Origin of the sequence: Salmonella sp. NW1250, assembly GCF_051812965.1 — a bacterium.
Lineage (GTDB): Bacteria > Pseudomonadota > Gammaproteobacteria > Enterobacterales > Enterobacteriaceae > Salmonella > Salmonella enterica.
The window spans coordinates 427,691-479,466 of sequence record NZ_JAMNDD010000002.1; the positions used below are offsets into that span (position 1 = coordinate 427,691).

The following is a 51,776-nucleotide window of genomic DNA, read 5'->3' on the forward strand; positions in this document are numbered from 1 at the left end:
TGATATTATTAAAAAAACAAAGAAGAGTATTGATAAAAGCCAACATAAGTACATTGATTTTGAAAAGGTTAGAATAGATATAATGTGCATGCATACGCAGGTTATTATGATTTCCTATATGTAAAATAAAGTAGCTGGATTTTTTTTGTGGAGCGTTTAGGGCCACTTATGGATAATAAGGTCATATCAAACTAAAGGTCAGATGTATATCTGACCTTCAAATATTTATGAACCAAGAATGATTGTGTTAAATATTTTCATATTTCTATTGACTATTGAGATAGAAGATCTATAAAAAATAAAGATACAAAAAAAGCCAGATGATAAATCTGACTTTTTAAGGACTAAAAAAGTCAGCGAAAACTTTTTTAAGTCTTGTAATCAGTTAGAGGATTAACGTGATTACAAATATAATAAAGTATTAAATAATCTTTTCATATTTGTCAAATCTAAATCTGAGCTTTTTACAAGTCTTTTAAATAGCAGTTCCAGAATCTTTAATGTCCTCGAAAGCAATCAAATTTTAAACCTTTGTATCAGGTCTGCATATGTGGAGCAATTGAGCGCGAGTCGCTAATAAGAGATGTCCGTATGTTTTGTTGGTTGTAGGTATAGAAGGGGAAGCGACGTAATACCAACCCGAAGCGAAGTTCTAAACAGATAAGTGAAGTTGTATATGGAATAGCTATGAGAAAGCCCTACCTTTGTTGACAGCATAAATAGGGGATAACAATACATTAATCTGCATGAACGAATCTGGGGGTGTCGTAGGGTGTCCTACATTGGAAACGATGTAGAGCTTTAAGCCAGATCAACTTGGGTGAAGTCATATTTTTCATCTTGGTTTTCGCCAATCTTGATAGATTTTCAACAAAATAAGTTGAAAATTTCAGGAGGCGAAGCCTTGGGTGAAGTCCCATTTTCGGGGGCGAACACAAGGCAGTATATAGCTCTCAGTAAAGCTAAGTTTATTTATAGTAAAGGTGCCTTGTTTTATACGGCACTAATAAAATATAAAGCAGAGCTAGATCAAAAAAACTATAAAACGAGGGCTAATAAAGTAAAAAGGAAAATATATCTAAATAATATAAAAAAAGTCTCGTTCCAGATATCCCACCATAGAACTTTTCCCGCTGTTGTCCGTTCAAGATCCAAATCCTTAACAGAAATAGATCGGTATAAAAGATCAATGTGTTAATATTGATAGGTTTTAACAATCAAAAGGCACTAAATCGATCGTTATTAATTGATTTAAACGATCGGTTATTTGTTTTTGATAGTTTTTATCTATCATTGCTTATTTTTTCGATCGGTACAAACGATATGACTAGACATGAAAATAATTGAATCCTAAGGCGTTTACAGGTCAATCGTAGATCTGTGCTATTGGTGAAGGAAAAGGTATGCGGAAATTTATGTTAGTGGCAGGTCTTGCCGTCCTGCTAGCAGGGTGTGGCGATGATGGCATCTATGGCAACTATGTTAATCAACAGTTCGGCGTCAGGCTTGATATTCAGAAAGATGTGATCAAGTTTCGCGATGGTGTTTTTACCGTTAAAAGCTGGGATGAAAGCAAGAAACCCATCTATATCGCCAAAACGCAAAACAAAAATCTCGGATCTTGGACTTTTAAAATCGAAAAAGTCAAAGATGGAGTTGTTTACCAAGGTGCGGTTTTTAAGAAAGATTAGAGGAGTAGGAAATGGAAAATAATACCATTCAATGCCCATACTGTCTAAAAGAAAGTCAGAAAGGTGTTCACGTATGCACTGGATGTCAAGCAACGGTATTATACGGTGCTCCGCCGGGTTGGTGTGTATTTTTAATAGTATTCAGCACCTTAATATTATCAGTTTTGATCGGTATGAGTTCAGGAATAATGGCTGGTAATATTAGTTTATTTGTCATTGCGATTGTTGGGTTTATTATTAGCAAGTTGGCTTTTTCTGACAGGATTTCTTTCAGAAGGAGAATGTAAAATACGTCTTCCAAGGTGATGGCTCGAAGTGTCGAACCATCACCCATATAAATTTTATTTCCTCCTCTATATCATCAAGCACTAAATCGGAACCCACAAGTGGGACCCCACGATTTAGCCCTTGACGATTCCCCCCCCCCAAAGTTGTCATAAAGACAATATATTATTTACCCTATTTTTATTTGCATTTTATTTATCGTGCAGTGTATTTATTTATGTAGCCGCTATTGACTAGTTTTTTAGAATGGTTATTTATTTAAATATAAGTTGAGTTCAGCTTTTATTTTTTAGCTTTCGGAAACTGAGGCAAGGTGTAATAGCGTATCCGCTATTTACCCAATCCTTCGGATTGCCCTATCTCGCTTTGCTCGTAGGGTTGAAAAAGATCTACCCTTCCGCCTGTTCCCCTTATCAAATGGGAGGCGGTAAATCAAACCCCAAAGATTTACTTTGGATATTATAAATAATATTAGGAGTTATACATATGTCGCACGATTTTAGTATTGAAAGAAAAAAAGATAAAAAAGTAGCTTTCTTTTTTGGTTATGCTGACGCTGTTTTTTATAAAAGTTTTCATTGTGAAGAGTATAATAATCATTTTTCAGGTAGCAATGAAGGTAAAACAATAAGTAAAAAAGGAGCAGAAAGCGCATTAAATAAAATAATAAATAGCGAAGAAATAAAAAACTATCCAGATCCTGAACGTATCAATGACATTAAAGATTTTTATAACAATGTTGTTTTAAAATCAAAAGAAGAAGATAAGTTTTATATTCATTTTAGTTGAGGAGATTAATATATGATTATAGCAATAGCAATGATGCTTCTTTGTATTCTTTTAGGTGCGTTTATGATCCGGAGTTGTATGGGTAAAACAAACACATCATGCGAAGCAAAGCAAGCAATATCAGATGTAAGAAAAATAATAGATAAAAAAGAGCTTATAAAATACAAAAAGAGGCATCAATAATGATTATGGAATATGAAATAAAACTTAATATATTAGCGCGTTTTTTCTATTATATTGAACAAGCTAAAGATATACCTTTTGATTACTCTAGCTATGAGGAACAAAGCTTATGTTATTTTGTTGCCAATAGATACATTAACGAAAATAAAGCTGACGGCTTATACAAGCATTGATAGATACTAATGATGATGATTATATAAAAGCTATAAGTGATTATGTTCAGTATACAGCTTTTAATGAAGTGAGAAAGAAATATGAAGACAGATAGAAAGAGAGGACGTATAGAATTAAATCACGAAGAACGCAGAGATATATCTATACAGTTTAGAGTAAACAAAGCAGAGTTTGGCTATTTAAAAGAGCTTGTTGAAGCATCCGGCCTTGAAAGGGGCCATTACATCCGAAAAGAGATTTTAAACGCTGAACCCATCATTAAGAGAAAGATGCCAGAAGTTAATCAAAAAACATACTTACAGATGTCAGCTCTTGGTAATAACATAAATCAGGCCGTTAAAAAGTTAAATGGTAATGAACATTTTAATAAAAATGATGTTGATAAGATAATGTTTAATATAAAGCAGGTTGGCAGAAGATTGACAGAAATTAATAAAGATCTGGGGTATATATGAAAGGGAATGTGGCTAAAACAGGGAGATCATTTAAAAATAGAGTTGAGTATATATTAAAAGACGATCACAGTTTTATTTGTAGCAATATGTCAGCAGATAAAAATAATGTTAGTGATTTAACTGATGAGTTCAAAGCTGTAAGCAGCTTTAGACACGATATAAAAAAACCAGTGTTTCATGCATTTATATCTCTTCCCAAGAATGAACATTTAACAGATCAGGAATGGGAAGAAATAGCAAAAGACTATTTGAAAGAAATGAATATCGATATAGAAAAACATCAATATATTTGTGTGCGTCATAAAGATACTGATAAAGACCATATCCATATAGTAGCGAATCGTGTCGGCCTTGATGGTTCTGTATGGCACGGTCAGCACTCAGCATTTAATACAATAGCAGCTTGTGAACGTTTAGAAGTAAAGCACGGCTTAACCATTACACAGGGGCTTAAAGGTCAAAAATCAGACGTATCAGCACCAACCAAGAACGAGATCGAGCAAGCTCTCCGTATAGGTGAAAAACCAGCTCGAATCGTGCTACAGAACGCACTACAAGCGGCTTTAGTCGGTAAGCCTGATTTGTCCACGTTCGTAGAACGTCTGCAGGCTGTAGGCATCGAGCCAGCCTTCAACATTGCTTCTACTGGCACCGTCTCTGGGGTGTCATTTGGTATCAAAAATAATGAAAAAAATATTTATTTTAAAGGCTCTCAGTTAGGCAAAAAATTTAGTTGGAACACTATAAAAAATAAGGTGAAATATGACAAAAATAGAGATGATGAACTCGTTAGAAGATTCTCAGCAAGAAAAACAGATGACGAAAATAGTATTAGACGATCACTTATTGAATCAGATTTCAATGACAGTAGAGCCGTTGACGGAATCGATGATGATATTATCCGAATCAGTCAGCACAGCATTAAATCAGACACAACAGACACTTTTCAGAGTGAACAACTCATTAGAAGCAACAACAACAGCTTTAAACTCAGCCAAAAATATAATAGACCAACAAACAAAAATATTGGAAGAGCAACACATAAAGCTGCACAAATACTCAACAGAGTTAAAAAACAATACAATAAAGAACCAATCAAAACTTATAATCAAAATGGCTTCAATATTCGGCGTGGTAAATCTGATAGCGGTTCTATTGGTAGGATACTTGATCATGCGGAAACAGCCAACGCAGCCACAAATAAATTTAGACTCAAGAGCGGTAGCCGTTTCAATAGTAGAGCAACTAAGATCGAAGAGATAAGAGAAATGGTAGGTATAAAAAAAGCTATTGTTCAGCCAAAGAATAATGAAAAAGTTCTTAAAGGAGAAATAAAGAAAAAACCAGCATACATAGTTGGCTATGAAAATAGATTTAAATCTAAATTAAATAAAAAGATTAAAAATGATCTTGCTGAAAAACAAGCTCCGCTAGAAAGAATAGAAGAAAACCTTCCATCAAAAATACGTTTCAAGCGGTAATAGAGGAGGGGGGGGGGGCCTCCTTTTACAACCAGTTATTTTATATACCAATACAGTGTCGTGATATATTTTAATATGCGTATATCTTCTATGAAGATAAGCTGCTTTTTTCTTGGCTTTTAATCTTTTCCCAACGAGCTAAATCCATATCCCAAATAGACAAGTATTCATCAATGTAAAGATCAATAGTGTTTTGGGTTAGATTATCATCCTTTCCCATTAGGCGTAATTTATTTTGTATTTGATATAATTTTAGCAAAGTCCATTTTTGTCGTGCCCATTGTTCTTGATAGGAAAAATGGGATTCAAGGCCAACGGTTAAAGTCAAAAGTGCGCTTGTTATTAGTGAGAGAGTAGAAAGATTTATATGACCGTTGCTTATACCAACCAAGACAGTTGTAAGAGCTGCGAAAGACAAGCTCAGTAGTTTAAGAGCATTCGCTTTTCTTTTGGTAGTTTTTACTTTTTCTTTCATTTTCAATATTTTTTCATCAACTTCATTCAACAAAGCAGTTAAATTTTTATTCATCATTTACCCATAATTAACATGATTTCATTCAAATCATTTTCAGAAAATGGCCATTTATTTCTAAATATCTGTGGTTTTTTATCAACCATAAATAAGCAAAAAATAATGGCAGCACTTTGTTTTATATAGCTTCCTGTTATACAGTCAGAATTGATTTTTTCAGAAAAATATTCTTTATAATCTTGATTGATATCAAAATATGCTTGATATGTTTTGAATAGTGGGTCAGTTAAAGTATCGAAATAAACATTTAAAATATGATAAAGAATTTTATCTTTTGCCTTTTTATTGTAATTTTCATTGATCTGGCAATTCATAGAGATAGAGTGGCTAGCCCATTTTTCTATTTTAGCATTGCTTTTATTGAGTTCATTTTTTGCTAAGAGAAATAACTCATCAGTGGACTCCATTAGCGCTATAGTTCTTGCCATTCTCCGTTTAATATCAGATGATGGCTTGGCTTTACATTTATATACTGAATCATGTGATACTTCAGCATATGCGTGCTGAAGAAGCGTTCTCACTTGGATTTCGCATGGAGTGCCGACTGGTATTAACGTGTTTTCATCTATTGATATAGGTTCTAAATTTTTAACCACATAATGAACAGATTGATAATCGAACAGATATGGTTTATCTTCTTTTTCTTTTATAAAATCTCGGTCATCAGAGTATTCCCATATTGGGCAATCTTCGATTATATCTTTTATTATTGGGATGTCATCTGTCAGAAGAACAACAAATCTTACACCAACTTTATCTGTTATATCTTTGTAAGGGTTATCATAATTTTTTGATCTGTAAAACGCTTTCTCTATAAGTGATGATATATCTTTTAATCTATATGATGGAGTGATTTTTAAAATAGACTCCATATCTTTTTCTGCTAAACAATCGCAGATGTGCTGAAGGACGAGTTCACCCCAAGAGGAATAAATAATCTTCTCTCGGTCAAAAATTTCGATAAACTCGTCTACCTCATTCATACCTTAGTTTCCTATTAAATAACCATTAATTTTCACTATGGTGAACTCATCATTACGCTCGATTATTTTACAAGGACTATCACCATTTATTGAAGGGTAAATTATTTTGACTTCATTGCTAAATTTAAATGTTGAACTTTTTATTTTATTTTTAATCAAAGAATCATCTTTTTTAAATGATGAGATTACCGGGTCTTTTTCTTCACAAAAAGAAATATAATCATCGCGTTTATCAACAGCCATGTATTTCTCTGAAAAATCATTTGTTCCAATAATCTCTGATTGTTCTGTTTTAAGGTATATTCTTAGTGCGCTTGAAAGATCGATTCTTTCTTCAATTGATTCACTATTTTCATTAATATAATTTTCTGTAATTTCATAAAAACTTCTGGTTAATCGGCTAGAATCTGCTGAAATAGAAAGGCCTAAAAACCCTTTGTAAAAATAAGCCGCAGCACCTGAATCGTCTTTTGATGTAAGATTATTATCGAATAAGTAAACTTCATACGAATTTTTATTTATCGTAGGTAATCGAGTTATTTCAGAAAAGAAAGCGACTTTATAAAGTTTTTGTTCAGGTGTTAAGATTAAGTTATTTAAATAGTCGATTGTGGCAACATTATCTTTTAACGTAGAAGTGAACCCTTCATGCAGTTCAGCTTTGATTATTGCGACAGCTCTTGTTTTTTTTGTAATCCCGTATGAGCACCTGACTACGACGAGAACACCTTCAGGATGCTTTTTGCTGGTTTGTGCCTTACCTAACTTGTCGGCTATATCTTTGCTTTTCGATACAAAAACTTCCTCGCCAGCATTGTGCAAGGCATGAATTTTATCAAGTGGCTCATCTTCAACGATGTCCGTCTCAATACATTTTGAACCCCTAGACAAAACTTTGGTCAGTCGTTGCTCAAGTGTCAGTTTTGCCTTTCCTGACAAAGGGATAATGTTATTTGAATGTTCAACAGCAAAATGGGACTGCTGACCGGGTAGATAGATCCTATGGATGATCAAATCGGTTATGTTTAGGTTTATTAAATTCAGTGGACTTTTTATCACTGTTTTATCCTTATCAATCACATGGTTAGCTGTAGGGAGAAACACTCGCGCTTACATAATACCATATTCAATCAATAACATAGGAATGCTCCCGAAATCATAACCGTTTTTCGAAAGGTGCTGGCCCATAGAACAAATCATTGTGATACAGTATACAAAAGTAACTGTTTATTTATACAGTGTTATGGGTGCGGAGGCAATAACAACCAAGCTTCTTAGCTTTTTTCGGATGTTATGCTCAGTGCGACAGATCTGTTTTGAACTGCTAGAAGATGTCCCTCTTTCACGCAGCAATTGCCTTATATTTCTGCGCCTGAACGTAATCTCCCCACCACTGCATCAGCTCTGTTCTTTCAGCAAGATACTCAGCACGATTGTAAGCGGCTATGATTTCATTGTTCTTAGTATGAGCTAAGGCTGATTCAAGCACCTCGGTCCTGAATTTACCACTTTCTTCAGCGGCCGTTCTTGCTATAGAGCGCATTCCGTGAGCAACCAGTTCACCACCGAATCCCATACGGATAATTGCAGCATTGGCTGTTTGTTCATGCATGTGGTTAAGGGGGGCCTAAATACTTGGGAAAACCCACTCTCTATGACCACTGATCGGTTTAATTGACTCAAGGATGCGCATAGCTTCTTTGCTCAGCGGAATCTTGTGAGGGCGCTTCATCTTCATAAACTCACCGGGGATATTCCAGAACCGATTTTCTTCGTCTATATCACTCCAACGAGCACGGACAGCTTCTCCCGGACGAACCCACGTAAGGAGCTGCCACTCAATTAGAAGACGTGTTTCGAGCCGTATGGAAGCGTTAGATATGGCGAGCATGAACCGGGGGAGTTCATTCGGTGGTAAAGCAGGCATGTTTTGCTTCTTGGGCTTACTGAATCGCTGACCGAGGTTATCAGCAGGATTAAACTCAATAAGTTCTTCTGTCGCAGCCCAACGGAAAATTTCATTTAGACGTGAAATGATACGGCGTAGGGTTTCCAATACGCCTCGTTGTTCTATGGGGTCAAGGTGTTGTTTTAAGAGCTTGGGACGGATCTCTTTGATAGGAACGTTGCCTAAACCGGGGAAAATATTTCGTTCAAGGCTTCGCCAGATGTCTTCTGCGTGGTCTGGAGAGATACCAGAGGTCTTAACCTTTTCATCTAACCATTTTCTAGCAACCGCTTGTAGCGTGTGCTCAGTGGCATCCTTAAGGGCATTGGCTTTATCGTTGTTGTGAATCTGCGGATCGATACCATTTGCAAGCAACGACAAGTATTCATCACGTAAAGCTCGAGCTTTGGCAAGTGTGAGATGAGGATAGGTTCCTAAGCTCATCTTTGTTCGCTTCTTACTTACTGGCACTGCATACCTGAAATACCAATTTTTCTTACCACCCTTTGATAGGGGAGCGATTCGTAGTATCAGGCCATCACCGTCAAAAAGGTTGATTTCCTTTTCTGCTGGCTTGGTATTTTTGATTTCAGTGTCAGTGAGTTTCTTAGCGATTTTTGCCATTTTTAGGACCCTCGATTTTGGGACCCTTTGCGTTGGGTCCCAAAAAGGGTGCCATAAGGAGTAGCTTCTAGCAAATTTCAGTAGACTTCTGTAGACGTAAAAAAGCCCGCAAGGCTGGTTCCATGCGGGCTTAGTAGACTTCAGTATACTTCAAACAACTAAAAAGTGGTGGAGCTGGCGGGAGTTGAACCCGCGTCCGAAATTCCTACATCCTCGGTACTACATGCTTAGTCAGTCTTTACATTCGCCTGGCACCTGCGGACGGACACGCCACTACCAGACTAGCCTGATTCGTTTTAACGCTTCAACCCCAGGCAGGGCATCCACGCGATCTCTTTTGGGTTTGACCTCTCTTGATCCCCGTCCTAAGAGCGGAGGCTAGGGAGAGAGGGCTCTAAGCAGGTTATTAAGCTGCTAAAGCGTAGTTTTCGTCGTTTGCGACTATTTTTTTGCGGCTTTTTACGAGGCCAACCGCCCCTCGGCATGCACCTTGGGTTTCGCAAATCCCGTCGAATCCAGAATCAGCCCCAATGTGTAAGGTAAGTATAACAGACTTGTGACACGCGTGACCAGCCCCCGTATCTTCTTATCTTCAACGATTTACCGCTCGCGCAGCGCTTCTTTCGCGCGATTAAACGGTTTGATTAAATAGTCGACAATGGTTTTTTCACCGGTTTTGATATCCACCGTGGCGATCATGCCTGGAACAATCGAAAAACGGCGTCCTGATTTATTTTGTAGATAGTCCTGGTGGGTGCGGATAAACACGCGATAGTAGAAAATTTCCGGTTTCACTTTATCCTGAATGGTGTCCGGTGAAATGGTCTCCACCACGCCGTCAAGCCCGCCGTAAATGGCGTAATCGTAAGCAGTAATTTTAACCAATGCGCGTTGGCCGGGATGAATAAAGGCGATATCACGCGGCGAAAGGCGGGTTTCAATCAGCAGACGATCGTCTACCGGCACTATCTCCATCATCTCGCCGTTAGGCGGGATCACGCCGCCAATCGTCGTGACCTGGATATTTTTAACAATGCCGCGTACCGGCGAACGCACGGTGAGGCGGGTGACGGAATCCTCGCGTCCTTTTAAAATGGCGGAGAGCATATCGACCTCAGCGTTCGCTTTCGATAACGCTTCGCGTGCCTGCACATAATATTGTGAGCGCAGATCGGTAATTTTTAAGCCTAAATCGCTTTTTTGTCGTTGCAGGCGTAGCACTTCAACATGACTGGCCGCGCCGCTTTTCTCCAGCCGCTGGGTAATGGTCAGCTCTTTATTAACCGACGCCAGCGCATCCCGTAGCTCGGCTTCGGTATCGGCCAGCTGCGCGCGGCGGCTTTTATAGAGACGCGTCTCTGCGGCAATCAGATCCGGCCAGCCGTTCAGCTCAGCGGGGAAGGCGAGAGGTAAGTCGCTGACTTCCGCAGTTAACCGTGCGCTGGAGGCGAGTGAAGCGCGATATTTTGCCGCACTTTCACCCACACTGGACGCCAGACGCGTCGGATCAAGCCGGGCGACAATCTGGTTAGCCTGAACTCTGTCGCCTTCCCGCACCGTCAACTGCGCCAGAATGCCGCCATCCAGCGACTGCAGAACCTGTTCGCGTGAACTGGGGATCACTTTCCCGTTGCCGGTGGAAACCTCATCCAGCCGGCCAAACCACGCCCAGATGCCGAGAATGAGAAATAACAGTGAGCAGATCAGAACAATACGACCCGCGCCGGAAAACGCCCGTTCACGCTGAATATCGGGATCGTCCATCGCGGCATCATGCTGATTGATTTTCATTTTTCCACTCCCGACGGTGACTTTGCATCCGATCCGCGTTAAGCGCCTGCGCTTTTGGCGCATCCATCACCAGTTGTCCTTCTTTCAGGACAATGACACGCTCAACCAGCTCCAGTATTGGTACCCGGTGCGTCGCGACGACCAGGGTACGGTTGCCAAGCCACTGATGTAACCGCTGAATAAACTCTCGCTCCGTATGCTCGTCCAGCGAGGCGCTGGGTTCGTCAAGTAGCACAATATTGGGGGAGCGCAGCAGCATTCTCGCCAGCAACAGGGACTGACGCTGCCCACCGGACAGGCCGTTACCACCCTCCATAATGGGATGATCCAACCCTTTTGCCAGCCGCCTGACGAAGACGGCGCCGCCGCTGACTTCGAGCGCGTCAAAAATCTGTTCATCGTTGGCGTGCGGCGCGCCGAGCGTCAGGTTCTCTCGTAGGGTGCCGAAGAAAAGCCGCGCGTTCTGGCTAAGAAAGCCGATGTTGCGGCGTAAATCCGCCATATCGATGTGCGACAAGCTGAGATTATCAAGCCGGGCATCTCCCTGAATCATCTCCAGGCCGCCCGCCATCGCCTGTAAAAGTGTGGATTTACCCGCGCCGTTACGCCCCAGTATCGCAATCCGCTCGCCTGGCATGATCTCCAGACGCACGAGGCGCAGCGGTATGCGTTGATCGTCGTTATGGTAACGAAACTGAGCGTTTTCAAAGAGGTAATGCCCGTGGAGGATGTCGCGGTGTATCAGGCTATCGTCATGCTGTGTCTCGGTGGGCAGTTGCATAATGTTGTCGAGACCCATCTTCGCCGCTTTCACCTGCTGCCAGCGCGCCAGCACGCCGCACAGGTTAGCCATTGGCGCGATCATCCGCGAGCCGAGCATCGACGCGGCGACCACGGCGCCGGTAGTCATACTGCCTTCAATAACCATCGGCGCGCCGAACATAATCACTGCGGCATACACCAGACTTTGTACCGACATCCCCCAACTGATAAGCCCTTGCGTGAGTTTGCGGGTGCGTAGACCCGACTCGCCGGTAATACGGATATAGCTATTCCATTGCTGAAGAAAGCGGTTCTCCGCCTGCATCAGTTTAATATCTTCCAGCCCCTGAACGCTTTCGACCAAGACTGCATTGCGTAGCGTCGCTTCGTGGGCGGCCTGGTTGGCGAGGACAGCCAGTTTTTTTTGCAGTGCCACGCCCGGCAGGATCATCAGCAGAGCCGCCACGGGCGCTATCCATGCCAGCGGTGGGGCAATAATCGACAGGACTATCATAAACAGGAAAAAGAAAGGCAGATCGACAATGGTCGCCAGCGTTGAAGAGGTAATCATCTCGCGGATCTGCTCCAGTTCACGTAACTGCGAGATAAAACTGCCGGTGGAACGGGGAATAGCGCTGTTGCGCAGCCTTAACGCATGACCGAATACCCGATCGGAAATGCGCATATCGGCGCGTTTACCGAGCACGTCCATAATGTGCGTACGCGCTTCACGCAGCAGAAAACCGAACAGCACCGCTACCAGCACGCCGAAGGAGAGAACGTACAGGGTAGGATATGACTGAGCGGGGATCACCCGATCGTAAACCTGCATAGAGAACACAATCCCGGCCAGCGACAGCACGTTAATCAGAAAGGCGGCGACCATTACCGGTAAATAAGGGCGAATATCCTGCAGAACCAGCTCGCGCATCCAGTCGGGTTTAAAGCGGGAGATATAGCGATCGACGCGGCTATCCTTGAGCGCCGATAGCGGGCGTAGCGCGGCAACATAGAGGATCTCCGGCAATAACTCGCTGAGCGTCAGGCGGTTACGCTGACCCTCTTCTTCAATCACAAAAACGTCTACCGCATCTTCGTCATTAACATGTTCGATGACCAATAACTGCCCGTCCCGGAGCTCGACAACCAACGGCAATCGCCACTGACTAAATGCCGTTTTGTCTATGTCCGGCGCATGAAAGGATAAACCCGCCTGCCGCGCGAGCTGCGTTAAGGCGGTCGTTCTGCTTTTACCCCTAAACCACGGGGCGTTGGCCTGAATTGAACCGGGAGAGCAGGCAACGCGATAATGACCGGCGACATGGCTGATGGCCTGCGCCCATTGGCTTAGCGCGCGCTCACTGAGTACCTCTTCTACATCGGGGGCGGCGCGGGTCATGGCTGGATCTCCACGGATTGAATGCTGCGATGATTTAACGCGAACGCCTGACGAAGCGCGCCGGTGTTATACAGACAGTTCAGTTGCAACTGATGCAACTGGCTTTTCGTTTGCAGTTCGGCAAAACGCGCCTGGTAAACTTCCTGCTCCGCATTAAGCACGTCGAGCAGCGGGCGGGAACCGAGGTCAAGGTATTGCTGCTGATACAGTTCGCGCGTGCGTTCGCTAAGCTGCTGTTGCCGACGAAGGATTTGTAACGCGCTGGCAAGACTCATTGCCTGGCTGCGCGCCTCCATCAGTTTCTGGCGGACATCAAGCCGGGTGCGCTGAATGGTCGACTGAGCCGCGTCTACCGCATGGCTGGCGGCGTTGCGTCGGGCGGTCAGCCCTCCGCCCTGGTAAAGCGGCATCTCAACTTTCACCCAGGTGGAATACTGGGTTTTATCCAGCACTTCATGACTGGGATATTTATCATTAAGATAATGTTGTACAGAAGGTTCGAGCGAAATCGTCGGCGTCATTTGCGCGCTGGCATAGTCCAGATTCGCCCGCGCAACGTTGGCCTGCGCCCAGGCGGCCAGTACTGCGGGCACCAGTCGATCGTCGGGAGTCGCCGTCTCACAGCTGCGAGCAAATTTCGCCGGGAAGTCATTATTGATGCCGTTAAGCGAATTCCAGCCCAGCCAGCTCATCAGTGAGGCTTTCGCACTATCGAGATTGGCCTGATACTGCGCCAGTTGCGAGCGGGCGGATTCGATTCTGGCTTCGGTTTGCACCACGTCAGAGAGCGACGTAGCGCCTTCATCGCTGCGCTGCCGGATAAGTTTACCGATGCCGTCCAGCGCGACGAGCTGTTCTTCCGCCGCGTCTACCATTTGCTGCCAGCTCTGCGTTTGTACAATGGCGTTGGCGGTTTCGTGCGCGACGGTATCAATACTGAGCAACACATTGGCCTGTTGCTGCGCTGCGCCTGCGGTTTCGGCGCGAACCTGGCTTGCCACTTTGCCGAAGTCATAAAGCATTTGCGATACCGACAGCACCAGCGAGGGGCTATACCCGTGATCGGTGTAGGTATTGCTGTACCCATTGTTCACGCCAGCGCTGACTTGCGGATAATATTTCGATTTGGCGACCTCTATTTGTTCATTCTGTGCGAGCAGTTTGCCGACGGCTTCGCGAATAGAAGGATGCCAGTTAACGGCGCGATTGACCGCGTCATTGAGCGTCAGGTTGCCCGGCGCGGCGGCGCTGAGCGGCAACTCAGCGGCGGAGCCATCCAGCGAAGGAAGCATCTGGTCCGTTGCTAATCCTTCGGATGTAATCATTGGCGGCGCTTCTGCGCCCCGGGGCTGGTGATGAAACAAAGCAAATGCCAGTACGATGGCGACAGGCGCGACTCTTCCCATAGTTTATCCCTTTTAAATATCACCGCTTGTTGCCCCGAACGTCGTGGCGTTCGGGGCTTTTTTATCAACCACCGGTTATCAGGTGGTTGTTCTGCAACAGATCATTTAGCGTGAGCTGCACATTCTCCAGAGTGACAAGGTCGGTTGATTTAAACGCGCTGCCGGCGCCGTCGCGATCGACGGATATCACCGTATTGGCGCCGCTGGTATGAACCTGAACAAAGTTACCCAGCGTCGCCGCCTGGTGATCCCATCCCGTCAGCAGTTCGTGGATATCGATCTTGTCGCCCTGCGCGGTAGAGAAGTTTTGCCAGCGATCGGCGCCGTTGCCGCCGGTCGCGTCCGCGCCGTTTAACAGGTGGTAAATCAGCGTATCGCCATAGGCGGAGCCGATGAGAACATCGTTTTGGTTGGTACTGACGATTTGCGGCGCCATATCAATGGTCAATGTGGCGCTATCCGTATGACCCATCTTGTCATCCAGTTGATAGGTAAAGACCTCTTTACTGGTGATGGACGACATCGCGACGCCATTATTCAGGGTGTAGGTGTAAGCGCCATCGAGGTTAATTTGCAATGTGCCGTAATGTCCCTGAATCGTGGCGCTGGTGGTATTCGCCGCGGCGTCCAGCGTGGCGGCGCTGCCGTTATACCCGCTAATGCTCAGGCGGGTATTCACCGTATTAAGCTGATCCATCGCCCCCGCCGCGTCGCTGCCGTCAAAAATATTGCCGAGAACGGTATGCGTTCCGGACGTTTCAAAATTATCCAGATCGACAGTGGTGCCGATGACGCGTGGCGTGATCGTCGCCGCCCCGGCCAGGGTATTGGTGCCGGTAAAGTTAAGCGTGTACGTTCCGGCATCCAGCTCCAGGCCGCTCAGGTTGACGGTCACCGTCGCGCTGCCCAGCGTGATATTCGCCACCGGAACGGTTCCGTTGCGTATGACGGTCCCGTTCTCCTGAATGGCCCAGCTAATATTCAGATTGCCCAACGTAATGAGCGTGGAGACATCAAAGACCAGTGACGCGCCTTTAAGTACGGTGCCCGTTGCAACGTCAAAGGTGCCGCTCCCGCTGCCCGATTTGCCGAGTAGCCCCCAACTGGCGCTGCCGACGCTGGAGTCCAGCCAGGCAGCGGTATCCTGAAGCGTGGCGACGCTAAGGGTATCGCTGACATCATTAATCGCATCCAGCGCCCTGGCGGTTGGCGTGATATTGAGCGAGGCCGTATCGGTATCGCCGTTTGGCGCTTTGACCGTATAGATAAAGCTGTCCGGCGTTTTAATGCTGTCGGCGCCGACGCCGTTCTTCAGCGTGTAGGTATAGTTGCCTCTTGCGTCAATGATGAGCGAGCCATACAGCCCGTTTACCTCCGTCGTGCCGGTCGTCGCAATCGCCACGCCGTTTACTTCAGTGAGGAGGGCGTCCGTAGGGGCGACATCATTGGTCAGTACGTTGCCGGTGGTGTTGGCGGTGATACTGTCAACGGCATAGGTGTGGTCCTGGGAAATCGCCAGCGTATAGCCAGTGAGGACGCTAATGCCGCTGGCGGTATTCAGCACGAACAGGTATTCGCCGCCAGGCAACGTCAGGGTCAGCGGCTGAGACTGTCCGGCTAACAGCAGGGTGTTAATCCAGCCCTTTTGCACCCGGAACTGCTCATATTGCTGAATGGCATCGTTGAAGCGATAAACGTACAGATCGAACGTGGAAACCAGTGAGACGCCGCCGACGGTTCCCTGTAACGTCATGGTTCGCGTAGCGCCTTCTTCAACGTTAAAGATGATCGGATTAGTCATATCATCAAGCAGATTCGCGTTCAGTACATTACCAAGTCCGACGCTTAATACCGTGACGCCGCTTTGTGTCGAGGGACCGTTGTTGACGTAGCTAACGTGAGTATCAAAGACCAGCGAGGCGTTATTGTCTGTCGCTATCACGCTGCCCGGTACCGGCGCGGGACCCAGATTGATAACCAGTTGCGCGGCGCTGCTACCGACGCCATTCTGGGTGATGGTGTAGGTGAAGCTCTCTTTATGTCCGTATCCTGCCGTGGGCTTAGTCAGCGTGTAGGTGTAACTGCCATCCTGATTAATGTGCAGCGTGCCGTATTGCCCCAGGATATCCACGCCGCCCGCGCCGACCGGCGTACTGACGCCGTTGGCGTTGGTGATGGCGGTGACCGTGGTGCCCGTCGGCGCGGTATCATCAGCCATGACGTTGCCGGTACTGATGGTTGGCCCGCTAATAATACCTGCGCTGGTCTGGTGTACATCGACATCCAGGCTGGTATATGACCCGGTAGCGAGCAGACTGGTGTTATAAGTGAGTACCCGGTACTGGCCTTCGCCCAGGCCGCTCAGGTTCAGGGTAACGCCGCTCCCGGTCAGGGTAAGCAAATTCGCGAAGTCGCCAACGGCGGTGTTGACGATCGTCGTCCAGGCGCCGAGGCTGGTGTCGTAGCGCTGTACCACAATCTCCTGAGTACTGAGCAGCGAAAGCACGATTCCCGTTGCGGCGGCATCGATGGTGACGTCGCCCGTACCACCTTCAGCAATGGTGAACTCAACCTGAGCGGTATCGTTACCCAAAACCGAGGCGACATTGCCAAGCGCGCCAACCAGCAGCAGGCCGTAATCCGAATAGCTTTGCGTGCTGGTGACGGCGGTCGAGGTCAGATCAAGACTGGTGATGTTATCCCTTGCCGCCAGCGGCAGAACCGGCGCGGTAATGCCTAACGCGCCGGAGGCATTACCCGCAGCGTCAGTGGCCGTCACGTTAATGAGCTGACCTTCAATTTGTTTGGTCGGCAAGGTGAGAGACCATGCGCCGTTGCTGCCGGCGGTGGTGGTGAGCGTCACGCCGCCCGCCAGCGTGACGGTTACGGTGCTGTTTGCCTCTGCCAGCCCGGAAAGTGAACCGCCGTCGGCGCTGAGCGTACCTGACGGCGTACCGGGCGCCAGCGTATCGACAATCACCGTCGCGGCGCTGGAGACGCTGCCTGTTCCGTTGGCGTTAGTCGCGGTGGCGGTGAAGGCGTGGCTGCCTTCGGTCAAATTACCTGTCGGGGTAAAGCCCCAGTTTCCGCTGGCGTTCGCCGTGGTGGTGCCGAGCAGCGCCCCGTTGTTATAAATGCTCACCGTGGCGCCCGCCTGAGCGGTACCATTCAATGTAGGTTGTGCGTCATTAGTGACCTGGCCGTTGGCGATAGCGCCGGTATAAATACCCACATCATCCACTACGTTGGTGATGATCGGTGCCTCCGGCACGCGCGTATCGGGCGCGGTAAATCCGGCGGCAATGCCAGTGTTGCCTGCTTTATCCTGGGCAAATGCCAGTAGCGGCTGACCATTGGTCTGCGCGGGCGTGAGTGTGGCGGTGAAGCTGCCTGTACCGTCGGCGGTGGCGGTTCCCAGTACCACACCAATATCAGAGGTAATCGTCACTGTACTGCCTGCTTCCGCGGTGCCCGTCACGCGATTACCGGTAGCATTGATGACCAGGTTGCCGGGCGCGCCGGGCGCAATGGTATCCACGATAATCGTTATCGATGGCGAAGCGGCGCTAACGTTGCCAGCCGCATCGGCGGCGCTAACGCTATAGGCGTGACTTCCCTGGCCGAGCGCGGCGGTTGGCGTCCAGCTCCAGTTGCCGCTGGCATTGGCGTTCACGGTCGCGACCAGCGCGCCATTATCGAAGATGCTTACCGCGCTGTTGGCTTCCGCGGTACCGTTGAGCGTCGGCTGTGTGTCGTTGGTCGATTGTCCATTGCCAATGGCGCCGGTACTGTTCGGGACATCATCAACGATGCTGGTTATAAGTGGAACCGTTGGCGCAAGGGTATCGACCACGATAGTAAAACCGCTGGTGGCCGGGCTAACGTTGCCTGCCGGGTCGGTGGCGGTCACTGTTAATGTGCGCGTGCCGTCGTTTAACCCTGTCGTCGGCGTGAAGCTCCACGCGCCGCCCGCGTTAGCCGAGGTGACGCCAAGCAGAGTGTTGCCATCATAGATACTGATCACGCTGCCCGCTTCGGCAGTGCCGTTCAGCGTGGGGCGGTTATCATTGGTTATCTGACCATTAGCGAGATTTCCTGTGACCCCGCCCGCGACGTCATCCACTACGGACGTCAGGATCGGCGTTTGCGGCGCGGTGGTATCGACCGTCAGGGTGAAAGCCGTACTGTTCGGGCTGCTGTTTCCTGCGGCATCGGTGGCGACGGCGGTGATGACGTGCGTTCCGCTTGCCAGCGTTGAGGTGGAGACGCTCCACGCGCCGTCAGGCTGAGCCGCTGTCGTGCCAATGACCGTGCCATTTTCATAGAGCGTGATCGTGGCGCCGGCTTCTGCGGTGCCGCTGAAGGTTGGCGTAGGATCGTTGGTATTTTGGCCGTTCGCGATCGTGCCGAGGCCTGGCGCCTGATCGTCACTGACTGATGTGATTACCGGCGTCAGCGGCGGCGTGGTATCGACAACGAAATTAACGCTGTCTGAAACGGGACTGGCGTTGCCTGCGGCATCAACGGCAATGACGGTAATTACATGGTTGCCCGTCGCCAGAGAGGCATCGGGCGTGTAGCGCCAGCTACTGCTATTGTCGGCGGGAATTTCAGCCATCAGCGTGCCGTTATCGTAGAGACGAATAGCTGTGTTGGCTTCACGGGTGCCGCTAATGACAGGGCGCGCCTCGTCTGTGATCTGTCCTGAACTCAGATTGCCGGTAATGGGGCCCGTACCGTCGTAGACCGTATCAATAACAGGCGCGGCGGGAGCCGTGGTATCAATAGTAAACGAGCGTATTTCGGACGCGGCGCTGGTATTGCCTGCCGCATCGGTTGCTGTCGCCGTCAGGTTCCAGACGCCCGCGCCCAGCGAGGTAGACGGCGTAAAGCTCCAGCTACCGTTGGCCTGAACTTGCGCCGTGCCGACCAGCGCGCTGCCATTATAAATCGAGATGGTTGTACCCGCCTCACCGGTACCCGAGAGTGTTGGTCGGGTTTCGTTCGTCGAGCCGCCGTTGGGGACGATGCCCGTTACCGGCGCCGTATTATCTGCCACGCTGGCGATAACCGGCACGGCGGGCGGTGTGGCGTCAATCGTCAGCACAAATCCGCTGGACACCGCGCTGCTATTACCCGCCGGATCGGTGGCGCTAAGGGTGAACGTGTGGCTACCGTTTGTAAGGGGCGTCTGCGGCGTGAAACTCCACGTGCCGTCGCTATTCACCGTCGTGGTACCGATGGACGCGGGATTACCGTCAAGATAGACATTAATCGTCGCGCCTGCCTCTCCGCGCCCGTTCAGGGTGGGCGTCGCATCGTTCGTTAGCTGCCCGCTAACCAGGTTGCCGGTAATACCGGGCTGGTCATCCACAACGGAGGTGAGAACCGGGATCGCCGGAGGCGTAATATCGACCACGATCGTCCACGGCGCGGAGACCGCGCTGGTATTGCCCGCCGGATCGGTAGCGCTAACCGTCAGATTATGGCTTCCCTCTGACAAATTGCGGGGCACCGGGAAGGTCCAGCTACCGTTTTCGCCTACCTGAGCCGTGCCAAGCGGCGTACCGTTATCAAAAATGGTGATTGTTACGCCAGGTTCGCCAGTTCCGTTCAGTATTGGCTGCCGATCGTCGGTGGATTGCCCCGGTAACACCGGAACGGTCGGTTGATTGTTATCGTCAATCACGGACGTGATAACCGGCACATCTGGCGCCTGCGCGTCAATGTTCAGCGTAAAGCCGTCCGAAGGCTGGCCGCTATTGCCGGCGGGATCGGTCGCTACGGCGGTAAAGATGTGCGCGTTGCTCTCCAGCGGCGCGTTCGGGGTGAAGCGCCAGTTGCCGCTTTGATCTACCGTGGCGGAACCGATTTCTACGCCGTTATCCAGAATGCGGATGGTGGCGCCTGCTTCTCCCGTTCCGTTGAGCGTCGGGCGTGAATCATTGGTGAGCGCGCCGTTATCCAGCGTACCGGTCATGCCGGGGACATCATCCGTTGCGCTGGTAATAACCGGTTGCGCCGGCGCGCTAAGATCGACAGTGATCCCGACCGGTGCGGACAGGCCGCCCGGGCCATTCGCATTGGTTGCCTGGACGGTGAAGTAATGTGTACTTTCGCTTAATGGCGTCGCGATCTCAAAGATCCAGTTCCCGCTGGCGTCAACGGTGGCAAAGCCTGCCGAATCGCCATCAATGAAAACTTCAACGGTAGAGCCGATATCCGTGGTGCCGCGCAGCGTCGGCGTGGTGTCGTCCGTGGCGCCGCCCGCCGCAATATTCCCCTGTACTCTCCCGACATCATCTTCAATCGCCGTGATGGCCGGGACGGCGGGCAGACCGCTGTCGGAAGCGGGAAAATTCGTAGCTGGGCCGTTATTCCCCGCGCGATCGATAGCAATTGCCGTCAGCGTACCGCCATCGGTTTGCGCCGGACTGAGCGTAACGACGAATTCACCGGTGCCATTAGCGACAGCGCTGCCGACCAGGGTGCCATCGGCATGATGAATTTCAACGGTAGCGTAAGGGTCGGCAAGTCCGGCCACGCGCGTGCCATCGTCATCCACCGTCTGGACTGTTGGCGCGGGCGGGGCGGTGATATCCACGGTAATGGTGATCGGTTGGGTTTGCGCCGTGGTATTTCCAGCATCGTCAGTCGCGCTGAAGGTTAGCGCATGGCTGGCTTCTGACAATTCGGGCGTATTGAATGTCCAGACGCCGTCGGTGACGACCGCTGTACCGATTGCCACGCCATTGTCGTAAATCGTGACGGTGCTGCCGTTTTCGCCGCTGCCGTTGATAGTCAGCGTCCGATCGTTAGTAAAGGCGCCATCGGTTAATGGCCCGGTCACTGGTGCAATATCGTCAAGGATCTCATTGACGACGGGCGGCTGCAACGGAACGGTGTCGACGGTGAAGGTAAAGCTGTTCGATACGCCGCTGCTGTTTCCGGCGGCATCGGCGGCAATGGCGGTCAGGGTGTAGACGCCATCCGGCAACGCGCTGGTCACCGCTAGCGTCCAGGTGCCGGTCTCATCGACGGTGACTACGCCTAAAACGCTGCTGCCGTTATAGAGCGTAATAATGCTGCCGATGTCGCCAGTGCCGTGAATGACCGGTGTATTGTCGTCAGTGGTTGCGCCGCTGACAATAGTATCCTGGACTTCGCCGACGTTATCTTCGGCAAAAGTGATAACTGGATTGGCGGGCGCAGTGGTGTCTAGCGTAAAAGTGACTGAGGCGGAAGGTGGACTGATATTGCCCGCTATATCGGTTTCCGTGACGGTAATGGTATAGGTTTCTGGCGTCAGTGCCGCAGGCGTAAAGTTCCAGCTACCGTTATCGCCTACCGTTGTGCGACCAATTTCACTGCCATTATTGTAGAGAATTATCGTGCTGCCGATCTCTCCCGTGCCGCTGAAGGTCGGCGTGGTATCGTTCGTTGCGCCATTATTGCCGATGTTGCCGATAACCGGTGCGACGTTATCGCTGATTAGCGGCGCGTCAGGCTGCGCTGGAGGCTGGGTATCAAGGGTAACGGAGAAAACGCTGGAGGTGGGGCTACTATTGCCTGCGGCATCCGTGGCGGTGGCCGTCAGGATGTTTAACCCTTCGCTCAGATTACGGGTTAACGGATAGGTCCAGCTACCCTGTGGATTGACCTGGACGGTAGCCAGTTCTACGCCGTTATTGTACAGGGTGATGATGGCGCCGGGTTCGCCGGTGCCGCTGAGGGTCGGCATACGCTGATTGGTAATACTGCCGTTTGCCAGTAGCACCTCGCCTTCTCCGCCGGTGATGGCGGCTGACACGATCTGCGGCGCATCCGGCGCCTGGGTATCGATGCGTAGGGTAAAGCTGAGGGATTCGGGACTTTCGTTCCCCGCCGGATCGTTGGCGCGAGCGGTCAGAAGGTGGTCGCCGTCGCCCAGCGCGGCAGGCGGCGTAAACTGCCAGCGCCCGTCCGTGCCGACCAGCGCCTGACCTATGGCATTGCCGTTATCGTAAAGGATGATTATGTCGCCTGCGGTGCCGCTACCGCTCAACCGGGGCTGGGATTCCTGGGTAATCTGATTGGTATCAATCGTATTTCCGTCGCCGTCAGCTACGCCGATAACGCCGGGGGCGGCAGGGGCCTGGGTATCAATGGTAATCGTAAAATCGGTCGAAAAAGGCGTGGTGTTGCCGTTACTGTCGCTGGCCGTCACGGTAAAGGTGTAGGTGTCGTCCGCCAGTGGCGAGGCCGTGGTGTAGGCGTAGCTCCAGACGCCGGAATTACCGACGATAATATCTGCTATCCGGGCGCCATTCTGATACAGGTGTACTGTGGAACCCGGTTCACCTGTACCGTTAATCGTTGGCGTGCTGTCGTTAGTGAGCCCCAGATGCGCGACGCTACCGAGAATACCTGGCGCATCATCTGTAATGAAGGTGATTACCGGTTGCTGCGGCGATTGCGTATCGACCACCAGGTCGAATGACGCGGCCGGACTTGCATTGCCTTTAGCGTCGGTTGCGATTACGGTCAGTCGATGCGCGCCTTCACCTAAATTTTGCGACGGCGTAAACGTCCAGCCGCCGTTGGGCTGTAGCGTGGCGAGTCCCAGCGAAACGCCGTTATCAAAAATTTCGACACGCGCGCCAGCCTCCGCCGTACCGCTAAGGGTGGGGCGGTTGTCATTGGTGGTTTGTCCGTTAACCAGCGGCCCGGTGAAGCTTTCAACATCGTCCAGCACCTGAGTGATAATGGGCTTATCCGGGGCGGTGATATCGGGCGCTTGCGCTGTAGTTGGCGGGCTGACGTTGTTGGCGCTGTCGGTGGCGGTGACGGTAACCTGTTCGCCGTTGGTCTGTGCGGGGAGGAGGGGAAGGGTAAAATGACCTTCGCCATCTGCTTTGCCGCTGCCAAGCGGCGTGCCGTCCGGCGTGGCGATCGTGATGGCGCTACCCGGTTCGGCGGTGCCGCTGATACTGGCGCCATCCTCACTAATTACCACGTTTTTCGGCATTTCCGGCGCGGTACTGTCCGGCGCGATAACCGTTGCGGCGGCGCTTTCGTTTTTCGCAACATCGGTGGCGGTAGCGATAAGCGCCTGGCCGTTAGTCTGCGCCGTATTCAGCGGAACGATAAATTGTCCGTTGCCGTTAGCGACGGCGCTGCCAAGTACGGTGTTGCTACTGTCACGGATAGTGACCGTTGCCCCGGCTTCCGCCTGACCGCTTACGGACAGACCGTCGGTCGCCACGATAAGACCGTCCGGTGCCGCAGGCGCAGTTTTATCCGGCGCGTTCAGCGTTTCTACCGGACCGCTATTCGCGGCTTTATCGGTAACGCTAATGCTTAATGTTTCGCCGTTAATTTTCGCCGGGCTAATACCTATTGAGAAGGTGCCGTCGTCGCCTGCCGTTCCACTACCGAGCGTATTTCCCAGGCTGTCTTTGATAACCACAGTACTGCCAGCTTCCGTAGTGCCGGTAAGTCTGTCGCCGACGTCGCTAACCGCCAGGCCTTCCAGCACCGGCGGCTGCGTGTCGATATCAATGGTAAAGGAGACGGACTGCCCGCTGGTGCCGCGATCGTTGGTCGCGGTAGCGGTAAAGACATGGTCGCCATCGGCAAGTGCCAGCGAGGGGGTAAAGCTCCATTTGCCGTCAGCGTCAGCGACAATGGGCGGAAAGGTCGGTACAGGAAAGCCATTATCGTTAATCGATATCGTACTGCCTGGTTCAGCAGTACCGCTGAGGGTTGGGCGGTTATCATCTGTGGCATCGCCATTTTTCAGTAGCCCGGTAACGGCGCCAGCGTCATCCGTCACGGTAAGGATAGTCGGCTGGGCAGGATACTGTGAGTCAGAAGCGGTAAACTCCGTGGCGGGGCCGATGTTACCGACGGCGTCCTGAATACGCGCTTCCAGACGCTCGCCGTGGGTCTGAGCCGGATTCAGCGTGATGCTGAAGTGGTTATTTTCTCCGGTAATCGTGGAGCCCAGGTAATTTCCCGCCGGGTCATAGATAGACACGGTACTGCCAGCTTCAGCGGTGCCGCTAACGGTTGTGCCGTCTTTCGCGACATTATCAATGGTAGCGGCGTCAGGCGGTGTGGTGTCCACAATGATAGTAGGCGTTGTCGTCACGCGACTCGTGTTTCCGGCTTTGTCGCTTTGTTCGACGGTAAAGGTATGTTCGCCATCGCTTAACGGCGTAGTCGGCGTAAAGGTCCAGCGTCCATTTTCGTCTACGGTAGCGCTGCCGATAACGGTTGAACCCTCTTTAATCGTGATGGTATTGCCTGCCTCTCCCTGCCCGGAAAATAGCGGTTTTGCCTCGTCAGTCCGGTCATTATTCTGTAACGGCCCGGTGAGCAAACCGGTGTTATCGGCAATCAGTTCAACGCGTGGGGCATCGGGGCTGAGTGTGTCGATAGTCAGTGTAAAGCTGGCTGATTCGCTACTTTCGCCTTTAACGTTAGTCGCAATGGCGGTGAAATGATTTTCCCCATCCGCTAGCGCGCTGGTAATGGCAAAACGCCAGCTTCCGCTGCTATCAACCGTTGTGGAGCCTATTTCCTGACCATTGGCGTAAATATGGATGACTGTGCCTGCGCTGCCGGTTCCCTCCAGAGTGGGGGTATTGTCGTTCGTAAACTGGTTATTGCTCAGCGTGCCGGTGAGGGGAGCGGCATCATCGATAGCGGCGGTGATAGCTGGTGTATCGGGGAGAGGAATGTTGGGCGCATCAATGGTTGCGGATGGGCCGGTATTGCCGGCATCGTCAGTCGCGGTTACGGTAAGTTGTTCGCCGCTAAGCTGTGGCGCTGTCAAATCAATACTAAATTTACCGTCGCTATCCGCTTTGCCCTCGCCAACGACGTTACCTGAAGGATCTTTGATGGTAATGGTACTGCCCGCTTCGGCCTCGCCGCTCACCGTTTTTCCGTCCGCTGAAATCAACAACTTGCCGGGAGCGAGAGGCGGGGTAGTATCTACAGGATTACTGCTACCTGGAGTATTGCCGTTAGGGTTACTGCCGCCGGGATTGCTGTTATCAGGGGGATTACCGTCAGGATTGGTGTTATCGGGGGGCGGATTATCGCCATCCGAATGATGGTGGGAATCGCCGCCGCCGGAAGACGCGATAGCGGCAATGCCGCCAGCCGCCACCGCGCCAGCCAGTACCCACGGCCAAACGGCGCCGCCTGCTTCATGGGAAGCGCCAGAAGTGACCAGCAGCTCATTAATATCAGCGATTTGTTCAAAATGTAGCCCGGTTTGCGGATTTTCTACCCACCATAACGTGCCATCGTTTTCCGCCAGTACCAGCTGGCTTGCGCCCAGATCGTTGGTAACGTAAAAGTTTTTAATCGTGATCGTTTCGCCGGAATGGAGCGTCACCACCAGATCCTGATTAATGCGCGTAAGTTGACTAATTTCCTCCCGGGCCACTGATAATTTAACAATTGACGGGGCGTTAAGAGTGACCGCTGAGGATTCCACAGTGGTGGAGACGCCAGTCAATTTCGAAACCACGGCGAGTAGACGCATAAATTAGCTCCTGATGGATTTGCTCTGTGTATTAATTAACGGGCACGACGTTCAGGGCAAAATGCGTAGACGAGCCTTCCCGTTCATCATGAGAGATGAATTTCCGTAGCCATATTCTTTTTTATGAGCGTAGGTGAAGGTCTGGTTTTCTCGCCGAATAACCCTTTATTTTTTGTGCCTGACTAGTGCTTTCGTATTAGATGATATAGTCAGAAAAAAATCTTTCTGCAAATTAAGATCTATTGATAAAGGTGTTAGTGCGTCTGAAATATAACGGAGTTTGTGTTAAGGAGAGGTGGGGTGGGCTAACAACGTATGATGATTTTTTATTTATCTTTATGTTTTATAATGAATTTTAATTTCTTCTTCTTTTTCTTTTTTAACATAAAAACAATACCTTTTATGAAGGTATTCAGCAATATTAAATTTTATAAAAATCATTTGAAGTATTGTGTTATTAGGCTATAAAAATTTTTTAAACGAAGAATATATTCTTGTTATGGTATTTATTGCTATTGATAAGCGTCAGACACAGAGAATATATTTTCGAGGCATGAATGAGATATGAATATTGACCAGCTTCATACTGAGAAGCTGGTCACAAAAAATGTCTATTATCGGCCTGCATTTTTCATAATGCGTGCTTTATCCAGTTGCCACTCACGTTCTTTAAGATCGGAACGTTTATCATGTTGTTTTTTACCTTTCGCCACGCCGATCTTCACTTTGCACCAGGCATTTTTCCAGTACAGAGAAAGCGCGACGACAGTATAACCTTCACGATTAATACGGCCATACAGCGAATCAAGCTCACGCTGATTTAACAACAATTTGCGGGTTCGGGTTGGGTCGCATACGACATGTGTCGAGGCGACCGCCATCGGCGTAAAGTTTGCGCCAAACAGCCAGGCCTCGCCATCTTTGAGGATAACGTAACTGTCGCCGATATTGGCTTTTCCTGCGCGCAGAGATTTTACTTCCCAGCCTTGCAGGGCGAGACCAGCCTCGAACTCTTCTTCGATAAAGTATTCGTGCCGGGCGCGCTTATTCAGCGCGATGGTGGCTGAGCCCGGTTTATGTGCTTTTTTCTTCGTCATAAGTGTCGTGAATTCATAGGTAATCTGATATCGAAAACACCCCATTACGTCCTGATGAGGTGCAAAAATCTATCTTAGCATGAGTTGGGCTATGCACGCACAATTAAGGCATGACGGTTGGGGACAGCATTTTTTTTACTCGCTGATAAGTGGTATTATTTACACGATTTATGTTGATGGGAATTGCTATGCCTCAGATTAGTCGGACTGCTTTAGTCCCCTACAGTGCGGAACAGATGTATCAGTTAGTGAATGACGTGCAATCGTATCCCCAGTTTTTGCCTGGGTGTGTTGGTAGTCGCGTCCTGGAGTCATCGCCAGCACAGATGACGGCGGCTGTTGACGTGTCGAAGGCGGGTATCAGCAAGACGTTTACGACGCGTAATCAGCTAACGCGTAACCAGAGCATTCTGATGCATCTGGTGGATGGCCCCTTTAAAAAGCTGATCGGCGGCTGGAAATTTACCCCGCTCAGCCCCGAGGCGTGCCGCATTGAGTTTCAGCTTGATTTTGAGTTTACCAATAAACTCATTGAGCTGGCGTTTGGTCGTATATTCAAAGAGTTAGCGTCCAACATGGTGCAGGCGTTTACGGTTCGCGCCAAAGAGGTTTACCGTGCCGGATAAACTTGTGGTTGAAGTGGCTTATGCGCTGCCGGAAAAGCAGTATTCGCAGCGCGTAACGCTGGAGGAGGGCGCGACGGTCGAAGAGGCGATTCGCGCTTCCGGCTTGCTGGAATTGCGCACGGATATCGATCTGGCGAAAAATAAAGTAGGTATCTACAGTCGTCCGGTAAAACTCACCGATACGGTGCAGGATGGCGATCGGGTTGAAATTTACCGTCCCTTAATCGCCGATCCAAAAGCATTACGCCGCCAGCGTGCCGAAAAATCGGCTGGCAGATAATTAGCCTCTTTTGCCGGATAACGGTGTGAAAGCCGTACCACACCTGAAGCACAGGCGTGCCTGTAAGCCAGATAAACGTAGCGCCATCAGGCAAATTCGTACCAAATGGCGGGGGAGAGGTTTGCAGGCCTGATGAACGTAACCTCATCAGGCGGTATCACAAAATTACTTCGTCAACGCCGGTTTGTTATCAATATTGGTTAACACGCCGCTGCTGTTAAAGGTGAGCGTCAGAGTCTGCTGCGTCACGTTCTCATGTCCTGGCTGCTGGCGGAAGACATAAAACCAAGTGTTCGTACCAAAAGGATCGGTCATCATCGGCGTGCCTAAAGCATACGCAACCTGTTGTTGCGTCATACCAACACGCACTTTGGCGACATCCGTAGGTGTAAGATAGTTCCCCTGATTGATGTCAGGTCGGTAAACCACTCGCTCCAGAGTGGAACAGCCTGCGGTCAACATCAGGAGTACTGCTGCGGCAGCAGTCAGCGTTTTACAGCGCATAGTGATTGGGTTCCTTTTCGGGCCTGAGCAGTACGTGGCTCATATTAATATGCCGATGATAATAGACCTTTCATCACTTTAAAACCTTTTGCTGTCGGGTCTTACGGCGTTTTTGTTGTGAACTCAGACCTTCGGGAGATAAAAAAGTTTACGCCGCCAGCAGTTCTTTTGCGTTTGCCAGCGTATTACGCGTAACTTCACTTCCTCCCAACAGGCGGGCCAGTTCCTGTAAACGCGCACGTTTATCCAAAGGTTGCATATGGGTTTCGGTCATTGCCCCGTCTGTTTCTTTACTGACAAAGAAGTGCTGGTGACCGCACCCGGCTACCTGTGGCAGGTGAGTGACGCACATCACCTGAGTGGATTCGCCAAGCTGGCGCAGGAGTTTACCGACCACGGCGGCGGTTGGGCCGCTGATGCCAACATCGACCTCGTCAAAAATCAGTGCCGGCGTTTCCATTTTGCGCGCGGTAATCACCTGAATAGCCAGCGCAATGCGCGACAGTTCACCGCCAGACGCGACTTTAGCGATAGGCTGCAGCGGCTGACCCGGGTTTGTCGTCACTTTAAACTCCACGCGATCGGCGCCGTCGTTGCTCAGATGATGCTCATCAAATTTCACGTCGATAGTAAACAGACCGTGCGGCATCGAAAGTAAATGCATACTTTCAGTGATCAACTGCCCCAGCTCCTGGGCGTAAAACTGACGCTGTTGATGCAGCGCTTGCGCCGTTTCCAGCGCTTGTTGGTGATGCTTATTAACCGCCAGCGTCAGCGTTTCCAGCGAATCGGCCTGATCGTCGAGCTGCTGCTGTTCTTCGAGCAGTGACTGATAAAGCTGCGGCAGCGCTTCCGGGCTGACATGATGTTTTCGCGCCAGCGAAATTTGTTTAGCGATGCGCTGTTCAAGCTCAAACAGACGATTGGGGTCTAAATCCAGACGCTCGCAATAGTGGCGTAATTCATCGCTGGCTTCAGTGAGTTGGATAGTGGCTTCTTCCAGCATATCCAGGATGCCGGAAAGCTTGCTATCCATACCCACCAGCTCGCTAACCAGTTGTTTTGCGCTATATAACTGGCTTTGCAGGTTAACGTCTTCGCCGTCCGCGAGTAGCGCCAGAGCGTTCTGGCTGGTCGTAAGCAACTGCCCGCTGTTGGCCAGCCGTTTGTACTCTTCGTCAATTTGCTCGAATTCACCGGCCTGCGGATTAAAGTCGTTCAACTCTTTTAACTGATATTGCAGCAGTTCCGCGCGCGCGGCGCGTTCCTGGCTTTGTTGCTGGTGATGGGCGAGATCGCGGCAGCTTTGATGCCATAATTGGTAGCGGGCAGCCATCTGCTGCGCTAAAGCGGCTTCGTTGGCATAGCTATCCAGCAGCGATTTTTGCTGTTCGGGTTTGGTAAGCTGCTGGTGCGCATGTTGACCATGAATTTGAATCAGCAACTGACCGAGCTCGCGCAATTGAGACAGGGGCACAGCGGTGCCGTTAATAAAGCCCCGTGAGCGGCCATCGCTGCTGATAACGCGGCGAAGTAAGCATTCGCGACCTTCTTCAAGCTGGTTTTCTTCCAGCCAGCGCAATGCCGCAGGCGTGTCTTTCAGCGCAAAGCGGGCACACAAATCGGCGCGGGTCGCTCCGGTACGGACCATATCGGCCTCAGCGCGACCGCCCAGACACAGACCCAGGGCATCAATCGCAATAGATTTACCCGCGCCGGTTTCACCAGTAATGACGGTCATTCCGCTCTGAAAATCGATCTCAAGCTCACGAACGATAGCAAAATTGCTGATGGTCAGTTGCGCCAACATAGCTGTTTTCCTGTATGAAAAACCATGACTGTAATTAAATACAGTATAAACTGGTTTTTTATACAGTAAAGAGGCTAACGTAAAATTAGAATAATTTTTTTGACCAGCCGAGTTTTGTGCTTAATATATTGAAATAGCTGTAGTCTTTGGGATGTATCAGGTTGAGATGGTAGTCGCAGCGGCGAATCAGCACATCTTCTCCTTCCTGAATAGGCAGGGCTATCTGGCTGTCGCAGCTAATTTCCAGATCGCTACGGCGGTGCGAAAAACGCAGACGAATCGTGCTACTGCTGTTAATGACTAACGGGCGCGCCGACAAGGTATGCGGGAACATCGGCACCAGGGTGATGGCATCCAGTGAAGGGGTCAGAATAGGGCCGCCTGCGGAGAGCGAATAGGCGGTGGAGCCGGTCGGCGTAGAAATGATCAGACCATCAGATCTCTGTGAAAAAGCGAAGGTTTCATCAATATAAACCTCGAATTCGATCATATGCGCCACTTTTCCCGGATGCAGCACCACTTCATTAATGGCTGTGCTGATACGTTTCTGGCGGTCCTGTTGGCAGACCTGCGCTTCCAGCAGAAAACGTTTTTCGGAGATATAGCGCCCTTCCAGCACATCCGATAATTGTTGCAGGGCGTTGTCCGGATCGAGATCGGTCAGGAAGCCAAGATTACCGCGGTTAATGCCAATCACATTGATGTCATAACGCGCCAGCGTACGCGCTGCGCCAAGCATATTGCCGTCGCCGCCCACGACTACCGCCAGATCCGCCTGTTGACCAATTTCCGCCAGCGTGCCGGTTGGCACATTTTTTAGCTGTAATTCGTGGGCGATTTGTTGCTCCACAATGACCTCATAACCCTGATCGCATAGCCAACGGTAGAGCATTTCATGTGTCGTGAGTGCGGTGGGATGACGCGGATGCCCCACAATGCCGATACACTTGAAATGATTATTCATTTTTCTGAGGTCCTTGTAGCGAAGATTGATGACAATGTGAGTACTTCCCTTGAAACCCTGAATCTGATCCCCATAATAAGCGAAGTTAGCGAGATGAATGCGAAAAAAAACGCGGAGAAATTCATGAGTAGTAAAGAACAGAAAACGCCTGAGGGGCAAGCCCCGGAAGAAATTATCATGGATCAGCACGAAGAGGTTGAGGCAGTTGAACCAAACGATTCTGCTGAGCAGGTGGATCCGCGCGATGAAAAAATTGCGAATCTGGAAGTTCAGCTTGCAGAAGCCCAGACTCGCGAACGCGACACCGTGTTGCGCATCAAAGCGGAAATGGAAAACCTGCGCCGTCGTACTGAACAGGATATCGAAAAAGCGCATAAATTCGCTCTCGAGAAGTTCGTCAACGAATTGCTGCCGGTCATCGATAGCCTGGATCGCGCGCTGGAAGTCGCAGACAAAGCCAATCCGGATATGGCGGCAATGGTCGAAGGGATTGAGCTGACGCTGAAGTCTATGCTGGATGTGGTGCGTAAGTTCGGCGTGGAAGTGATTGCTGAGACCAACGTGCCGCTGGACCCGAACGTGCATCAGGCGATTGCGATGGTGGAGTCGGAAGAGGTTCCGGCAGGCAATGTGCTGGGTATTATGCAGAAAGGCTATACGCTGAACGGTCGTACCATTCGCGCGGCGATGGTGACGGTAGCGAAGGCGAAGTAAAAGTCTGATGGCCGATGTAAAGTCGGCCATTTTTTTAGCTTAAAAAATCCTGCACTTCCAGCCACGGCGTGTTGAAGTCCTCTATTTTTTTATATTCGCTCATTGGCAGAACGACCACATTATAGGTGTCAGATCCTTCATTCAGATCAAAAATCTGGAAGCCCCTCTTATTGAGTTCGGTCTGGATGCGTTCAAAGATCTCGTCAAGGTAACGGTCCCCGGCTTCACAGACATCGGAGATTTCATCCTCTTGGGTTATTTCGACAAGAAGATTTCTTAATTCCTCAGAATCCGTCAGGTTTTTTGTGAGTTCATAAAAGCGATCTGCGGCAAAATTAGCCAGTTCGCCTTCTTCATCTTCACCTTTCCAGTCAACGAGGTGAATAAATCCTTCGCCGCGTAGAACTTGTAAAAATGCCTGTGCCAGCTCGTTATTTCCGAGATCGCCACCGCTACAATCCAGGACGTCCTGCAACCCATATTCGTCTTCATCTTCGTCTTCAAAGATTTCAGGTTGCGTCGAAAGTTGAGAGAAAATAGTGGGCCATAAGGTTGGGTTGTGCGATAAAAAAACGTTGGCGACGACGTTGAGGTCGTCTGCAAAATTCTTATCCCATTCAATTACATAATCTTCTGACATAACATCAATATCCTTTCTGAATGCCTGAAAAGACATTATTGCATTGTTAAGTAAATGGCAGGAATTGATGGAATCTTAAAAGACGGCGATAAAAAAGGCGAACCGGAGTTCGCCATTGGGTTACTCCGCCACACTCTCGCGCAGCGGCTTTACCGGTACAACCTTTACCTGCTTAATCATATTTTCCTGTACATCGAGAATATCGATATCGTACTGCTCAATGCGCACGCGCGTGCCAGCAACCGGAATTTCCTCCAGCGCCTCCAGAATCACCCCGTTGACGGTGCGCGCGTCATCTTCCGGCAGGTGCCAGTTAAACGCTTTATTGATTTCCCGGACGTTGGCGGTACCGTCAATAATGACCGAACCGTCGTTTTGCGGTGTGACCTCTTCCGCCAGTGTCGGCGACATCGATGTGGTGAAGTCGCCAACGATCTCCTCGAGAATATCTTCAACGGTGACCAGCCCCTGGATATCGCCATATTCGTTGACGACCAGTCCGACTTTCTTTTTATTGCGCTGAAATTTAACCAGTTGCGTACTAAGCGGCGTACCTTCCGGGACGTAATAGATTTCATCGGCGGCGCGCAGCATCATCTCTTTGGTGAACTCTTTTTTCTCGGCCATTAACCGCCAGGCTTCACGCACGCGCAGCATACTGATGGCGTCATCCAGCGAATCGCGATAGAGCACAATGCGTCCGTGCGGCGAGTGGGTGAGCTGCCGCTCGATAGACTTCCAGTCGTCATTGATATCGATCCCGATAATTTCATTACGCGGCACCATGATGTCATCCACGCTGACCTTTTCCAGGTCGAGAACCGACAGCAGCATATCCTGATTGCGGCGAGAGATTTGCGAACGGGATTCATGCACGATAGTGCGTAATTCCTCTTTGCTTAACGACCCGCTGACCACGATGTCCGTTTTAATTCCCATCAGACGCATCAGCAGGCGGGTGATGGTGTTAAGTAACCACACCAGCGGCATCATCAGTATCTGTAACGGCGCCAGCAGGAAGCTGCTGGGATAGGCCACTTTTTCCGGATAGAGCGCGGCGATAGTCTTGGGCAGGACTTCGGCAAAAACTAACACGACAAACGTCAGTACCCCGGTGGCGATAGCCACGCCAGCGTCGCCGTAAAGCCGCATACCCACAATCGTGCCGAGCGCCGAGGCAAGAATGTTGACCAGGTTATTGCCGATCAGCACCAGGCTTATCAGTCGGTCGGGTTTACGCAGTAATTTTTCTACCCGTTTTGCCGAGCGATTACCTTGCTTCGCCATATGGCGTAAACGGTAACGGTTTAGCGTCATCATTCCAGTTTCGGAACCGGAAAAATAGGCCGAGATGACCACCATGATGATTAATATGATAATCAGCGTGGTGGTGGAGATGTGTTCCAGGGGAAACTCCTTTAAAAGCTTAGCTTACAAATTGCTGTAATATGCGGCTACCAAAATAGGCCAGCGTCAGAATACCCGCGCCTGCGACGTTAAACCACACGACCCGCCGACCCCGCCAGCCTTCATGGTAATGCCCCCACAGCAGAACGATATAGACAAACCATGCCACGATAGAGAGCACGGCTTTATCAATATTTTCAGTACTGAACAGGTTATGCATGTAAAACAGGCCGGTACACAGAGTAAGGGTCAGCAGTACGACGCCAATCTGCGTGATATGAAACATTTTGCGCTCAATGCTCATCAATGGCGGCATTTCATTACTAAACGCCAGCTTTTTGTTCTTCAACTGATAGTCGATCCACGCCAGCTGTAGCGCATACAGCGCGGCGATTATCAGCGTCGCGTAAGAGAAAAGCGACAGACCGATGTGCACCATCATGCCTGGGGTCGCTTCCAGATGCGTAATATATTCATTAGGCATGAATGTGGCGAAGGCCAGGTTAATCAGCGCAAAAGCATAGACAATGGGCAGAAGTAACCAGCCGCGATTACGCGACGCGACAATGGTCATCACCGTGCAGATCATCAGGCTGACCAGCGAACCGACATTCAGCAGGCTCAGGTTTTGTCCACTGTCGCCGCCGGGCAGAATACGCGATTCCAGCGCGACAGCATGGCACACCAGCGCGATGACCGCAGAAAGAATAGCCATACGCCGCCAGCCGCTGTTTTTTTGCAACAGTCCGGGAACGATCAGCGCGAGGCTGAAGGAGTAGGCGACAAGGGCAAGTAAAGCAAAAACGGGCATAGTTGTGTCGACAGTTGACCAGTGAGAAAGAGAAGCAGTATAGCGTTACGTGACCGCAGCTCCAACCGTTGCATAACAACAAAGACGGCTTCATGGTATACTGTGGCGAAATTCTGTAACTGTGTCGCTGCGGCGACCAACCGTTTCCACCCCAGGCGAGAGACAATGTTTGATAATTTAACCGATCGTTTGTCGCGCACGCTGCGCAATATCAGTGGCCGTGGGCGCCTTACTGAAGACAACGTTAAAGAGACGCTGCGCGAAGTGCGCATGGCGCTGCTGGAGGCTGACGTTGCGCTGCCGGTAGTGCGTGAGTTCATCAATCGCGTAAAAGAGAAAGCGGTTGGTCATGAAGTTAACAAGAGCCTGACCCCAGGGCAGGAGTTCGTCAAGATTGTCCGTAGCGAACTGGTTGCGGCAATGGGCGAAGAAAACCAGACCCTGAATCTGGCTGCGCAGCCGCCAGCCGTAGTATTGATGGCGGGTCTGCAGGGGGCGGGTAAAACCACCAGCGTCGGTAAGTTGGGTAAATTCTTGCGCGAGAAGCACAAGAAGAAAGTGCTGGTCGTCTCTGCCGACGTCTATCGCCCGGCGGCGATCAAACAGCTCGAAACGCTGGCTGAGCAGGTTGGCGTGGATTTCTTCCCGTCTGATGTCGGCCAGAAACCGGTTGATATCGTCAACGCCGCGCTGAAAGAAGCGAAGCTCAAATTCTACGACGTGCTGCTGGTGGATACCGCCGGTCGTCTGCACGTTGACGAAGCGATGATGGACGAAATCAAACAGGTCCACGCTTCTATCAAGCCAGTAGAAACGCTGTTTGTCGTCGATGCGATGACCGGTCAGGATGCGGCGAATACCGCAAAAGCCTTTAACGAAGCGCTGCCGTTAACCGGTGTGGTGCTGACCAAAGTTGATGGTGATGCTCGTGGCGGTGCGGCGCTCTCTATTCGTCATATCACCGGCAAGCCGATTAAATTCCTCGGTGTCGGCGAGAAAACCGACGCGCTGGAGCCGTTCCACCCGGATCGTATCGCCTCGCGTATTCTCGGCATGGGCGACGTACTGTCTCTTATCGAAGATATCGAAAGCAAAGTTGACCGCGCACAGGCTGAGAAGCTGGCGACCAAACTGAAGAAAGGCGACGGTTTCGACCTGAACGACTTCCTGGAACAGCTCAAACAGATGAAAAACATGGGCGGTATGGCCAGTCTGATGGGCAAATTACCGGGCATGGGGCAGATTCCGGACAACGTTAAATCGCAGATGGATGACAAGGTGCTGGTGCGTATGGAAGCGATCATCAATTCGATGACGCTGAAAGAGCGCGCGAAGCCGGAAATCATCAAAGGTTCCCGCAAGCGTCGTATCGCGCAGGGCTGTGGGATGCAGGTGCAGGACGTTAACCGCCTTCTGAAACAGTTCGACGACATGCAGCGCATGATGAAGAAGATGAAGAAGGGCGGGATGGCGAAGATGATGCGGAGTATGAAGGGGATGATGCCGCCAGGCTTCCCTGGCCGCTAATTTCCCGGCCTGGCTCACTTGCTACTTCGGCACCGGGGTGTGCTCGCCATCCTCACGTACTGCGTGTACGCTGCGGTGGCTGCGCGCACGCCGGCACCGAACTCGCTGCGCCGCCGACGGCCTTCTACAGCAGAGTTATTAACTGTTGATTGCTTTTTTCCCAGAAATCAGTAAAATTTTCGGGCTTTTAATATGACGCCGGGCTCCGTTCCTCGATGGGGCCCGGTTGTTTTATTCACACAAGAGGATGTTATGGTAACTATTCGTTTAGCTCGTCACGGCGCTAAAAAGCGTCCGTTCTACCAGGTTGTTGTCACCGACAGCCGTAATGCACGCAACGGTCGCTTCATTGAGCGCGTTGGTTTCTTCAACCCAATCGCTAGCGAAAAAGAAGAAGGCACCCGCCTGGATCTGGATCGCATCGCTCACTGGGTTGGCCAGGGCGCAACCATTTCCGATCGCGTTGCGGCGCTGATCAAAGAAGTAAAAAAAGCAGCTTAATCTGTCACGGTGGTCATGATGAGCAAGCAACTCGCCGCACAAGTACCCGCTGAACCGGTTGTACTGGGGAAAATGGGTTCTTCATACGGTATCCGTGGTTGGCTCAGAGTGTTTTCCTCCACTGAAGACGCCGAAAGCATTTTTGACTATCAGCCCTGGTTTATCCAGAAGGCGGGTCAGTGGCAGCAGGTACAGCTGGAAAGCTGGAAGCACCACAATCAGGATCTGATCATCAAGCTGAAAGGCGTTGACGATCGAGATGCAGCGAATCTTCTGACCAATTGCGAAATTGTCGTGGATTCCTCGCAACTTCCTGCGCTTGAGGAGGGAGACTACTACTGGAAAGACCTGATGGGCTGCCAGGTAGTCACCGCTGAAGGCTACGATCTCGGTAAAGTTATCGACATGATGGAAACCGGGTCGAATGACGTTCTCGTCATTAAGGCGAACCTGAAAGATGCATTTGGTATCAAGGAACGACTAGTACCGTTCCTCGATGGGCAGGTTATCAAGAAAGTCGATCTCGCTACTCGTACTATCGAAGTAGACTGGGATCCTGGTTTTTAAACCACCGAATAAACGGTAATAAATGGCGTTATGGGGATTGGCTTGTGTTTATTGGCATCGTTAGCCTGTTTCCTGAAATGTTCCGCGCAATTACCGATTACGGGGTAACTGGCCGGGCAGTAAAAAAAGGCCTGCTGAACATCCAAAGCTGGAGTCCTCGCGACTTCACGCATGACCGGCACCGTACCGTGGACGATCGTCCTTACGGCGGCGGACCGGGGATGTTAATGATGGTGCAACCCTTGCGGGACGCCATTCACGCAGCAAAAGCCGCGGCAGGTGAAGGCGCTAAAGTGATTTATCTGTCGCCTCAGGGACGCAAGCTTGATCAAGCGGGCGTTAGCGAGCTGGCCACGAATCAGAAACTTATTCTGGTGTGTGGTCGCTACGAAGGCGTAGATGAGCGCGTAATTCAGACCGAAATTGACGAAGAATGGTCAATTGGCGATTACGTTCTCAGCGGTGGCGAACTACCGGCAATGACGCTGATTGACTCCGTCGCCCGGTTTATACCGGGAGTTCTGGGGCATGAAGCATCAGCAATCGAAGATTCGTTTGCTGATGGGTTGCTGGATTGTCCGCACTATACGCGCCCTGAAGTGTTAGAGGGGATGGAAGTACCGCCAGTATTGCTGTCGGGAAACCATGCCGAGATACGTCGCTGGCGTTTGAAACAGTCGCTGGGCCGAACCTGGCTTAGAAGACCTGAACTTCTGGAAAACCTGGCTCTGACTGAAGAGCAAGCAAGGTTGCTGGCGGAGTTCAAAACAGAACACGCACAACAGCAGCATAAACATGATGGGATGGCATAGGCCCCCGAATATCAGTTTACCCAGGATAAGAGATTAAATTATGAGCAACATTATTAAGCAACTTGAACAAGAGCAGATGAAGCAGAACGTACCTTCCTTCCGTCCGGGCGATACCGTGGAAGTGAAAGTATGGGTTGTTGAAGGTACCAAGAAACGTCTGCAGGCATTCGAGGGCGTGGTTATCGCTATTCGTAACCGCGGTCTGCACTCTGCATTCACTGTTCGTAAAATTTCCAACGGCGAAGGCGTTGAGCGTGTCTTCCAGACTCACTCTCCGGTAGTTGACAGCATTGCTGTTAAACGTCGTGGTGCTGTTCGTAAAGCTAAACTGTACTACCTGCGTGAGCGTACTGGTAAAGCGGCTCGTATCAAAGAGCGTCTTAACTAAGAACGCGCTTTCGCAACATCCGAAAGCTTGTAGAAAAGAAGGGGCTGGCATTACGCTGGCCCCTTTTTTATGGGTTTGCTCCACGCCATAGACGGTTGCATGATTAGTCCGGGTCTGTGGTCTCAACGCTGAGTCAGAAACGGCCAGGCCCGTTCCTTAATTTAGCGAGCGTTCCGCACGCCGGTGTTTAGCCTGATACATATTTCGATCGGCCAGTTCTTGTAGTTTTTCGGCAGTGGCATGTTCCCATGTCAGCGCAAAGCCAATACTCAGGGTCATCGTTATCCGCTGGCCGTTATGCAGTTCAAAAGGTCGATTAAACGCCTGGGATAGCGCTGCGCAAATACGTTGTACTTCATATTCCGAATGTACATCGTAAAGCACCATCGCAAATTCATCGCCGCCGAGTCGGTAAGTCTGATAACGGCTACCACCGAATTCCGCTAATCTTTTGGCAACCTCTATAAGTACGCGGTCGCCTGCCGCATGTCCCCAGGTATCATTAATATATTTAAAGTTATCGCCATCCAGAAATAACAATGCCGAACTGCTACGAGCGGAATTGTCCTTCATCAGCGCGTTAATACAGCTGCGAAATGCCGCGCGATTGGCAAGCCCCGTCAGCGGATCGTGCAGCGCGGTACGTAGTAACTGGGCATTTTTAGCCTGAAGCCGTAGCTGCCATTCTTCCATCTCATCCAGAAGGCTATTGAAATCCTGCGCAAACAGGTGAAATTCCGCAATACGCTCATCAGGTACCCGGCGTGAAAAATTTCGGTTAGTGCGAACGTCGTGTACAACTTCAGTAATATTTTGCAGCGCATCCACAACGCCATTGTGTAAATAACGCGTGAGCAGCAGGGCAATGCCGGATGCCAGCAGAATACATCCTGTCAGCACTGCCAGCGATAGCCAGATAAAATGACCAATAAGGCTGTCGCGGGCGACAAGCCGTACTTCGCCGATGGCCCTGCCGTTGTGCCAGACGGGTTGTGATACCGGCAATGGAAAAAGCCAGTGGCTAATTAAGCCAATGAGCTTATCGTCTGCGGCTCGCGCATCATAGCGCCATGAGGCGATAGTACGGCCATTTTTATCGCGGACCTCCGCCGCTGAAAATTGTCCCTGGCGTCCCAGTGTGGCGAGCGTTTCCGCTGCGGCCGCGTTATCGGAAAATACCAGTGCCGCTTCAAGGCTATGGGCCATTGTGGCGGCGGTCAAATCGAGATTCTTTTGCGCATACTGTTTGAGTGTAAGGACAGACGCAACGCAAATTAATAGCCAGATCAATGTCATTGTAAGCAGCACGCTGATTATACTAATCCGCCGTAGTGTGCGTTTAAATGTTGGCCTGGACAGAGAAAATTCCTTATTCATGCTTTTGATTCCGTGCAAGCATTAATACTTCTGGATTTACTCTCACGCCGCTATGCGAGAGGGAGTCCAGGTTGACGGAAAATTTGACTTCATCATTGTTAATGATCAGACAAAATGCGCTGCCAATAATACATTCGGTATTTTGCTCGGCAATTAATAACAAGGCATTAACTGGATAATGACGCGTTAACTCCACCTGATAAGCTGGCGATTCATTGCCAAAGTAAAAACCATCACAGCGGGCGCTCAGGGCTTCTTGTGTGGTACGGATGACAAGCGGTTGATAAGGGAAAGCCCAGTCAGCCTCTTCGCTAAGTACCCTGACAAAACGCGCAGATGAAAATATGCATAGCCTTGGCGGCCCGGATAACGCTGGCCAGTGTGTATAACTGACGATACCGGAGACGATGGCGCGTACGGATTTCTCTTCTTCCGTGACGCGTTGAGCATACAGAGGCAAGCTTGCTAATAATAGCGATAACAGAAGGATAAATCGGTGAGAAAAACGCATTAACAAGTCCCCACCATCTTCAGTCGTAAAGCATTAAAATACATCCGTGATTGTTTGTAGCAAAATAACATTATTTTGCCATATCGTCATTATTTCTTATTGATAATATGAATAATTTAAATGGCATCCCTAATATTAAATTCTTGTGATAATGGTATTAATCACCCTATATCAGAAAGTAAAAATATGTGTGCGGAGAAAAAATAATCAAAAAATAGCGAGCATCGCTCATTTTACCGCTTTTCTGAGGCTGGGAATAAAATAATTCACTTGTTGTGTAAAGTTTTTGATACGAAATGAAGGGGTTTAATCGACGATTGCGCATGGTGTAAAGTTTATTTTACGTAATATGGATTGAAATCTTTACTTTTTGTGGTATGGTTTAAACATCCTCGTGGAGGATCAACTATCGCAAACAAGAAAAGACAGGATCGCCATCATGCAAAAAGACGCGCTGAATAACGTACGTATCACCGATGAACAGGTATTAATGACGCCGGAGCAGCTTAAAGCGGCCTTTCCGTTGAGCCTGGCGCAGGAAGCGCAGATAGCGCAGTCCCGGGGGATCATTTCTGACATTATTGCCGGGCGCGATCCGCGTCTGTTGGTGGTATGCGGTCCTTGTTCTATTCACGATCCTGAAACCGCTCTGGAATATGCCCGTCGATTTAAAGCCCTTGCCGCAGAGGTCAGCGATAGCCTCTATCTGGTAATGCGCGTCTATTTTGAAAAGCCGCGGACTACCGTCGGCTGGAAAGGGCTGATTAACGATCCTCACATGGATGGCTCATTTGATGTGGAAGCCGGGTTGAAAATAGCGCGTCAGCTACTGGTGGAACTGGTGAATATGGGGTTGCCATTGGCGACCGAAGCGTTGGATCCGAACAGCCCGCAATACCTGGGCGATCTGTTTAGCTGGTCGGCGATAGGCGCGCGCACAACCGAATCGCAAACCCACCGCGAAATGGCGTCTGGTCTTTCTATGCCGGTCGGCTTTAAAAACGGCACGGATGGCAGCCTGGCGACAGCGATTAACGCCATGCGCGCCGCTGCGCAACCTCATCGTTTTGTTGGCATTAACCAGGCCGGTCAGGTTGCGTTATTGCAAACCCAGGGAAATCCGCATGGTCATGTGATTCTGCGTGGCGGCAAAGCGCCAAACTATAGCCCGGCAGATGTCGCTCAGTGTGAAAAAGAGATGGAACAGGCGGGACTACGTCCTTCGCTGATGGTAGATTGCAGTCATGGTAACTCCAATAAAAATTATCGCCGCCAGCCAGCCGTTGCCGAATCTGTGGTTGCGCAGATTAAAGATGGCAATCGTTCAATCATTGGCTTAATGATTGAAAGTAATATTCATGAGGGTAATCAGTCTTCCGAGCAGCCGCGCAGCGAAATGAAGTATGGCGTTTCCGTCACCGATGCTTGTATTAGCTGGGAGATGACCGATGCCCTGTTACGTGAAATTCATAAAGATTTGAGCGGCCAGCTGGCGGTGCGCGTCGCATAAGAGGTTGTTATGGTTGCTGAATTGACCGCGTTACGCGATCAAATAGATGATGTCGATAAAGCGTTGTTGAATTTACTGGCTAAGCGCCTGGAACTGGTTGCCAAAGTCGGCGAGGTGAAAAGCCGTTTTGGCCTGCCTATTTACGTGCCGGAGCGTGAGGCCTCTATGCTGGCTTCACGACGGGCGGAAGCAGAAGCGATCGGTGTCCCGCCCGATCTCATTGAAGATGTCCTGCGCCGGGTAATGCGTGAATCTTACTCCAGCGAAAATGATAAGGGGTTCAAAACGCTTTGTCCTTCTCTGCGTCCGGTCGTCATTGTGGGCGGCGGCGGACAGATGGGGCGTCTGTTTGAAAAAATGCTCACGCTGTCGGGCTATCAGGTCCGTATTCTGGAACAACAGGACTGGCCGCGCGCCAGGGACATTGTCGCCGATGCCGGAATGGTGATCGTCAGCGTGCCGATTCATGTTACTGAACAGGTCATAGCGCAACTGCCGCCCCTGCCGTCCGACTGTATTCTGGTCGATCTGGCATCGGTGAAAAGCGGTCCGTTGCAGGCAATGTTGGCGGCCCATGATGGCCCCGTGTTGGGCTTGCATCCGATGTTTGGTCCGGACAGCGGGAGCCTGGCGAAGCAGGTGGTGGTCTGGTGTGACGGGCGTCAACCGGAAGCGTATCAGTGGTTCCTTGAGCAAATCCAGGTGTGGGGCGCGCGGTTGCATCGAATTAGCGCTGTCGAGCACGATCAGAACATGGCTTTTATCCAGGCGTTGCGCCACTTTGCTACCTTCGCTTATGGGCTGCATCTGGCGGAAGAGAACGTCCAGCTTGAGCAGCTTCTGGCGCTATCATCGCCGATTTATCGACTGGAGCTGGCGATGGTCGGGCGTCTGTTCGCCCAGGACCCGCAGCTGTATGCGGACATTATTATGTCGTCGGAGCGCAATCTGGCGCTTATCAAGCGTTACTATAAACGTTTTGGCGATGCGATCGGGTTACTGGAACAGGGTGATAAGCAGGCTTTTATCGACAGTTTTCGCAAAGTTGAACACTGGTTTGGCGATTATGCCAGACGCTTCCAGAATGAAAGCCGTGTGTTATTGCGTCAGGCGAATGACAGCCGACCATAACGATGACATCTATACTAAAAGCCAGCTTTGCTGGCTTTTTTCGTTTAAGGAACCGTTATGACTACGCCGCACGTTTTATTTGATTATGTCGGACATCTACCAGAATGCCCCACATGGAGCGAGGATGAAAGCGCGCTGTATTGGACCGATATCCTGGAACAGGAGATCCATCGTTACCATCCGGCGAGCGGGACGCATAGCGTGCTGGCGTTTCCGGAAGAGGTGGGCTGTTTTGCCTTGCGTGAGCAGGGCGGATTTATTGTGGCCATGCGTCATGCTATCTGGCTGGCCGATAAAAATGGATTATTGCAGCGTAAGGTTTGCGACAATCCCTCTAATACGAAACTGGCGCGTTTCAACGATGGCGGCACTGATGGCGATGGACGTTTTTATGCCGGAACGTTCTGGGCGCCAGGTGACTATAATGGCGCGTTGCTGATGCGGATCGATCATGACCTGACGGCAAAAGTGATCCAGTGCGATATCCAGGGACACAACGGCCTGGCGTTCAGCCCGAATAACCAGTGGATGTATACCTCCGATACGCCGAATGGCGTGATATACCGCACGTTACTTGATAAGCATGGCGAACCGGGCAAGCGTGAACTTTTTCGCCATTTTGGCGAAGGAGAAGGACTTCCCGACGGCGCGGCGATGGATAGCGAAGGGTGCTACTGGAGCGCGATGTTTGACGGCTGGCGCGTGGCGCGTTTCTCACCGCAAGGAGAGCAGCTGGAAGAGTACCGGTTGCCGGTACGTTGTCCGACGATGGTTTGCTTTGGCGGCGCAGATATGAAAACGCTGTTTATTACAACTACCAGAGAAAATATGTCTGCTCAGGAAGTGGCGGATTATCCGCTCTCCGGCGCCATCTTCACCCTGCAGGTAGCCGTCGCAGGGATGAAGAAAAGCCGTTTTATTGAACGTCAGGCAGGTTCTACCGGCACGACGTTTTCGCTGGGATAGCAGCCAAGCACTTTCATTGAGCGCGTGATCTCGCCCAGCTCTTTTAGCGCGCTTTGCATTACCTGCGACTCCAGGTTCGCCTGAATATCGAGATAAAACATCTCTTCCCACGGATTGCCGTGAATGGGGCGCGACTCCAGTTTCGTCATGATGAGATTGTGGTTACGCAGCACCAGCAGCGCTTCGACCAGCGCGCCAGCTTGCTGCCCGGTGGCTATTAACAGAGTGGTTTTTGCCGGAACCTGATCGGAAACATTAATGGCTTTGCGCGCCAGTACCAGAAAGCGGGTGATATTCTGCGTCTGGTTTGCGGCGATGCGTTCCAGCACCTGTAAACCGTGCAACATGCCGCCTGCCTCGCTGCCGAGCGCCGCGACGCGCGGAGAGTTTGCCTGCGCGACTTTTTCCATCGCTGCCGACGTACTCTCGGTATAGTCGATTTTCCAGTGCGGATAGCGGCTCAAAAATTTACTGCACTGCTGAAACGGCTGCGGATGGCTGTACACCGTTTCGATGGTATTCAGATCCGTAGCGCCGGAAACCAGTACGCAGTGATCGATAGTGACGGTCATCTCACCGACAATCGACAGACTGGTGTGTTGCAATAAGTCGTACACATCGTTGATAGCGCCGGAGCTGGTGTTCTCTATCGGAACCACGGCGTAATCGGCCTGGCCGGTTTCGACCTGATGAAAAATATCGGTGAATTTTGCGCAACCGCTCTCAATAAATTGCTCAAAATGGCGTGCGGCATACTGGCGCGCCGCGAGATGAGAATAGGAGCCTTTCGGTCCAAGAAACGCAATACGTGCCGAATGAGGGTGAGTATTATTCAGATGTTGTTGCAGCAGCGCCTGCTGAGTAAGCACGGAGTCTTCAATGATAAGCTGGAACAGACGGGTAATGTAGTGTGCGTCGAGATGGTGGGCTTTACCGAGATGGATGAGCCTGTCCAGCAGCGCGCGTTCACGATCGATATCCCGAACCGGACGATGCGACAGTAGTTTTGCTTGTCCCACTTCAATCGCCAGCGCGCGTCGTTTTGCCAGTAAGGCCAGTAACTCTTCGTCTAAAGCGCTGATTTTATCTCGCAGCGCCAGTAATGGGTTTTCCGATGTCATAGTGTTGCCTTTTTTGTTATCAATAAAAAAGGCCTCCCGGTGGGGGAGGCCTTCTTGTTCGTCTTCGCATTCTTTATCACATGACGAAACGCCTCCCGGTCAGGGGAAGATAAAAAAGAATGCGAAGAAAAACCGGGTGAGCTTCATAACTGTTTCCTTTGTGTACGTAAGTACAGTACCCGTACTGTTTTAATCCTGTCAACAAAAAACGCGCCCGAAGGCGCGTTGGCGATACACTCAATGTAAGGGACTACTCTTCTTCTGCTTCGACGAAGCTGGCATCTTTCACCGATGCGGTGGCACGACGGGCTTCGCCTTTGTGCTGCACTTTATTGAGCTGCCGTTCCAGCTTGTTGATCAATTCATTAATAGCGGTGTACATATCTTCGTGTTTTGCGCTGGCGACCAGATGTCCGTTCGGTGTATTAATGGTGGCGTCAGCAATAAAGCCCTGTGGCTCTTTAGACAGAATGATATGAGGATTAATCAGGTGAGTTTGCCATTTTTCCAGTTTGGCGAGACGGTCTGCGACATGTTGGCGGATTGCCGGAGTAATTTCCATTTGTTTACTGGTAATGTTCATTGTCATAAATTTTACCTCTTGTCTTTCCCGTCTTGGTGATTCCAGCATACCGTTCTTAATGTCAAAATGTGTGATGTAAATCACATTATTTTGTCACTTTTTGTCAAGGCGAACTTTTTGTGAGGCATCGCAGGAAGAAGCGATCTTTTACTTGAGGAATGGCTGAAAGCAGGCCATATTTGACTGGATGCGTTGCAGTGAAATCATTTCTGTTGCATCAGATATCGAATAAAAAAACGGCAGCCGGAAGGCTGCCGTTTTGCTTGTCTGTATTGCTTCAGGTGTTTTTGCTGTTAGCAGCAATAATTTTCGCGACTTTGTCAGCCTGCGCATTCAGCTGCATCTGACGATAGGCGTTTTCCATCAGCGGCAACGCATCGCGCGTGGCCTGCGTATCAGGATAATTGCGTAGCATACCTTCTACCCGGTTTACGACCGCAACCCATGCGCCGCGCGCGGTATAGTACTCTGCGACGGAATATTCATATTTCGCCAGACGGTCTTTCAGGAATACCAGACGCTTAGTGGCGTCGGTGGTGTACTGGCTATTAGGATAGCTGCGTACCAGTTTCGAAAAGTCATTGAACGCCGCCCGCGCATGTTGCGGATCGCGATCGCTGCGATCGACGCCAAAGAAACCTTGCAGCGCGCTATCATCCAGCGCCATATTCGTCAGGCCGCGCATGTACATGACATAGTCAATATTAGGGTGCGTTGGATTAAGACGCATAAAACGATCGATAGCGGCCTGCGCTAGCGGCAAATCGGCGTTTTTGTAATAGGCGTAGATAAGATCCAACTGCACCTGCTGAGAATACGGTCCGAATGGATAACGATTATCTAACGCTTCCAATTGCGTTATTGCCTGTTTCCAGTTACCGTCCTGCAGCTTTTGCTGAGCAGTCGCGTAGATTTCATTCGGCGGATTATCGGGCACCTCTTCCTTTGAACCCGAGCAACCCGCCAGAAACAGGCTCAACGTGGCTGCTGCCACCAGATATTTCATGCGCGTCATGACGTTTTGACTTTCCTCAAAATGTTTTACGGGAGATTCTCTGTTCCTGCTCCCGGTTAAGACCAGCTACAATAGCACACTATATTAAACGGCAAAGCCGTAAAACCCAACGTTAAACGAAGAAGCTGTATATGGCACAACGAGTACAACTCACCGCAACGGTCTCCGAAAACCAACTCGGTCAACGCTTAGATCAGGCTTTGGCCGAAATGTTCCCGGATTATTCACGTTCGCGTATAAAAGAATGGATTTTGAATCAACGCGTGTTGGTCAATGGTCAACTTTGCGATAAGCCAAAAGAAAAAGTGTTAGGCGGCGAGCGGGTGGCTATTGATGCGGAGATCGACGAAGAGATTCGTTTTGAAGCGCAGGATATCCCGTTAGATATTGTTTATGAAGATGACGATATTCTGGTTATCAACAAACCACGCGATCTGGTGGTACATCCTGGCGCGGGTAACCCGGACGGTACGGTACTGAACGCGTTGCTACATTATTATCCGCCGATTGCGGATGTTCCGCGCGCGGGCATTGTGCATCGTCTGGATAAGGACACGACGGGGCTGATGGTGGTGGCCAAAACCGTTCCGGCGCAAACGCGCCTGGTGGAGTCTTTGCAGCTGCGCGAGATCACCCGCGAATATGAAGCGGTCGCGATCGGACATATGACGGCGGGAGGAACGGTGAATGAACCCATCAGTCGTCACCCGACCAAACGTACCCATATGTCGGTGCATCCTATGGGCAAACCGGCGGTGACCCACTACCGCATTATGGAACATTTCCGTGTGCACACGCGTCTTAGGTTGCGTCTGGAGACCGGGCGTACGCACCAGATCCGCGTGCATATGGCGCATATTACGCACCCGTTAGTGGGCGATCAGGTCTACGGTGGTCGTCCACGTCCACCGAAAGGCGCATCGGAAGAATTTATTTCCACGCTGCGTAAGTTTGACCGCCAGGCGCTGCATGCAACAATGCTGCGTCTCTACCATCCTGTATCGGGTATCGAAATGGAGTGGCACGCGCCGATTCCACAAGATATGGTGGACCTTATCGATGCGATGCGCGCTGATTTTGAAGATCATAAAGATGATGTGGACTGGTTATGAATGCACTGATTGTCCCGCAGTGGCCGCTGCCGAAAGGCGTCGCAGCCTGTAGTTCTACCCGTATTGGCGGGGTGAGTTTACCGCCTTACGACTCGCTGAATCTGGGCGCGCATTGCGGCGATAACCCGGAGCATGTTGAAGAGAACCGCAAGCGTCTGTTTGCGGCGGGCAATCTGCCTTCGAAACCTGTCTGGCTTGAACAGGTTCACGGTAAAAATGTATTGAGGCTTACCGGAGAACCTTATGCCTCCAAACGTGCGGATGCGTCTTACAGCAATACGCCAGGAACCGTCTGCGCGGTAATGACGGCAGACTGCCTGCCTGTGCTATTCTGTAACCGTGAGGGAACAGAAGTGGCGGCGGCTCATGCGGGCTGGCGCGGATTATGTGAAGGCGTACTGGAGGAAACTGTCACCTGCTTTGCTGACAAACCAGAAAATATCATCGCCTGGTTAGGTCCGGCGATCGGCCCGGCCGCGTTTGAAGTGGGGCCGGAAGTGCGTGACGCATTTTTAGCAAAAGATGCGCAAGCCGATAGCGCATTTTTGCCGCACGGGGAAAAATTTCTGGCGGATATTTATCAGCTTGCACGCCAACGTCTGGCGAATACCGGCGTTGAACATGTCTATGGCGGGGATCGCTGCACCTTTAGCGAAAGTGAGACTTTCTTCTCTTATCGTCGCGACAAGACGACAGGTCGTATGGCAAGTTTTATTTGGCTGATATAACCTAAAGAATCAAGACGATCCGGTACGGGTAACTTTCTTTTCACATAATTCAGGTCATTCACCTTGAATAATTGAGGGATGACCTCATTTAATCTCCAGTAGCAATTTTGACCTGTTATGGGAGGAGTTATGCGTCTGGATCGTCTTACTAACAAATTCCAGCTTGCTCTTGCCGATGCCCAGTCGCTCGCGCTGGGGCACGACAACCAATTCATCGAACCTCTTCATTTAATGAGCGCCTTGCTGAACCAGGAAGGGGGATCGATACGTCCTTTATTAACCTCCGCCGGCATTAATGCTGGCCAGTTGCGCACCGCTATCGATCAGGCGCTGAGCCGTTTACCGCAGGTGGAAGGCACCGGCGGCGACGTACAGCCTTCTTCGGAACTGGTACGCGTACTGAACCTTTGCGACAAGCTGGCGCAAAAACGGGGGGACAATTTTATTTCGTCAGAGCTGTTTGTTCTGGCGGCGCTTGAGTCTCGCGGCACGTTAACCGATCTGCTGAAATCAGCCGGTGCGACCACGGCCAATATTACTCAGGCAATTGAACAGATGCGCGGAGGTGAAAGCGTGAACGATCAAGGGGCTGAAGACCAACGTCAGGCCTTGAAAAAATATACCGTCGATCTGACCGAGCGGGCTGAACAAGGTAAGCTTGACCCGGTAATTGGTCGTGATGAAGAAATTCGCCGTACCATTCAGGTACTGCAACGTCGTACTAAAAACAACCCGGTGTTAATCGGTGAGCCAGGGGTCGGTAAAACGGCAATTGTTGAAGGACTGGCGCAGCGCATTATTAACGGTGAAGTCCCTGAAGGCTTAAAAGGTCGCCGCGTACTGGCGCTGGATATGGGCGCGCTGGTGGCCGGGGCGAAATATCGCGGCGAATTTGAAGAGCGTCTGAAAGGCGTGCTGAACGATCTGGCAAAACAGGAAGGCAACGTCATCCTGTTTATTGACGAGCTGCACACCATGGTTGGCGCAGGTAAGGCTGATGGCGCAATGGACGCCGGGAATATGCTGAAACCGGCGCTGGCGCGTGGTGAACTGCACTGTGTGGGCGCCACCACGCTGGATGAATACCGTCAGTACATTGAAAAAGACGCGGCGCTGGAACGTCGTTTTCAAAAAGTGTTTGTCGCAGAACCCTCAGTGGAAGACACCATCGCTATTCTGCGTGGCCTGAAAGAACGTTACGAGCTGCACCACCATGTGCAGATCACTGACCCGGCTATTGTGGCGGCGGCAACATTGTCTCACCGCTATATCGCCGACCGTCAGTTGCCGGATAAAGCTATCGACCTGATCGATGAGGCGGCATCCAGCATTCGTATGCAGATTGACTCTAAGCCGGAGGAGCTGGACAGGCTCGACCGCCGCATTATTCAGCTCAAACTGGAACAGCAGGCGTTGATGAAAGAGTCTGACGAGGCGAGTAAAAAACGTCTCGATATGCTCAACGAAGAACTGGACGACAAAGAGCGCCAGTATTCTGAGCTGGAAGAAGAGTGGAAAGCGGAAAAAGCGTCGCTCTCTGGTACGCAAACTATTAAAGCGGAGCTGGAGCAGGCGAAGATTGCCATCGAGCAGGCGCGTCGCGTTGGCGACCTGGCGCGAATGTCTGAACTGCAGTACGGCAAAATTCCGGAGCTGGAAAAACAGTTAGAAGCCGCGACCCAGTCGGAAGGTAAAACCATGCGTCTGTTACGTAACAAAGTAACGGATGCGGAAATTGCCGAAGTGCTGGCGCGCTGGACCGGTATTCCGGTTGCCAGAATGCTGGAAGGCGAACGTGAAAAACTGTTGCGTATGGAACAAGAGTTACACAGCCGTGTGATCGGGCAGAATGAAGCCGTTGAAGCAGTATCGAACGCCATACGTCGTAGCCGCGCGGGGCTGTCCGATCCGAACCGTCCGATTGGTTCCTTCCTGTTCTTGGGGCCGACGGGGGTCGGTAAAACCGAACTGTGTAAAGCGCTGGCTAACTTTATGTTCGACAGCGACGACGCGATGGTGCGTATCGACATGTCTGAGTTTATGGAGAAACACTCCGTGTCTCGTTTGGTCGGGGCGCCTCCGGGATATGTCGGCTATGAAGAAGGCGGTTATTTGACGGAAGCGGTACGCCGTCGTCCTTATTCCGTCATCTTGTTGGATGAAGTAGAAAAAGCGCATCCGGATGTATTCAACATTCTGTTGCAGGTGCTGGACGACGGTCGGCTGACTGACGGGCAGGGGAGAACGGTCGACTTCCGTAATACGGTGGTCATTATGACTTCTAACCTCGGTTCCGATCTCATTCAGGAGCGCTTTGGCGAACTGGATTACGGTCGAATGAAAGAGATGGTGCTGGGTGTGGTTAGCCAAAACTTCCGTCCGGAATTTATCAACCGTATTGATGAAGTTGTGGTATTCCATCCGTTAGGTGAGCAACACATCGCTTCTATTGCTCAGATCCAGCTGCAGCGTCTGTACAAACGTCTGGAAGAACGTGGTTATGAAATCCATATCTCCGACGAGGCGCTGAAACTGTTGAGCGCCAACGGTTACGATCCGGTCTATGGGGCGCGTCCGTTAAAACGTGCTATTCAACAGCAGATCGAAAACCCACTGGCGCAGCAAATCCTGTCTGGTGAACTGGTTCCTGGCAAAGTGATTCGCCTTGAAGCCAATGATGATCGTATTGTGGCAGTGCAGTAAGTCACAAATTTGAATAAAACGGGCCCTGACGGGCTCGTTTTTGTTTAAAAACCAGGCGAAAATAGGCTTTTGGTTCAAATGTTGTTTGAAAAGTGAACGGTTGAGCTTTTTTTTGCATTTAGGTCTTGTCAGGCTCTAATAACTCCCTATAATGCGCCACCACTGACACGGAACAACGGCATACAGGCCGCCGGGTCAGAAAGACTTCGTTAAGAAGTCTGTGAGGAAAGCGAAAATAAAGGCTTGACTCAAAAAGAGGAAAGCGTAATATACGCCACCTCGCAACGGTGAGCGAAAGCCGCGTTGCACTGCTCTTTAACAATTTATCA

General features: G+C 50.3%; 44 protein-coding genes, 1 other RNA gene, 1 pseudogene and 1 other annotated feature (1 of these 47 cut by a window edge). Of the genes and pseudogenes, 22 read left to right on the top strand and 24 right to left on the bottom strand.

Annotated elements, in window-relative coordinates:
• The 8 genes from NBA72_RS05310 to NBA72_RS05345 all read left to right on the top strand — a co-directional run.
• Nucleotides 1-124, top strand: partial view of a hypothetical protein gene (locus tag NBA72_RS05310; RefSeq protein WP_042948912.1) — the 3' end only. 152 nt of this gene lie to the left of the window's left edge; only the last 124 of its 276 coding nucleotides appear in the window; its start codon lies beyond the left edge, outside the window; it ends in the stop codon at nt 122-124.
• Between the two features lie 1,279 nt (nt 125-1,403).
• Entirely contained in the window at nt 1,404-1,691 is a 288-nt protein-coding gene (locus NBA72_RS05315) for a hypothetical protein (protein ID WP_020231154.1), read from the top strand.
• Between the two features lie 11 nt (nt 1,692-1,702).
• The gene (locus tag NBA72_RS05320) at nt 1,703-1,978 is read left to right on the top strand and encodes a hypothetical protein (RefSeq protein WP_071883304.1); all 276 of its coding nucleotides are present in this window, start codon (nt 1,703-1,705) and stop codon (nt 1,976-1,978) included.
• 484 nt (nt 1,979-2,462) lie between these two features.
• Nucleotides 2,463-2,765, top strand: coding sequence for a hypothetical protein (locus NBA72_RS05325; RefSeq protein WP_042948914.1), 303 nt, complete (start codon nt 2,463-2,465; stop codon nt 2,763-2,765).
• Between the two features lie 12 nt (nt 2,766-2,777).
• Nucleotides 2,778-2,948, top strand: coding sequence for a hypothetical protein (locus NBA72_RS05330; protein WP_170318142.1), 171 nt, complete (start codon nt 2,778-2,780; stop codon nt 2,946-2,948).
• The gene (locus tag NBA72_RS05335; protein ID WP_242409715.1) at nt 2,948-3,121 is read left to right on the top strand and encodes a hypothetical protein; all 174 of its coding nucleotides are present in this window, start codon (nt 2,948-2,950) and stop codon (nt 3,119-3,121) included. Before NBA72_RS05330 ends, NBA72_RS05335 begins: the two co-directional genes overlap by 1 nt.
• Nucleotides 3,122-3,202: 81 nt before the next feature.
• A complete protein-coding gene (locus NBA72_RS05340; RefSeq protein WP_042948916.1) occupies nt 3,203-3,577 on the top strand; it encodes a plasmid mobilization protein in 375 nt (124 codons plus the stop codon).
• Entirely contained in the window at nt 3,574-5,058 is a 1,485-nt protein-coding gene (locus NBA72_RS05345; RefSeq protein ID WP_042948917.1) for a relaxase/mobilization nuclease domain-containing protein, read from the top strand. The genes NBA72_RS05340 and NBA72_RS05345 overlap by 4 nt, the downstream gene beginning before the upstream one ends.
• An 88-nt stretch (nt 5,059-5,146) precedes the next feature.
• On the opposite strand, the gene NBA72_RS05350 is transcribed toward NBA72_RS05345, so the two are convergent.
• From NBA72_RS05350 to smpB, 12 genes and pseudogenes are all read right to left on the bottom strand, one after another.
• On the bottom strand, nt 5,147-5,590 hold the full coding sequence (locus NBA72_RS05350; protein ID WP_233616985.1) for an SLATT domain-containing protein: 444 nt from the start codon (nt 5,588-5,590) through the stop codon (nt 5,147-5,149).
• Nucleotides 5,587-6,573 (bottom strand): GTP pyrophosphokinase, encoded by a 987-nt coding sequence (locus NBA72_RS05355; RefSeq protein WP_042948919.1) that lies wholly within the window; start codon nt 6,571-6,573, stop codon nt 5,587-5,589. Before NBA72_RS05355 ends, NBA72_RS05350 begins: the two co-directional genes overlap by 4 nt.
• A 3-nt stretch (nt 6,574-6,576) precedes the next feature.
• Nucleotides 6,577-7,632, bottom strand: coding sequence for a nucleoid-associated protein (locus NBA72_RS05360; protein WP_439004986.1), 1,056 nt, complete (start codon nt 7,630-7,632; stop codon nt 6,577-6,579).
• Between the two features lie 283 nt (nt 7,633-7,915).
• Nucleotides 7,916-8,185, bottom strand: a complete 270-nt coding sequence (locus tag NBA72_RS05365) for a hypothetical protein (protein WP_233210368.1) — start codon at nt 8,183-8,185, stop codon at nt 7,916-7,918.
• A 15-nt stretch (nt 8,186-8,200) separates the two neighbouring features.
• Nucleotides 8,201-8,500, bottom strand: coding sequence for a tyrosine-type recombinase/integrase (locus NBA72_RS05370; RefSeq protein WP_272695840.1), 300 nt, complete (start codon nt 8,498-8,500; stop codon nt 8,201-8,203).
• A gap of 45 nt (nt 8,501-8,545) precedes the next feature.
• Nucleotides 8,546-9,145 (bottom strand): annotated as a pseudogene (locus NBA72_RS05375) (integrase arm-type DNA-binding domain-containing protein); the annotation flags it as partial.
• Nucleotides 9,146-9,311: 166 nt separating this feature from the next.
• Nucleotides 9,312-9,674: a transfer-messenger RNA gene (ssrA, locus tag NBA72_RS05380) on the bottom strand.
• A gap of 71 nt (nt 9,675-9,745) precedes the next feature.
• A complete protein-coding gene (locus NBA72_RS05385) occupies nt 9,746-10,909 on the bottom strand; it encodes an HlyD family type I secretion periplasmic adaptor subunit (RefSeq protein ID WP_072101394.1) in 1,164 nt (387 codons plus the stop codon).
• 7 nt (nt 10,910-10,916) lie between these two features.
• Nucleotides 10,917-13,097, bottom strand: a complete 2,181-nt coding sequence (locus NBA72_RS05390) for a type I secretion system permease/ATPase (RefSeq protein WP_042948921.1) — start codon at nt 13,095-13,097, stop codon at nt 10,917-10,919.
• On the bottom strand, nt 13,094-14,503 hold the full coding sequence (locus NBA72_RS05395; protein ID WP_042948922.1) for a TolC family outer membrane protein: 1,410 nt from the start codon (nt 14,501-14,503) through the stop codon (nt 13,094-13,096). The genes NBA72_RS05390 and NBA72_RS05395 overlap by 4 nt, the downstream gene beginning before the upstream one ends.
• A 64-nt stretch (nt 14,504-14,567) precedes the next feature.
• Complete coding sequence (gene bapA / locus NBA72_RS05400; protein ID WP_042948923.1) at nt 14,568-26,042, bottom strand: biofilm-associated protein BapA; 11,475 nt, start codon at nt 26,040-26,042, stop codon at nt 14,568-14,570.
• 614 nt (nt 26,043-26,656) lie between these two features.
• Complete coding sequence (gene smpB / locus NBA72_RS05405; RefSeq protein WP_001518569.1) at nt 26,657-27,139, bottom strand: SsrA-binding protein SmpB; 483 nt, start codon at nt 27,137-27,139, stop codon at nt 26,657-26,659.
• A gap of 188 nt (nt 27,140-27,327) precedes the next feature.
• On the opposite strand from smpB, the gene NBA72_RS05410 reads away from it, so the two are divergent.
• Together NBA72_RS05410 and NBA72_RS05415 are read left to right on the top strand one after the other, a co-directional pair.
• Entirely contained in the window at nt 27,328-27,765 is a 438-nt protein-coding gene (locus tag NBA72_RS05410) for a type II toxin-antitoxin system RatA family toxin (protein WP_001537508.1), read from the top strand.
• Nucleotides 27,755-28,045: an RnfH family protein gene (locus NBA72_RS05415; RefSeq protein WP_042948924.1), complete on the top strand. Its 291-nt coding sequence runs from the start codon at nt 27,755-27,757 to the stop codon at nt 28,043-28,045. Before NBA72_RS05410 ends, NBA72_RS05415 begins: the two co-directional genes overlap by 11 nt.
• A gap of 165 nt (nt 28,046-28,210) precedes the next feature.
• On the opposite strand, the gene bamE is transcribed toward NBA72_RS05415, so the two are convergent.
• From bamE to nadK, 3 genes are all read right to left on the bottom strand, one after another.
• On the bottom strand, nt 28,211-28,549 hold the full coding sequence (gene bamE / locus NBA72_RS05420) for an outer membrane protein assembly factor BamE (protein WP_001203445.1): 339 nt from the start codon (nt 28,547-28,549) through the stop codon (nt 28,211-28,213).
• A 148-nt stretch (nt 28,550-28,697) separates the two neighbouring features.
• Nucleotides 28,698-30,359 carry a DNA repair protein RecN gene (gene recN / locus NBA72_RS05425; protein ID WP_000880965.1) on the bottom strand — a complete coding sequence of 554 codons (1,662 nt, stop codon included), beginning with the start codon at nt 30,357-30,359 and terminating at the stop codon, nt 28,698-28,700.
• Between the two features lie 85 nt (nt 30,360-30,444).
• Nucleotides 30,445-31,323, bottom strand: coding sequence for an NAD(+) kinase (nadK, locus tag NBA72_RS05430; protein ID WP_042948925.1), 879 nt, complete (start codon nt 31,321-31,323; stop codon nt 30,445-30,447).
• A 123-nt stretch (nt 31,324-31,446) separates the two neighbouring features.
• Between nadK and grpE the strand changes: the two genes are divergently transcribed.
• Nucleotides 31,447-32,037, top strand: coding sequence for a nucleotide exchange factor GrpE (gene grpE, locus NBA72_RS05435; RefSeq protein ID WP_001518875.1), 591 nt, complete (start codon nt 31,447-31,449; stop codon nt 32,035-32,037).
• A gap of 34 nt (nt 32,038-32,071) precedes the next feature.
• Here the strand turns inward: grpE and NBA72_RS05440 are convergent, their stop codons facing one another.
• The 3 genes from NBA72_RS05440 to NBA72_RS05450 all read right to left on the bottom strand — a co-directional run bounded on the left by NBA72_RS05440 (nt 32,072) and on the right by NBA72_RS05450 (nt 34,895).
• On the bottom strand, nt 32,072-32,677 hold the full coding sequence (locus NBA72_RS05440) for a DUF6630 family protein (protein WP_001287923.1): 606 nt from the start codon (nt 32,675-32,677) through the stop codon (nt 32,072-32,074).
• Between the two features lie 120 nt (nt 32,678-32,797).
• Nucleotides 32,798-34,084: an HlyC/CorC family transporter gene (locus NBA72_RS05445; protein WP_137963478.1), complete on the bottom strand. Its 1,287-nt coding sequence runs from the start codon at nt 34,082-34,084 to the stop codon at nt 32,798-32,800.
• Between the two features lie 19 nt (nt 34,085-34,103).
• Nucleotides 34,104-34,895: a cytochrome C assembly family protein gene (locus NBA72_RS05450; protein ID WP_001537507.1), complete on the bottom strand. Its 792-nt coding sequence runs from the start codon at nt 34,893-34,895 to the stop codon at nt 34,104-34,106.
• 165 nt (nt 34,896-35,060) lie between these two features.
• Here NBA72_RS05450 and ffh point away from each other — a divergent pair, with 165 nt between their 5' ends.
• The 5 genes from ffh (at nt 35,061) to rplS (ending at nt 38,690) form a co-directional block, all read left to right on the top strand.
• Nucleotides 35,061-36,422 (top strand): signal recognition particle protein, encoded by a 1,362-nt coding sequence (ffh, locus tag NBA72_RS05455; protein ID WP_000460052.1) that lies wholly within the window; start codon nt 35,061-35,063, stop codon nt 36,420-36,422.
• A 252-nt stretch (nt 36,423-36,674) separates the two neighbouring features.
• Nucleotides 36,675-36,923 carry a 30S ribosomal protein S16 gene (gene rpsP, locus NBA72_RS05460; protein ID WP_000256453.1) on the top strand — a complete coding sequence of 83 codons (249 nt, stop codon included), beginning with the start codon at nt 36,675-36,677 and terminating at the stop codon, nt 36,921-36,923.
• An 18-nt stretch (nt 36,924-36,941) separates the two neighbouring features.
• Nucleotides 36,942-37,490, top strand: coding sequence for a ribosome maturation factor RimM (gene rimM / locus NBA72_RS05465; protein WP_000043266.1), 549 nt, complete (start codon nt 36,942-36,944; stop codon nt 37,488-37,490).
• A 44-nt stretch (nt 37,491-37,534) separates the two neighbouring features.
• The gene (gene trmD, locus NBA72_RS05470) at nt 37,535-38,302 is read left to right on the top strand and encodes a tRNA (guanosine(37)-N1)-methyltransferase TrmD (RefSeq protein WP_000469807.1); all 768 of its coding nucleotides are present in this window, start codon (nt 37,535-37,537) and stop codon (nt 38,300-38,302) included.
• A 40-nt stretch (nt 38,303-38,342) separates the two neighbouring features.
• Entirely contained in the window at nt 38,343-38,690 is a 348-nt protein-coding gene (gene rplS / locus NBA72_RS05475) for a 50S ribosomal protein L19 (protein WP_000065257.1), read from the top strand.
• A 156-nt stretch (nt 38,691-38,846) separates the two neighbouring features.
• On the opposite strand, the gene dgcN is transcribed toward rplS, so the two are convergent.
• Together dgcN and NBA72_RS05485 are read right to left on the bottom strand one after the other, a co-directional pair.
• Complete coding sequence (dgcN, locus tag NBA72_RS05480) at nt 38,847-40,067, bottom strand: diguanylate cyclase DgcN (protein ID WP_001030985.1); 1,221 nt, start codon at nt 40,065-40,067, stop codon at nt 38,847-38,849.
• Nucleotides 40,060-40,578, bottom strand: coding sequence for a YfiR family protein (locus NBA72_RS05485; RefSeq protein WP_001212379.1), 519 nt, complete (start codon nt 40,576-40,578; stop codon nt 40,060-40,062). The genes dgcN and NBA72_RS05485 overlap by 8 nt, the downstream gene beginning before the upstream one ends.
• A 439-nt stretch (nt 40,579-41,017) precedes the next feature.
• On the opposite strand from NBA72_RS05485, the gene aroF reads away from it, so the two are divergent.
• The 3 genes from aroF to NBA72_RS05500 are packed head-to-tail and all read left to right on the top strand — an operon-like array spanning nt 41,018 to nt 44,185.
• Nucleotides 41,018-42,088, top strand: a complete 1,071-nt coding sequence (gene aroF, locus NBA72_RS05490; RefSeq protein WP_042948927.1) for a 3-deoxy-7-phosphoheptulonate synthase AroF — start codon at nt 41,018-41,020, stop codon at nt 42,086-42,088.
• Between the two features lie 9 nt (nt 42,089-42,097).
• A complete protein-coding gene (tyrA, locus tag NBA72_RS05495; RefSeq protein WP_000225191.1) occupies nt 42,098-43,219 on the top strand; it encodes a bifunctional chorismate mutase/prephenate dehydrogenase in 1,122 nt (373 codons plus the stop codon).
• Between the two features lie 57 nt (nt 43,220-43,276).
• Nucleotides 43,277-44,185: an SMP-30/gluconolactonase/LRE family protein gene (locus NBA72_RS05500; RefSeq protein WP_000210993.1), complete on the top strand. Its 909-nt coding sequence runs from the start codon at nt 43,277-43,279 to the stop codon at nt 44,183-44,185.
• On the opposite strand, the gene pheA is transcribed toward NBA72_RS05500, so the two are convergent.
• The 4 genes from pheA to bamD form a co-directional block, all read right to left on the bottom strand.
• A complete protein-coding gene (gene pheA / locus NBA72_RS05505; RefSeq protein WP_000200080.1) occupies nt 44,146-45,306 on the bottom strand; it encodes a bifunctional chorismate mutase/prephenate dehydratase in 1,161 nt (386 codons plus the stop codon). The genes NBA72_RS05500 and pheA overlap by 40 nt on opposite strands.
• Before the next feature lie 22 nt (nt 45,307-45,328).
• Nucleotides 45,329-45,454 (bottom strand) — a sequence feature (Phe leader region).
• Nucleotides 45,406-45,453 carry a pheA operon leader peptide PheL gene (gene pheL / locus NBA72_RS05510; RefSeq protein WP_010989056.1) on the bottom strand — a complete coding sequence of 16 codons (48 nt, stop codon included), beginning with the start codon at nt 45,451-45,453 and terminating at the stop codon, nt 45,406-45,408. It overlaps the preceding feature by 48 nt.
• Before the next feature lie 102 nt (nt 45,455-45,556).
• On the bottom strand, nt 45,557-45,895 hold the full coding sequence (gene raiA / locus NBA72_RS05515; RefSeq protein WP_000178449.1) for a ribosome-associated translation inhibitor RaiA: 339 nt from the start codon (nt 45,893-45,895) through the stop codon (nt 45,557-45,559).
• Nucleotides 45,896-46,166: 271 nt separating this feature from the next.
• A complete protein-coding gene (gene bamD, locus NBA72_RS05520; protein WP_000197660.1) occupies nt 46,167-46,904 on the bottom strand; it encodes an outer membrane protein assembly factor BamD in 738 nt (245 codons plus the stop codon).
• Nucleotides 46,905-47,035: 131 nt separating this feature from the next.
• Between bamD and rluD the strand changes: the two genes are divergently transcribed.
• The 3 genes from rluD (at nt 47,036) to clpB (ending at nt 51,447) form a co-directional block, all read left to right on the top strand.
• The gene (rluD, locus tag NBA72_RS05525) at nt 47,036-48,016 is read left to right on the top strand and encodes a 23S rRNA pseudouridine(1911/1915/1917) synthase RluD (RefSeq protein WP_000079130.1); all 981 of its coding nucleotides are present in this window, start codon (nt 47,036-47,038) and stop codon (nt 48,014-48,016) included.
• The gene (gene yfiH, locus NBA72_RS05530) at nt 48,013-48,744 is read left to right on the top strand and encodes a purine nucleoside phosphorylase YfiH (RefSeq protein WP_000992634.1); all 732 of its coding nucleotides are present in this window, start codon (nt 48,013-48,015) and stop codon (nt 48,742-48,744) included. The genes rluD and yfiH overlap by 4 nt, the downstream gene beginning before the upstream one ends.
• 129 nt (nt 48,745-48,873) lie before the next feature.
• Nucleotides 48,874-51,447, top strand: coding sequence for an ATP-dependent chaperone ClpB (gene clpB / locus NBA72_RS05535; protein ID WP_001235092.1), 2,574 nt, complete (start codon nt 48,874-48,876; stop codon nt 51,445-51,447).
• Nucleotides 51,448-51,776: the final 329 nt, after the last annotated feature.

Excerpts from the sequence above, each read along its gene's own strand:
- NBA72_RS05315 (WP_020231154.1), top strand. The coding sequence starts at position 1,404 with ATGCGGAAATTTATGTTAGTGGCAGGTCTTGCCGTCCTGCTAGCAGGG.
- NBA72_RS05320 (WP_071883304.1), top strand. The coding sequence starts at position 1,703 with ATGGAAAATAATACCATTCAATGCCCATACTGTCTAAAAGAAAGTCAG.
- NBA72_RS05325 (WP_042948914.1), top strand. The coding sequence starts at position 2,463 with ATGTCGCACGATTTTAGTATTGAAAGAAAAAAAGATAAAAAAGTAGCT.
- NBA72_RS05330 (WP_170318142.1), top strand. The coding sequence starts at position 2,778 with ATGATTATAGCAATAGCAATGATGCTTCTTTGTATTCTTTTAGGTGCG.
- NBA72_RS05335 (WP_242409715.1), top strand. The coding sequence starts at position 2,948 with ATGATTATGGAATATGAAATAAAACTTAATATATTAGCGCGTTTTTTC.
- NBA72_RS05340 (WP_042948916.1), top strand. The coding sequence starts at position 3,203 with ATGAAGACAGATAGAAAGAGAGGACGTATAGAATTAAATCACGAAGAA.
- NBA72_RS05345 (WP_042948917.1), top strand. The coding sequence starts at position 3,574 with ATGAAAGGGAATGTGGCTAAAACAGGGAGATCATTTAAAAATAGAGTT.
- NBA72_RS05350 (WP_233616985.1), bottom strand. The coding sequence starts at position 5,590 with ATGATGAATAAAAATTTAACTGCTTTGTTGAATGAAGTTGATGAAAAA.
- NBA72_RS05355 (WP_042948919.1), bottom strand. The coding sequence starts at position 6,573 with ATGAATGAGGTAGACGAGTTTATCGAAATTTTTGACCGAGAGAAGATT.
- NBA72_RS05365 (WP_233210368.1), bottom strand. The coding sequence starts at position 8,185 with ATGCATGAACAAACAGCCAATGCTGCAATTATCCGTATGGGATTCGGT.
- NBA72_RS05370 (WP_272695840.1), bottom strand. The coding sequence starts at position 8,500 with ATGCCTGCTTTACCACCGAATGAACTCCCCCGGTTCATGCTCGCCATA.
- NBA72_RS05385 (WP_072101394.1), bottom strand. The coding sequence starts at position 10,909 with ATGGACGATCCCGATATTCAGCGTGAACGGGCGTTTTCCGGCGCGGGT.
- NBA72_RS05390 (WP_042948921.1), bottom strand. The coding sequence starts at position 13,097 with ATGACCCGCGCCGCCCCCGATGTAGAAGAGGTACTCAGTGAGCGCGCG.
- NBA72_RS05395 (WP_042948922.1), bottom strand. The coding sequence starts at position 14,503 with ATGGGAAGAGTCGCGCCTGTCGCCATCGTACTGGCATTTGCTTTGTTT.
- bapA (WP_042948923.1), bottom strand. The coding sequence starts at position 26,042 with ATGCGTCTACTCGCCGTGGTTTCGAAATTGACTGGCGTCTCCACCACT.
- smpB (WP_001518569.1), bottom strand. The coding sequence starts at position 27,139 with ATGACGAAGAAAAAAGCACATAAACCGGGCTCAGCCACCATCGCGCTG.
- NBA72_RS05410 (WP_001537508.1), top strand. The coding sequence starts at position 27,328 with ATGCCTCAGATTAGTCGGACTGCTTTAGTCCCCTACAGTGCGGAACAG.
- bamE (WP_001203445.1), bottom strand. The coding sequence starts at position 28,549 with ATGCGCTGTAAAACGCTGACTGCTGCCGCAGCAGTACTCCTGATGTTG.
- recN (WP_000880965.1), bottom strand. The coding sequence starts at position 30,359 with ATGTTGGCGCAACTGACCATCAGCAATTTTGCTATCGTTCGTGAGCTT.
- nadK (WP_042948925.1), bottom strand. The coding sequence starts at position 31,323 with ATGAATAATCATTTCAAGTGTATCGGCATTGTGGGGCATCCGCGTCAT.
- grpE (WP_001518875.1), top strand. The coding sequence starts at position 31,447 with ATGAGTAGTAAAGAACAGAAAACGCCTGAGGGGCAAGCCCCGGAAGAA.
- NBA72_RS05440 (WP_001287923.1), bottom strand. The coding sequence starts at position 32,677 with ATGTCAGAAGATTATGTAATTGAATGGGATAAGAATTTTGCAGACGAC.
- NBA72_RS05450 (WP_001537507.1), bottom strand. The coding sequence starts at position 34,895 with ATGCCCGTTTTTGCTTTACTTGCCCTTGTCGCCTACTCCTTCAGCCTC.
- ffh (WP_000460052.1), top strand. The coding sequence starts at position 35,061 with ATGTTTGATAATTTAACCGATCGTTTGTCGCGCACGCTGCGCAATATC.
- rpsP (WP_000256453.1), top strand. The coding sequence starts at position 36,675 with ATGGTAACTATTCGTTTAGCTCGTCACGGCGCTAAAAAGCGTCCGTTC.
- rimM (WP_000043266.1), top strand. The coding sequence starts at position 36,942 with ATGAGCAAGCAACTCGCCGCACAAGTACCCGCTGAACCGGTTGTACTG.
- rplS (WP_000065257.1), top strand. The coding sequence starts at position 38,343 with ATGAGCAACATTATTAAGCAACTTGAACAAGAGCAGATGAAGCAGAAC.
- dgcN (WP_001030985.1), bottom strand. The coding sequence starts at position 40,067 with ATGAATAAGGAATTTTCTCTGTCCAGGCCAACATTTAAACGCACACTA.
- NBA72_RS05485 (WP_001212379.1), bottom strand. The coding sequence starts at position 40,578 with ATGCGTTTTTCTCACCGATTTATCCTTCTGTTATCGCTATTATTAGCA.
- aroF (WP_042948927.1), top strand. The coding sequence starts at position 41,018 with ATGCAAAAAGACGCGCTGAATAACGTACGTATCACCGATGAACAGGTA.
- tyrA (WP_000225191.1), top strand. The coding sequence starts at position 42,098 with ATGGTTGCTGAATTGACCGCGTTACGCGATCAAATAGATGATGTCGAT.
- NBA72_RS05500 (WP_000210993.1), top strand. The coding sequence starts at position 43,277 with ATGACTACGCCGCACGTTTTATTTGATTATGTCGGACATCTACCAGAA.
- pheA (WP_000200080.1), bottom strand. The coding sequence starts at position 45,306 with ATGACATCGGAAAACCCATTACTGGCGCTGCGAGATAAAATCAGCGCT.
- raiA (WP_000178449.1), bottom strand. The coding sequence starts at position 45,895 with ATGACAATGAACATTACCAGTAAACAAATGGAAATTACTCCGGCAATC.
- bamD (WP_000197660.1), bottom strand. The coding sequence starts at position 46,904 with ATGACGCGCATGAAATATCTGGTGGCAGCAGCCACGTTGAGCCTGTTT.
- rluD (WP_000079130.1), top strand. The coding sequence starts at position 47,036 with ATGGCACAACGAGTACAACTCACCGCAACGGTCTCCGAAAACCAACTC.
- yfiH (WP_000992634.1), top strand. The coding sequence starts at position 48,013 with ATGAATGCACTGATTGTCCCGCAGTGGCCGCTGCCGAAAGGCGTCGCA.
- clpB (WP_001235092.1), top strand. The coding sequence starts at position 48,874 with ATGCGTCTGGATCGTCTTACTAACAAATTCCAGCTTGCTCTTGCCGAT.